This is a genomic window from Cupriavidus sp. SHE (genome assembly GCF_000812445.1).
Taxonomy (GTDB): domain Bacteria; phylum Pseudomonadota; class Gammaproteobacteria; order Burkholderiales; family Burkholderiaceae; genus Cupriavidus; species Cupriavidus metallidurans.
Window position 1 is genome coordinate 1 of the sequence record NZ_JWMB01000030.1, and the last position, 57,314, is coordinate 57,314.

Genomic DNA, 57,314 nt, shown 5'->3' on the forward strand with positions numbered 1-57,314 from the left:
GCGCCCCGCCCGCCAGCGTGAGGAACGGCTGGAGCAATTGTATCTGGCCTACGCGCGCCACGCCGCCTTTTGCGAGTCCGGCGTACCAGAACAGGAAGCCGATGAACATCGAGAACACCGACACATAGGCCATGCCCAGCCACGCGCGGGGCGACGCGGCGGCGATGGATGCGGCATGTTCCAGCCCCAGCCAGGCCACCACGGGCGCCAGCACGGGCAGCGAGACCACCAGCGCCCAGCTGATCGTCTCCAGCCCGCCCAGTTCGCGTGAGAGCTTGCCGCCTTCGGCATAACCGAGCGCGCCGAGCACCACCGCCAGGAACAGGTACCAGTCGGCATGTTGCAGCCCACCCGCGCCTTGCCACAGGGCGAAGGCCACCACGAGCGCGCTGCCAGCCAAGGCAGACAGCCAGAAACCCAGCGACGGCCGTTCATTGCCGAACCATGCGGCGAACACCGCGGTGGCCAGCGGCAGCAGGCCGATCACGATCGCGCCATGCCCGGACGGTACTTCGCGCATGGCCAGCGACGAAAACACGGGGAAACCGACCACCACGCCCAGCGCGGTCACGGCCAGCCGGAGCCATTGGCCACCGCGCGGTCGCCGGCCTGATGCCAGGGCGCCGCGCATTGTCAGCAGTGCGAGCGCCAGCGCGGCGGCGATCACGGCGCGCCCGAGCGCGACGAACGTCGCATCCAGCTCGGCCACGGCCATGCGCGTGAAAGGCAGCGTCTGGCTGAAGATCGCCACGCCGATAAAGCCCAGCAGCATGCCGCCGGAGTGAGGGGAGTGATTCGGATCCTTCATGATGCTCAGTGCGGTTGTCCTGCGACGGCGATCCAGATGGCGGTCAGCGCCAGTGCCAGGCCCATCGCGCCGTTGAACCAGCGCACGCGATTGCCTTCCATCAGCCAGCGCCGCAGCGACGCGCCAAGCACGCCATAGGCGCCATTGCTGAAGAAACCGAACAGCGCGAATATCGCGCTGACCAGCACCACGCGCTGCCCCGGCGAGGGGGCGCCCGCCATGTACGAGGCGGCCACCGCCAGCGCCAGCATCCATGCCTTGATGTTGGCGTACTGCAGTGCCGCCGATTGCCAGACATTCATCGGCTTGAGCACGGTCTTTTCCGCCAACGACGTGCTGCGCGCGATGCGATACGCCAGCCACAGCAGATAGAGCACGCCCACCACGTGAATCACGGTGGCCAGCATCGGGCTGGCCAGGATCAGCGCGCCGACCCCGGTGGTGCACAGCGCGACGATGCTGGCGAAGCCGAACGACACCCCGACGCAATGCGGGAGCGTGGCGCGCAGGCCAAAGTTGGCGCCGGTGACGGCGGCGATCGTCGTGTTCGGGCCGGGCGTGAAGGCGCCCACCGCGAGCAGCGTGACCAATGCAAGGAACTGGGCTGTCGAGAGCCCCGTGAGCCAGGCTTCCATATTCTGTGTTTCGGGGGTGCTGTTATGCGAAGTTCACGACCACACGGCGGTTCGTGCGGCTTTTCTTCTCGATCTTGGTCACGGTCACCGCGCCGATCTCGCCCGTGTTGGCCACGTGCGTGCCGCCGCAGGGCTGACGGTCCACGCCGGGAATCTCGATGATGCGGATCGTTGATGTGCCGGCCGGCGGCGCCGCGCCGATCGTGCGCACGAGGTCGGGCTGGGCGGCCAGTTCTTCGGGCGTGATGCGGTCGATGGTGACCGGCGTCTTCGCGTTGATCAGCGCGTTGAGCTGTTCGGTCAGCACGGCCTTGTCGAGCGTCGATTCGGGCAGGTCGAAGTCGATGCGCGCGGAGTCAGGCGAGATGCCGCAGCCCGTCACCGGCACCGGGATCAGCGACCCGAGCAGATGCAGGCACGTATGCAGGCGCATCAGCCGGTGACGGCGGGCCCAGTCGATCTTCACTTCGACACGGTCGCCGGCCTGCAGCGCCGGGGCGTCGGGGGCGGGGACGTGCAGGATGCGCTGGCGGTCGTCCGCGTAGACGGTATCGGCCAGTGTGACGATGCGGCCGTCGGCGGTGGTCAGGGTGCCGGTGTCGCCCGCTTGTCCGCCGCTACGCGCGTAGCAGACGGTCTGGTCGAGTTCGATGCCGGCTTCGCTGACGGCCAGCACCGTGGCCTGGCAGTGGTCCAGGTAGGCGTCGTCGTCGAAGCGCTTTTGTGTGGTGGCGGGCATCGGGGGAGCTCCTTTGGTGTGTGTCGTTTATCGCAGGGTCTTGATGCCCGCTGGGGTTTCGATGTCGGCGGCCAGCAGAGGCGGGCCGTCGCCTTGTTCGATCTCGATCAGGTCCGTGGCGCCGATCCACGCCAATCCTTGGCGCAACAGTTCCGCGTGCGGATGCTGGCCGTGCAGTCGGCGCAACGCCAGGTCATGGCCCGGCAGGCTGACTGCCGGATGGTTTGCCACGTCCCACTGGATCAGTGTGGGAAACAGGCCATCGCCCGCATTCGCCGCCTCGCCGGTCCAGGCGGGCAGGCTGCCGTCGTCAGGCACGGTCAGGCGCCAGCGCAGGTCGCCGCGCGTCATGGGAATGACCGGGGCGATACGGTCCGGGTACTGCGCCTGCCAGCGCGACAGATCGGCCGGACGCTCGACGCGGGCCGCCCAGTGCGCCAGAAACGGGCCATCGCGCAGCCGCTGGCGCATCAGGTCGCCATCCAGGCCGAACCAGCGTGGCCGATCAGGTGCCGCCGCCGACGGATCGATCGCGATGACTTCGAGGTACAGGCCACCATAGAGGCCCATCACGCGGTTGTGCGTGCCCATGCGTGGGTGCGTGCCGCCGCCTTGTGGAGCGACGCCGAGCGCGCTGGCCACATACTCGGCGCCTGAGTCCAGGTCGGGCGCGGCAATCACGAGATGGTCGATGGCAAGTGTCATGGTCGGTTGATGTTAGTCAAGCTCGTCGGTACAGTACCGATACAGTTGAGCAGATCGTCTTCAGTACAGTTGCGGGAGCGCCACATGGAAGGTAGCCAGAAGGATAGCCGGGGGGATCCTGGCAGTGCCGCAGGCGGCACACGGCCGTTGCGGCTCGTGATGCCGGCGACGGGGCTTGAGCAGCTTCCGGACCCGATTCCGTCGGCCCAGATGACGCTGGTGGAGCAGTTGACCGAGTGGGCGCGGCTGCGTATCGACGAACGGGTGTTCCGGGCCGGAATGCGGATGCCGTCGATCCGTCAGTTGGCGACCGAGAAGAGCATTTCGCGTTTTACCGTGGTGGAGGCCTACGAGCGGCTGGTGGCGCTGGGCTATCTCGAATCGCGCCGCGGCTCGGGCTTCTACGTCCGTGAGCGCACGCCGCTCGCGTCCACCGTGGCGCCACCGGCCACGCCCGCGATCCGCAACGTCGATGTCACCTGGCTGCTGCGCAGCATGTTCCATTCGGCCGAGAGCCATAAGGCGCCCGGCTGGGGCTTCCTGCCCAACGAATGGCTGGACGGGGAACTCGTGTCGGGCGCGCTGCGCAGCTTGGGCCGTCAGCCCGGCAGCCATTTCCTGGTCAGCGGCACGCCGCAGGGTTTTCTGCCACTGCGGCAGCAACTGCGCACGCGGCTTGAAGAACTGGAGATCGGCGTCACGCCGGACCAGATCGTGATGACTTCCGGCATCACGCAGGCGTTCGACCTGATCGCGCGCCAGTTCCTGCAGCCGGGCGACACGGTGGTGGTAGGCGACCCGGCCTGGTTCGTGATGTTCGCCCGCTTCGCCACGCAGGGCGCCAACGTGATCGGTGTGCCCTATACCGTGGAGGGCCCCGACGTGGAGGCGCTGGAGCGGATCGTCCAGGCCCACCGGCCGAAGCTGCTGGTGGTCAACTCTGTGCTGCACAACCCGACCGGGACGTCGCTGTCCGCCGCCCGCGCTTTCCGGCTGCTGCAACTGGCCGAACAGTACGATTTCACGATCGTCGAGGATGACATCTACAGCGATCTCTGCCCTCCGGGCCACGCCGCCACGCGGCTGGCCAGCCTGGATCAGCTCAAGCGCGTGATCTACCTGGGCAGCTTCTCCAAGACGCTGGCCGCCAACCTGCGCGTGGGCTTTATCGCCGCCAGTCCGGACCTGGCCGTGACCTTGACCGACAGCAAGCTCGTGACTGGCATGGCCTCGCCCGAAGTCAACGAACGCGTGGTCTACAAGGTGCTGACGGAGGGGCACTACCGCAAGCACGTGGAGCGCGTGCGCGGCCGGCTGGACCGGGCGCGCGACGAGACGCGCGAGCAGCTCGAGCGGCTGGGTTTGCGCATCTTCCCGGGCAATCACGCCGGCATCTACCTGTGGGCCGATACCGGCGTGGACACCAACGTGATCGCCACGGCCGGGCACGAGGAAGGTTATCTGTTCGCGCCGGGCAGCCTGTTTTCGCCATCGCAGATGCCGTCCACATGGACGCGCTTCAACGTGGCCAGTAGCAGCGATCCGGGCATGCTCCGGTTCCTGGCCGGCCAGATGGACCGCTTGTCCGGCTTATCGGGGCTGTCTGGCCTGCCCGCCAACGCCGGGGCTTGAAAAACCGGCTGCCGATCCCTATTTCCACACGCATCGATCCCGGTCCGGACCCACGGACCAGGGCAAATACGCGCCCGTTTTCGTTTTCAAGAGGAGAACCATGACCGCACCGCACGAAACGATGAGCTTCCAGGCGGAAGTGAAGCAGCTACTGCACCTGATGATCCACTCGCTGTACAGCAACAAGGAGATCTTCCTGCGCGAGCTGGTATCGAATGCTTCCGACGCCACCGACAAGCTGCGCTTCGAGGCGATCGCGAATCCCGCGCTGCTCGAGAACGATGCCGACCTGGCAATCCGGATCGAAGCCGATCCCGCCGCCCGCACGCTGAAGATCACCGACAACGGCATCGGCATGAGCCGTGACGAGGCGATCCGCAATCTCGGCACCATCGCGCGGTCGGGCACCAAGGAGTTCTTCCAGCAGCTTTCCGGCGACCAGCAGAAAGACGCCGCGCTGATCGGCCAGTTTGGCGTGGGCTTCTACTCGGCATTCATCGTGGCCGACAAGGTCACCGTGGAAACGCGTCGCGCGGGTGTTGCCGCCGACGAGGCCGTGCGCTGGGAAAGCGCCGGCGACGGCGAGTTCAGCATCGATGCGATCAACCGCGCCGAGCGCGGCACCACGATCACGCTGCATATGCGTGAGGGTGAAGACGACTTCCTGTCGTCGTACCGCCTGCAGAACATCATTCGCAAGTACTCGGACCACATTTCGCTGCCGATCCGGATGCCCAAGGAGGAATGGGATGCCGAGGCGCAGCAGCAGAAGGTCACCGGCGAGTGGGAGAGCGTGAACCAGGCCAGCGCGCTCTGGACCCGCAATAAGTCGGATATCACGGACGAGCAGTACCAGGCGTTCTATCAGCATATCGCGCACGATCACGAGGCGCCGTTGGCCTGGACGCACAATCGCGTGGAAGGCCGCAGCGAGTACACGCAGCTGCTGTACATCCCGGCGCGCGCGCCGTTCGACCTGTGGGACCGCAATCACAAGGCCGGCCTGAAGCTGTACGTGAAGCGCGTGTTCATCATGGATGACGCGGACCAGCTCTTGCCAGCGTACCTGCGCTGGGTCAAGGGCGTGGTCGATTCGGCGGACCTGCCGCTGAACGTGTCGCGTGAACTGCTGCAGGAGAGCCGCGATGTGAAGGCGATCCGCGAGGGCTGCGCCAAGCGCGTGCTGTCGATGCTGGAAGCAATGGCCGATAGCGAAGACGAAGCCGAACGCGCCAAGTACAAGACCTTCTGGGAACAGTTCGGTCAGGTGCTCAAGGAAGGCGTTGGCGAAGACCATGGCAACGGCGAGCGCATCGCAAAGCTGCTGCGCTTCGCTACCACGCATGGCGACACGGCTGAACAGTCGGTCTCGCTGGTCGACTACGTGGGCCGCATGAAGGAAGGTCAGGACAAGATCTACTACGTCACGGCCGATACCTGGGTGGCGGCGAAGTCGAGCCCGCACCTCGAGGTGTTCCGCAAGAAGGGCATCGAAGTGGTGCTGCTGACCGACCGCGTTGACGAATGGTTGCTGTCTTACCTGCACGAGTTCGACGGCAAGCAACTGGTGTCGGTGGCCCGTGGCGACCTGGACCTGGGCGCACTAGCCGACGAAGCCGAGAAGGCCGAACAGGAGAAGGCCAGCGCCGACTGGAAGGAAGTGGTCGACCGCGCGAAGTCCGTGCTCGAAGGCAAGGCCAAGGACGTGCGCGTGACGCTGCGCCTGACGGATTCGGCATCGTGCCTGGTGTCCGACGATGGCGATATGAGCGGCTATCTGCAGCGTCTGCTGAAGCAGGCCGGCCAGAAGGCGCCCGATGCCCAGCCGATCCTGGAGCTGAATCCGGAACACGCGCTGGTGAAGAAGCTGCGCGATCTGCCGGATGGCGAAGCCTTCGGTGACCGTGTGCGCGTGCTGTTCGACCAGGCGTTGCTGGCCGAGGGCGGCATGCTCGACGATCCGGCTGCCTATGTGCAGCGGGTGAATCGACTGCTGGCCTGATCGGTATCGTCGTTTCGGTATCGTCGTATGAAACGCCTGCCCTCTCACCCGACCTTTCTTCCCGTGCATGGGAAAGGGTATCGCGGGGGAGAGCAGGACTTTCCAGCTTCCAGTACCTCTTCCCGATGACCACCAAGCGCTGCTTTCCTCCGGTCGTCGACATTCACACTCGCGTGCTTGTGCTCGGCAGCCTGCCGGGCGAAGTCTCTCTCGCGCAGTCACGCTATTACGCGCACAAGCAGAATCGTTTCTGGCATTTGATGAGCGATGTGCTCGGCGTCGATCTGGTTGGCCTCGAGTACGAAGCTAGATTGCAGACACTGCTCGACCATCGCGTCGGCCTGTGGGACGTTGTGGCCGAGGCACGGCGCGAGGGCAGCCTCGATAGCAGCATCCGCGACCATCAGGGCAACGATCTGATCGGCCTGATCGCGACGCTGCCGACGCTCAGGGCTATCGCATTCAATGGCGGCACCGCCGCGAAGATCGGCGAGAAGACGCTTGCGGACCATGGCGATCGCCATGCGATCCTGCGATTGCCATCGAGCAGCCCGGCTTACACGCTGGCCTATGCGGAAAAACGCAAGGCCTGGGAGAGCCTGCGCGACTGGCTCGACTGATCCGTCGACGCTGAATTCTGTCGTACGGCCGTGCGCATCTCCGGCGCATGGTTGGCACACGCGCTCGTACGTAGGCGAGACCTCGATTTGATGCAACGCAAATCGGGCACCCAACTCAAAAAAATCAATTCGCCTACTGGAAATATTCAGAATCCTCGGCCGAATCATTGACTATGATATTAACTTGATCAGTCAACGATTCGGCTGCGCTCGCCCAGGCGCGGCCGTTTCTTTAATGGTGCAAGGCTCCACCACGTGTTTCGTTTTTTTCCCCAAAGCATCACGAAGTACCCCACACGAGAAGACGACCATGTCCCAGGAACAAGAACCGCGTCGCCGATTTTTTCGGCAGATGCTGGCAGTCGTGCCCGCTGCATCCGTTGCGACAGGTGCCGCGATATCACAATCCGCGTGCTCGGAGTCTCCCGGACCGCAATCTGCAAATGCCGGCAATGTCGGGCCCTACAAGCCCAACTACTTCACCGCCGACGAATGGAAATTCGTACAGGCGGCGGTCGATCGGCTGATTCCCGAGGATGAAATGGGGCCCGGTGCGCTTAAAGCGGGCGTTCCGGAATATATCGACCGGCAGATGGACACGCCCTACGGGCACGGCAAGCTTTGGTACATGCAGGGGCCATTTCATCCCGATGTGCCCGCAGAGCTTGGCTTCCAGATGAATCTCGCACCGCGCGACATATATCGTCTCGGCGCGAAGGCTTGCGACGAGTACTGCAAGAAGCAGTATGGCGGCAAGGCATTTGCCGATCTCTCCAAGGAAGACCAGGAAAGCGTGCTTGGCCAGATGGAACACGCCAAGCTCTCGTTCGATGCGGTACCGGCCAGGACGTTCTTCTCCTATCTGCTGAACAACACGAAAGAGGGCTTCTTTGCCGATCCGATCTACGGCGGCAACAAGGGCATGGTGGGCTGGAAGATGGTCGGCTTCCCCGGCGCACGGGCGGATTTCGCGGACTGGATCGATCAGCCAGGGGTGAAGTATCCCTATGGTCCGGTGTCGATCGACGGACGGAGGGGATAAGCATGGCGATCAAGAAGGACAAGGTCGATTGCGTGGTGATCGGCTTCGGCTGGACTGGCGCGATTCTCGCCCAGGAGCTGACCGAAGCGGGGCTCGATGTCGTGGCGCTCGAACGTGGCGCGATGCGCGATACACCGACCGATGCCGAGTATCCGAAAGTCGTCGACGAACTGAAGTACGTCGTGCGCGGAGAGTTGTTTCAGGATCTCTCCCGGGAGACGGTCACGATCCGTCATGGCGTGGACGACCTGGCGGTGCCGTATCGGCAGAACGGCTCGTTCCTGCTTGGCAATGGCGTGGGCGGCGCGGGCTTTCACTGGAACGGCATGCACTATCGTGTCCTGCCGGAAGAACTGCAGTTGCGCAGCCGTTACGTGGATCGCTATGGCAAGAAGTTCATTCCAGAAGGGATGCAGGTGCAGGACTTCGGTGTCACGTACGACGAACTCGAGCCACACTTCGACTTCGCAGAGAAAGTGTTCGGCACGTCGGGCACGGCCGGCAACCTGAATGGCAAGATCCAGCCGGGCGGCAATCCGCTCGAAGGCCACCGGTCGAGCGAGTACCCGACCCCGGCGCTGAAGAATTCGCTCGGCGCGCAACTGTTCGAGAAAGCCGCGCGCGAGGCGGGCTTCCACCCGTACCCGGCACCGGCGGCGAATACGTCCGAGCCCTACACGAACCCCTACGGCGTGCGTCTTGGGCCGTGCAATTTCTGTGGCTTCTGCGAGGACTTCGGCTGCTACATGTATTCGAAGGCGTCACCGCAGACGACGATCCTGCCGGTCCTGCTGAAGAAACCCAACTTCGAATTGCGCACGAAGGCGCAAGTCACCAGGATCCTGCTCGATTCCGACAAGAAGCGCGCGACCGGCGTGCTGTACATCGACGCCCAGGGGCGAGAGGTCGAGCAACCCGCCGATCTCGTGATCGTCGCGGCGTACCAGTTGCACAACGTGCGTCTGCTGTTGCTCTCCGGCATCGGCACGCCGTATGACCCGAAAACCGGCAAGGGTGTCGTTGGCCGCAACTACGCGTATCAGATGAACGGCGCGGTCAACGTGATGCTGCCCAAGGGAACGCTGCTCAATCCGTTCATCGGGACGGGTGCCGGCGGGGTAGGGCTGGATGACCTGAATGGCGACCAGTTCGATCATGGTCCGCTCGGCTTTCTCGGCGGGGCGAGCATTCGCCATATACGTTATGGCGGCCGGCCCATCAAGCAGACGCCGACTGTCCCCGGCACGCCAGCATGGGGCAGCAAATGGAAGGCGGGTGTGGTCGATGCGTACCAGCGCTATATGACGATCGGCATTTCGGGCTCGGTCATGCCGTATCGCGATGCGTACCTCGATCTCGATCCGACGTACCGCGACGCCAATGGCCTGCCGCTGATGCGCATGACCTTCGACTGGCACGACAACGAGTACGCCATGCTGGATTACATGGGCACCCGCATGGAAGAGGTGGCCAAGGCGATGAAGCCCGAGGCGTACTACAAGGCCATCCGTAAGAAGGGCCAGCACTACGACACGCGCGTCTATCAGTCCACGCACACGACAGGCGGTGCCGTGATGGGATCGTCGCCCGAGACCAGCGTGGTCAACAAGTATCTGCAGAGCTGGGATGTACACAACGTGTTCGTCATGGGCGCCTCGGCGTTCCCGCAGAACATGGGCTACAACCCGACCGGTCTGGTAGCCGCGCTTGCCTATCACTCCGCGAAGGCTATCCGCGAGCAGTACTTGAAGCACCCGGCGCCGCTGGTTCAGGCTTGAGGTGATGGCCATGAAAGCAAGCAAGAAAGCAACAATGGTCGTGGCGGTGTCGGCGCTGCTGGCGGCGTCGGCGTGGACCATCGGCGCGTTCGCCGATGACCGGCAGGGTGATTCGGCGACTGCCGCGCAAGTGTCGGGCGTCGATGCGCAATTGGTCGAGCGAGGCCGCTATCTCGCGACGGTGGCCGACTGCGCCGCGTGTCACACGGCGAAGAACGGCAAGCCGTTCGCAGGCGGTCTCGGCATCGAATCGCCGATTGGCCGGATCTATTCGACCAATATCACGCCGGACAAGACCTCCGGCATCGGCAAGTACAGCTACGACGATTTCGATCGCGCTGTGCGCCACGGCATCGCCAGGGACGGCTCCACGCTGTACCCGGCCATGCCCTATGCCTCGTATGCGAAGGTCAAGCCGTCCGACATGCAAGCGCTATACGCGTACTTCATGCATGGTGTGCAGCCGATCGAGCGGGCCAACAAAGCGACTGATATTCCGTGGCCACTGTCGATGCGTTGGCCACTGCGTTTCTGGCGCATGGCTTTCGCCCCGGAGGTGGCCACCGACGACCTACCGGTATCCAATGACTCGGTGGCGCGGGGCCGCTATCTGGTGGAGGGGCTCGCGCACTGCGGCGCCTGTCACACGCCTCGCGGTTGGGGATTGCAGGAGAAGGCGCTGAGCGATGACGGCAAGACCTATCTCTCAGGGGGCGTGATCGATAGCTTCCTGGCGAAGAACCTACGCGGCGACCAGAAGGATGGTCTCGGCACGTGGACGCAGGACGAGATCTTCGCGTTTCTGAAGAGCGGGCGCACCAAGCATTCGGCGGCATTTGGCGGCATGTCGGAAGTGGTCGAGAACAGCATGCAGCACGTGAACGATGCTGACCTGACGGCGATTGCGGCATACCTGAAGACGCTGGCGCCACTGAATCCCAGTGCGGCCGTGTTGACGGCGAACGCCAGTGCGACGGACAAGCTGCGTGCCGGAACGGATCGCAGCAACGGCGCGCTGACTTTTGTCGACAACTGCGCAGCATGTCATCGCACGAGTGGCAGTGGCTATGAGAGTACGTTCCCGAGGATCGCGCTCAGTTCAACCGTGAACAGCAACGATCCGACGTCGCTGATCCACATTGTCCTGATGGGTGGCGAGATGCCATGGACGAAGACCGGCCCGACGCACTACGGGATGCCCGGATTCGCCAAGCGGCTGACGGATCGGGATATCGCCGATGTGCTGACGTTCGTGCGGACGAGTTGGGGGAACCAGGCACCGCCGGTCAGCGCGGACCAGGTGGCGAAGGTGCGCAAGTCAGTTGGCGCAGCGTCTCAGCCGAAACGGCCTGAGAACAACTGACGAACGGGACAGCGGGAGGCCAGCGTCTCCCGCTACCCGCTACCCGCTGTTGGGGCTCTGGTTAGCCGAAGTTCGGCTGTGTGGCCGCGTAGCTGGGCCGCGCCCGCATCGCCGTGTGAGCGCGCCGGATGTTCGGGCGCGATTCCAGCATCGCGGCGCTTTCCGGAAAGCGTCCCAGGTACTCCACGATCGGGGCGAAGAACAGATCGGCCATCGTCAGCGTGTTGCCCGCGAGGAAATCGCGACCGCCGTAGGCGTGCTCGAGCGCATCGAGCTGTTTGGCGATGTCGGGCAGGGCGGCGTCGATCGTCTTGCGGTCAGGCTGGCCGTTCTCGCCACTCGGGAAGACGTACTGCAGCACGTAGCGGCGCACCATGGCGTCATACGCGTGGCAGTTGATGAGGCTGATCCATTGCTCGCAGCGTGCGCGGGCCGTGGGGCCGGCCTGCGAGATCAGGCTTGGGCCATCGAATGCTTCCTCGATATAGCTCAGGATGGCGCGTGTCTCGAAGAACTCCAGCGGACCGTCGGTGAAGGCCGGAATGCGGCCGAACGGGTTGTGCTTCAGCAACTCGGGGTCCCGCGGCGTCAGAGGGTCGAGCTTGTACGCAATGCCTTTCTCGGCAAGCGCCATGCGCACGGTGCGGACATAGGTGCTGCGGCCATCGCCATAGACGGTGACGGTACCCGCGCTGCCTTCGGCATCCACATAGTCGCTCAGGCGGTTGAATACCGATTGCCAGCCGCTGGTGTGCGCATCGCGTGTGGCGGTGTCCGGGAAGCCGGTGTGACGCATGTGCAGGAGCGTGCCGCCGTCCTTGTCAGTCAGGGTCACCTCGATCAGCGTGCGGGTGCCTTCGGGCAACTCGCCACCTTCCCACTGCCAGGTGTAGGCCAGGAAATTGGCGCGGTCGATCTTCTGGTACTCGCCGCCGACCATGTGCTGCGACCCGTCACGGCCACCCATCACAAGCCGATAGCGCCCGCCGACCCGTGCATCGGCGCTGGCTTCCAGCACGCGCATGCCGCGCGGGCAATGCCAGGCCGCGAGCGCCGCCTGGTCCGTGAACGCATCGAAGACCCGTTCGCGCGGCGCGCGAATCTGGCGGGTCATCTCCAGATGAAACGTAGCTGCTTCGGTCATGACTTGAACCCCTTGTCATCGGTGACGGTATGCGCCTGCTCGACAAAGGCGACGAGCCTGTCGAGGTTGTCCTCCCAATGCCGCCGATACGTTTCCAGCCAGCCATGCGCGTCGCGAAGCGCACCGGGGCGCAAGTGACAGATGCGCCAACGCGCGTTGACTTCCCGCTCGATCAGCCCGGCATCGGCCAGCACACGCAGGTGCTTGGAGATGGCCGGCGCCGACATGTCGAACGGACGGGCGAGTTCGCTCACAGGGGCTTCACCTTCCGCCAGCCGCGCAAGAATCGCGCGACGGGTGGGGTCGGCCAGGGCGGCGAAAACCGAGGAGAGCGGGTCGTCGGAATTGGGCATGCGCTCATTTAACTCATTGGTTAAATGAAGATCAAGAGCTGTTACAACTGCGGTGGGATGGCCATCGGGTGGGTGATGCGCGACGTCGGGATTACAATTAATGCAAAAATGATGCCGCGCTAACACCGCCAGCAAGCTGCCGAGGCGATGTGTACGGCGGCGATTCTTGAAGGAAGGGAAGAAGGAACATGGCGACGTTGATTCCTGCAATGGGCTCTGTCTCGTCTCGCATGACTTCGGGGGAGAGACGGTTCGCGCAAAGACTCGAGGCGAAGCTCGAGGACGACTACCTGTGCTGGTACGACGTTCCGATCGGCGAGAAAAGCCGCCATCCGGATTTCGTCGTATTTCATCCGAGCCGCGGGTTGCTGGTACTGGAGGTCAAGGACTGGAACCTCGACACCATTCGCCAGATCGACAAGCAGGATGTGTTGCTGATGACCAACCGCGGACTCGTGGCTGACACGAATCCCCTGGTGCAGGCGCGTCAGTACATGTTCCATGTGACCGACCTGTTGCAACGGGATCCGCAGCTCGTCTGGCCAACTGGGTCGCTCAAGGGCAAGGTGTTCTTTCCCTATGGTCATGGAGTGGTGCTGACCAATATCTCCCGTGCGGCTTTCGAAAAGGGGGACCTTGGAGAGGTACTGCCGGCTCACCTGGTCATCTGCCAGGATGAGATGTTCGAGAGTGTGGATCCCGAAGCGTTTCAAAAGCGCCTTTGGGAGATGTTTCCGATCAAGTTCACCCACAAGCTCTCACTGCCGCAGATCGATCGCGTGCGCTGGCACCTGTTCCCTGAGATCCGTATGCCGGAGCAGCGATCACTATTTGCGGATGCCGCTGCGGGAGCCGAGGACATCCCCGACATCCTGCGCGTCATGGACCTGCAACAGGAGCAACTGGCACGTAGCCTTGGTGACGGGCATCGCGTGATTCACGGCGTGGCGGGGTCGGGCAAGACCATGATCCTGGGCTATCGCGCCGAGTACCTTGCGCGTACGTCAGCGAAGCCCATCCTGGTGCTCTGCTTCAACAAGACACTCGCGTCAGTGCTTGCCGCGACCATGGGAGAAAAGGGAATTGCAGATAAGGTGCATGTCCTGAACTTCCATGCCTGGTGCGGGCGCCAACTCGATGCCTACAGCATCGACCGTCCCAAGGGCTTGTCGAATGAAGTGCTGTTCAATGAGATGGTCGAGCGTGTTGTGCGGGGTGTTGAGCGAAAGGCAATACCGTCAGGCCAATATGACGCAGTGCTGATCGACGAAGGCCATGATTTCCAGCCTGAGTGGTTCAAGCTGGTCGTGCAGATGGTCAATCCTGATAGCAATGCCCTGCTGGTTCTCTACGATGACGCGCAATCCATCTACGGTGGAAGCAAGAAGCGGAAGTTCAGTTTCGCCAGTGTCGGCATCAAGGCACAAGGCCGAACCACCGTTCTGAAGTTGAATTACCGGAATACGCGAGAGATCCTGGCGGTCGCGCGTGCGCTGGCTGATGACCTGCTGGTGGAACGGGTGGCGGATGAGGACGAGGCGCCTACCGTCCACCCGGTGGCGGCGGGACGAAAGGGCCCGCGACCTTTGCTGGTCGAACTGCCGACGTTGAGTGCGGAGGCCACACGCATTGCCGAAGTTCTGCTGGACGAGCATCGGTCCGGCACGCGTTGGTCAGAGATGGCCGTGCTCTATCGGCATCGGGATGTCATGGCACAAATTACCGACACACTAAGGCGCGAGGGCATTCCTTTCGAGTGTCCGCAACTGACCAAGCGCTTCGTGCCCAGTGCGGATAGCGTGAAGGTGGTGACCATGCACAGCAGCAAGGGGCTCGAGTTTCCATTGGTTTGCATCCCCGCTATCGGAGCGCCTCACAAGAAGAACGAATCGACGGAGGAAGAGGCTCGCCTGCTCTACGTGGCTATGACCCGGGCAACCCGACAGCTTGTGATGACACACGGATCGGACTCCCAGTTCTCCAGTAGGCTGCGTGATGCGCTTAATGCACTTTCTTGACGCGGGCGGAGATGGCCTGGCTGGCCCTTAACGGTCCAGCCGGCTGAACTAACCTTCCAAAGCGCAAGAACCCCTCAGGCCGTCGTATTGACCACACCGCCGGTGCTCGAGCCACTCTCTTGCTGCATGGCCTCGGCCAGCTTGGCGTACGCCTGCGACAGCGCGGCGTTGGTGGAGGACACGGCGCCCTGCAGGGTCGCGACCGTGCTCGCCTTGGTCCTTTCGTCGGTCTTGGCGTTCTGCGCGGCCTGGAGCTGCTGCATCTGGGTGGCCAGCAGTTTCTGAAGCGTTTCGATCTGCTGCTTGATCGCCTTGATGACCGCCGATTCGGTGTCGCTGCTGCTGGAGCTGTCCGTGCCGCCGGCACCCGCAGCGCCGCCGGCGCCGCCAGCCTTGCCGCTGAATGCGGCGCCGTTTACCCGGCCGTTTGCCGACGCGCTGGAATCCTGTGCGCTGGCCTTGCCCGTGCTGTCCGTGCCGTCCTGCGACGCCGAAGTGGTGACTGCGGCGCCACTGGCGGTGAAGACTTGCGGTGTAACGCTGGTGATGGATGTCATGTTCTGGTTTCCGATCGGAAGAGAGCCTATCCGTTGATCGGCCGGCGCTGGCAAAACTTTAGTGCCATCGCCGCTGTCCTACTGGCTTCCTTCGGCATCTGTCACAATCGCGGCCATGCATTCTTCTGGTCGTTCTTCTTCAGGATTGATTTGATATGTCCAATCTCGGTATCGGCGGCATCGGCCTGCACGTGATCGTGGGGATTTTCTTCGCCGTGCACGCCGTTCGCACCCACCAGAACATGTACTGGTTGCTGCTGCTATTCCTGTTCCCCGGCCTGGGCAGCATCGTCTATTTCTTCGCCGTTTACTTGCCGAGCCTGCGCGACTCGCGCGGGGCGCGGGCGGCGTCGCGGGCGATCAAGCAGATCGTCGATCCAAACCGGGCCGTGCGCGAAGCGCGCGAGGCATTCGACCGGGCGCCGACTGTCGATCACCGCATGCGCCTGGGCGCTGCCTTGCTGGAAGTGGGCAATGCGGCCGAGGCGCTCGAGCACTATCAGGCCGCAGCCAATGGCCCGTTTGCGTCCGATCCGGCATTGCTTGAGGGGCTGGCGCGCGCCCAGGTTGCCACGGGCCGCCATGCCGATGCGCAGGCCACGCTTGAGAAGCTGTTTGCCGCGCATCCGCAGGCTCGCGACCAGGCCGAACCCGCATTGCTTTACGCGCGTGCGCTGTCCGCGCTCGATGCGCCCGCCACGCGCGATGCCTTCGAGCGCTCGCTGACCTGCGCAAGTGATGCCGCGCCGCGCTGTCTGTATGCCGACTGGCTTTCCCGCCAGGGTGATGCAGCCGACCGCGAGCGCGCCAAGTCGCTGTACTCGGAAATTGTTCACGACGCGCGCCACTGGCCGCGTCACGCCCGCGAGCACAATCGCGAATGGCTCCAGCGCGCGCAGGTCGCGCTGGGCCAATGATCCGCGCCTTGAGCGCGTTGTATTCCTCCATGACGCTTTTGAAACGCAAATCTATCGAGGCCGTGGCCTCACGCCGCCCCGCGCGCGGCGAACGTGAAACCTCGCGCAGGAAGCTGTCCGGCGACGCCGGCGACGCCGGCGATGTCGACAATGCCGGCGAGAAGCGCATGACGCCGCGCTTCGCGCCAGTGACGTTCTCGGAAATGGATGGCGTGCGCTATCTCCATTTCGGCACCGAGTGGGTGCAGGGCGCGATGCGCCTGCGCAAGCCCGATGCCATCGAACTCGAGTACGCCCAGCAGATGATGGCCTGGCTGCTGTTCCTGTCGCCGTCGGCTGCAGATTTCCACGTGGCGCAACTGGGCCTGGGCGCCGCCGCGCTGACCAAGTTCTGCCATCGTCAATTCGCGCGTGCGAAGGTAACGGCGGTCGAGCTGAATCCCGCCGTGATCGTGGCCGGCCGCAGCATGTTCGGCCTGCGCGAGGACGATGCGCGCCTGTCCGTGCGCGAGCAGGATGCATGGGACTTCGTGATGGATGGCGCGCAGACAGCGTCGATCGACGCGTTGCAGGTCGACCTGTACGACGCCACCGCGCGTGGCCCGGTCCTCGACACCACGGCGTTCTATCGTGCCTGCCGTCGCGTGCTCAAGGCGCCTGGCGTGATGACGATCAACCTGTTCGGAGACCACGAGAGTTTCCCGAAGAACATCGTGCGTATCTGCGACGCGTTCGACAATCGCGTGCTGGTGTTCCCCGAGGTGCATGACGGCAACGTCATCGCGCTGGCATTCAACGGGCCGGCGATCGACGTGTCTTGGGAAACGCTGGAGGCGAGGGCGGAAGTGGTGGAGTCCACCACGAAGCTGCCGGCGAAGGACTGGGTGAAGAAGCTGCGCGCGGCGAATGCGCGGCAGGAAGAGCGGCTGGTGATCTGAAGTCGCGCTCTTTCTCCCCTCTCCCACCGGGTGGGAGAGGGGAGTCAGGCCACCATCATTCCTTATGGAAAAACTGCGCCAGCGACCACTCGTCGGTGCGCGCCTCATAGCGCAGGCCCTTGCGCATCGCCCACATTGCAAGCTGGCTGTGCGACGGGATGATCGCGTGGTCGGCCAGCGCGAACTTGGCCGCCGCGCGGGCATTCTCCTCGCGGGCCTTGTCGCTGGAGATCGTCGTCAGCGATTTCTCGATCAGCTGATCGAGCTGCGGGTTGCTGTACTTGCCCCAGTTCCACGTGCCGTAGCCGGTCTTCGGGTTCGGGGTGCCCGTGATCGAGCGCAGCGCCACGTCGGCAGCGGCCGATCCCCAGCCTAGCATCTCGAATGCAAAGTCCCCCTGGCGCGCGCGTGTGAAGTACGTGGCAACGGGCAGCGTCTCAACCTTGGTCTGGATGCCGATACGCGTCAGCATCCCGGCCGTGGCCTGCGCCACCTGGGCGTCATTCAGATAGCGATTGTTCGTGGCGTGCAGCGTCAGGCCGAAGCCGTCCGGATAGCCTGCGGCGGCCAGCAGCTTCTTCGCGCCTTCCACGTCATAGGCGTCCGGCTTGGTGCCAGGATGGCCGAAGATCTGCGGCGAGACGATCGACGAGGCCGGCACCGCCAGGCCTTCCATGATGCGGCTGACGATGGCGTCGCGGTTGAGGGCCTTGCTGATCGCCGCGCGCACGCGCGCATCCTTGAACGGATTCTTGCCAAGCGGCTTGCCTGCCTTATCCGTGACGAACGGCGGGTTGTCGCGTGACTGGTCCATCTGCCAGAAGATCGTGCGCCACGACACTGTCTGCTCGATCTTGAACTTCGGGTTCTGCTTGAGCTTCGCCACGTCGGCGGATGGCACGCTTTCGATCACGTCCACATCGCCGGCCAGCAGGGCGGCCGAGCGCGCGCCGTTGTCGGTCAGGATCCGGAAGATCGCGCGGTCCCATTCGGGCTTTGGCCCCCAGTAGTCGGGATTCTTCGCCATCACGATTTCCTGGCCGCGCGCGAAGCGCACGAACTTGAACGGACCCGTGCCGATCATCGCCTTGCCCGAATCGAAATCGGCCTGGGTCAGGTTCGCGGCGATCTTCTTCGGCATGATCGGCACGCTGTTCAGATCGTTGGCCAGGTTCGCATAGTTCGGCACGCTCATGGTCAGGCGCACGGTCAGCGGGTCGGGCGTGTCGATGCGGGCGATCGGCTTGGTGTAGCTGGTGAACGACCCCGGCGCGTTGGTCAGCTTTTCGGGGCGCTCCAGTGACGCCTTGACGTCCTCGCTCGTGAACGGCGAGCCGTCATGCCATTTCACGTTCGGGCGAAGCTTGATCTCCCACGTGATCGCGTTGAGCGGCTTCCACGATAGCGCGAGGCCGGGAATGTAGCGCGCGTTCTTGTCCATGAACACCAGCGACTCGAAGATATGGAGTGCGATGGCGTTGTTCGGGCCCGAGTTGTTCCAGTGCGGGTCCATGGACGTCACGTCGGCGGCCAGGCCGATGCGCAGGTCTTCGGCATGAGCCGCCTGGGCGGGCAACAGCGTGAGCGCGGTGGCGCTCAACGCAATCGAAAGGGATGCTTGCAGCAGCGTGCGGCGGATCATCGGTGGGCTCCTCGTACGGTGTTCGGCCATATTGTGCCGGTAACTATACATCGTTGCAGACCCAGTACAATCGCGGCCATGTTTGCCAATTCCCGCACGATTTCGTCGGCACAGTCCGATATCCATGAGCATCTGGCCACGCTGGTGGAGCGTCACCTGGCCGAGCCATTCCGCAAGCCGATTGGCGCGCCGAGCCAGCACGCGTTCGACGCGGCCATCGACGCATGGCAGCGGGCGGGCAGCGCGCCGCTGATTCTCGATGCGGGCTGCGGTGTCGGGGAAAGCACGTTGCGTCTCGCCACGGCATTTCCGGATCACTATGTCATCGGTGTGGATCAATCGGAAAAGCGCCTGACGGCCGGTAAGGACTGGTGGGATGCACCCCTGCCCGAGAATTTCCATTGGGCGCGCGCGGATCTGGTCGATTTCTGGCGGTTGGTGCAGAGCGCGGGTGTGCGGGTCACGCGGCACTATGTGCTGTATCCGAACCCGTGGCCCAAGATTGGCCATTTGAGCCGGCGTTGGCATGGACACGCCGTATTTCCCGCGCTGGCGGCGTGCGGGGACTATCTCGAATGCCGCAGCAACTGGAAGATCTACATCGACGAGTTCTCGGCCGCGCTGACGATGGTGGGGCGCCGGACGCAAACCGAATCGTGGCAGCCGGAGGCGCCGATGACGCCGTTCGAACGCAAGTACGCGGCGTCAGGGCATGGCTTGTGGCGCTGCGTGAGTGTTCGATGAGCGTTCGATGAGCGTCGGATGAAATGAAAAACCCGCCAGATCTGGCGGGTTTTTCATTTTCGGACTGCGCGGTCAGTGGAACAGCGGCTGTTGCGTCGGCGCGTCCTCGGGCAGCTCCGCGTGGACGATTTCGCCGGAGCGGTCCGCGTAGAGCGGGGTGCCGCAATCCTCGCAATATTCCGGATCGAACAGCGCCGCATGGCGGAAGATGTCCTCGACACCGGCGTTGCGCAACTCCTCGCAGATCTGCTCGACCGGATTGCCCTTTTCCTCGGCATCGGCTTCGCCAGCTTCGCGGCCATAGACAGGCCAGACGATGCCGTAGATCACTTCCTTCTCGCCACGCATCGTGAAGCCGACGCGATATTCCTCAACCACTTCCTCGCCGAACCCGGCCACCACGGCGGCCAGTTGGCCGGCCGGCACATCGAGCGTGCCGCACAGGTAGTTCACGGCGGCGCGCACGGTCAGCGGACGGATGCTCTTGTCCGATTCGCGGCACGACAGGAAGAAGGCATCCGGCAGCAGCAGTTCGAACTCGCAGCCGGGCAGCAGGAGCGCGACGGTCGGCTGCACCTGCTGGCGCCACTGCTCCAGGCAGACCGAACGCTCGGCGTGGTGCTCCTTGGCATCTTCCTGCCAGCGGAACAGCGCGCCTTCGTGCGGGGCCACCACCACGGCCAGCAGATAGCGCGGATCGGCCAGGATGGGCGCGGTTTCGGGCAGATCACGCAGGTCCACCTTCGGCATGGTCCCGGCCAGTGCGGCAGTAGCCAGCTTGTGGGTCAGCGCGAAGGTGTCGCTATGGCTGCGCGGCAGCTGGTCGATGCTGTAGAGGTACGGCGACAGCGCCACCTTGGTGCCGGTGGCCAGCACATGCGCCTGCAGATGCACGGCCAGCGTCTGGGCCAGCTCCGGCTTCAGCGCACCCGACGGAATCGCGTAGCGTGTATGGGCCAGGATCGGTGCCGCGATCATCAGCACATCCAGCTTGGCGCCGTCGACTTCGATGGTGGCCGATTCGGCCAAGGTTTCGGCCTGTTCGGCCAGCACGTCGGACGCATCGGCGTTGTGCTTGAACAGGTGTTCGAGCGCGGCGTCGAGCGCGGTCTGGCTGCCGTTTTTCAGCAGGCGATGGAGCCGCTGCGACAGCCGACGCTCCCAATACCCGTCCTCCATGCGGCTGCCCGATGCATCCAGGGCGAGCGCGTCGGCCACCAGCCGTTCGGCGTCAGGAGAGAGTCTGGCGGAAGACTTGGGGCGAAAACCTGCCATATATGTAGAGAACGTCCGTTTTTCGTAAAACGGTATTCTACTCGTTGCGCAGGCGGGTGCAGTCCTCGCGAACCCTCAATCAGGCTCTTGTTTGCATTGTTGGATTACTTTTGAGCCGCCGGTGCGTGCGATTCGGTGCTGTGCGACTCGCCAGCCATCGAAACCTCGCCGCCGCCCTTGGTCAGCAAGTACAGGCAGGCGCCCGCCACGACTACAAAAGCGATCAGAATCTTCACCATGTGATGTCTCCGTCTTTGTCTTGGTATAAGTCACGCTGAATCCGTGTGGGGCGAGTCTGGCAGTGCAGGCTTGCGCAAAACTTACGCGACGGGGTGGGGATTACCCGCAAAAACAAAACCGCCGCCCCGCTTTGCAAGCCGGGACGGCGGTTTCGGTCAGCAGCTGGCGAATCAGGCGGCCAGCAGTTGACGCAGCACGAACGGCAGGATGCCGCCGTGGTTGTAGTAGTCGACCTCGATCGGCGTGTCGATGCGGAGCAGCACCGGTACGCGTTGCGTGTCGCCGTTGGCGCGGTGGACGACCAGCGTCACGTCCTGCTGCGGCTTCAGGTCGCCTTCGATGCCTTCCACGTCGAAGGTTTCGTTGCCGACGATGCCGAGCGACTGCACGCTGTCGTTGCCCTTGAACTGCAGCGGCAGCACGCCCATGCCCACCAGGTTCGAACGGTGGATACGCTCGAAGCTGCGTGCGATCACGGCCTTCACGCCCAGCAGCTGGGTGCCCTTCGCCGCCCAGTCGCGCGACGAGCCCGTGCCGTACTCTTCGCCACCGAACACCACTGTGGGCGTGCCTTCGGCGATGTACTTCATCGCGGCGTCATAGATCGACAATTCCTCACCGGTGGGCTGGTGCAGCGTGATGCCGCCTTCCACGCGGGAGCCGTCGGCCTTGACCGGGATCATCAGGTTCTTGATGCGGACGTTGGCGAACGTGCCGCGCATCATCACCTCATGGTTGCCGCGGCGCGAGCCGTAGCTGTTGAAGTCGGCCTTGAGCACGCCATGCGACAGCAGGTACTTGCCAGCAGGGGAGGTGTCCTTGATCGAACCGGCCGGGGAGATATGGTCGGTCGTCACGGAGTCGCCGAACACACCCAGGGCGCGGGCGCCACGGACGGTCACGGCCTCGCCGCTCGGCTCGAGCGCGAAGTCCTGGAAGAACGGCGGCTCGGCGATGTAGGTCGACTTCGGCCAGTCGTAGACCTGGCCCTTCGTGCCCTTGATCGCCGCCCACAGCTTGCTCGGCTTCCTGACCTGCTCGTAGTTGCCCTTGAACGTCTTGGCGTCCATCGCGTACTTCAGCAGCGCATGGATTTCTTCCGACGTCGGCCAGATGTCGCCCAGCCAGATGTCCTTGCCACCCTTGCCCTTGCCCACCGGTTCGGTCATCAGGTCGCGCGTGACGTTGCCGGCGATGGCGTAAGCCACCACCAGCGGCGGCGATGCCAGGAAGTTGGCGCGGATGTTCGGGTGGATCCGGGCTTCGAAGTTGCGGTTGCCCGACAGCACGGCGGCGGCCACGATGTCGTTCTGCACGATCGAGTCGTTGAGCGCCTGGGTCAGGTCGCCGGCGTTACCGATACAGGTGGTGCAGCCGTACGCAGTGACGCCGAAGCCGAGCTTGTCCAGGTACGGCAGCAGACCGGCGGCCTTCAGGTATTCCGTGACCACGCGGCTGCCAGGGGCCAGCGACGTCTTGATGTGGGGCGCGACCTTCAGGCCGGCTTCCACGGCCTTCTTGGCCAGCAGGCCGGCGGCCAGCAGCACGCTGGGGTTCGACGTGTTCGTGCACGACGTGATCGCGGCAATCAGCACATCGCCGTTGTGCACCTTCACGCCGTCGGCGTTCGTGTACTCGCGGTCCAGGTCGGCGACGTCCTTGTTGAAACCGTTCTCGGCCACTGGCTTGGCAAACAGCGACTTGAACGTTTCCTTGACGTGACCGATCTCGATACGGTCCTGCGGCCGCTTCGGGCCGGCCAGTGACGGGGCCACGGTGCCCAGGTCCAGCGTCAACGTCTTGCTGTAGTCGATCTCGCCAGCGCGCGGAACGCCGAACATTTTCTGGGCGCGGAAGTAGCCCTCGAACGCGGCGATTTCCTCGTCGGTGCGGCCCGTGCCACGGAAATAGTCGATCGTCTTCTCATCGACCGGGAAGAAGCCCATCGTCGCGCCGTACTCGGGCGCCATGTTGCCGATCGTGGCGCGGTCCGGCGTGGTCAGGCTGGCCGTGCCTTCGCCGAAGAATTCCACGAACTTGCCGACGACCTTTTCGCGACGCAGCATCTCGGTGATGGTCAGCACCAGATCGGTGGCGGTCACGCCTTCGCGCAACCGGCCCTTCAGTTCCACGCCCACCACGTCCGGGGTCAGGAAGTAGACCGGCTGGCCCAGCATGCCGGCTTCGGCTTCGATGCCGCCCACGCCCCAGCCGACCACGCCAATGCCGTTGATCATCGTGGTGTGGGAATCGGTGCCGACGAGGGTGTCCGGATAATAGACGCCATCCTTCTTGTGGACGCCGCGGGCCAGATATTCCAGGTTGACCTGGTGCACGATGCCGAAGCCGGGCTGCACCACGCCAAAGGTGTCGAATGCCTGCATCCCCCACTTCATGAACTGGTAGCGCTCGTTATTGCGCTTGAATTCCAGTTGCATGTTCAGGTCCAGGGCGTTCTTTTCGCGGAAGTGGTCGATTTGCACCGAGTGGTCGACCACCAGGTCCACGGGAACCAGTGGCTCGATCTTTTTCGGGTTCTTGCCCATCTTCTCGGCCACGTTACGCATGGCGGCCAGGTCGGCCAGTAGCGGCACGCCCGTGAAGTCCTGCAGCACCACGCGGGCCACGACGAACGGGATTTCATCCACGCGCTCGGCGTTCGGCTTCCAGTTGGCCAGTTGGCGGACGTGTTCCTCGGTCACCTTCTTGCCGTCGCAGTTGCGCAGCACGGATTCCAGGACCACACGAATCGACACCGGCAGGCGTTCGATCTTCACGCCCAGGGCCTTGCCCAGCTGGGGCAGGGAATAGTACTGACCGCGGCCGCCAGTGCCGAGCTTGAATTCTTTCAGGGTGTTATTGAGATTGTGGGGCATTGCCTGACTCCAATCGAAGGGTGACGCGGGACGCTTTTGAACATTCTTATTCTTAAGACCCCGGTGCGCGATTGGGTTCCGCCGCCATGCAAGCGGCGCGGCCGGCGGGACCGGACGCGCACCGTTACCACGACTCGGCCTGACCCCGAGCGGGTCAGGCAAAGGTAAAACAGGACTTTACTGCGGAATTATTGCTTCGGTGCGGATTGTGCGGATGCGGGTTGCCCATCTGCCGGCTGGGCCGGTTGCGACGGAGCCACCAGCAGCGGCGTGGTCACCGGGGCGCGCAGTGCGCCGGCAACGGTCGGCGCGGAGCCGCCGGCCTGCATGTCTGCCGTCTGGCATTCGTCCGCCAGACGCTGACCGAGGTTCCGGTTGAACAGCATGGCCTTGCTCGGGATCACCACCAGGTCCATGCCGGTGCGTTGGTCGAAGTAGCGGTCGGCGCCGGTCACGGTGTTCTGGCGCGGCAGGCGGTAGACCTTGCCTTCCCAGTTCACGCCGATCACCTCGTCACGCTGCATGTTGCCGGTGATGTAGAGCGCATGGCCCAGTTCGCATTGCCACTTTTCGCCGGCCGGAGCTTCAACCGGGGCGGCTGCCTCGGTCTTCTTGGTGGTCTTCTTCGAGGCCGTCTTCTTGGTAGCGGCCGGCTTCTTGGCCGGTTCCTGGGCCAGCGCGGCGCCGGCGGATGTCAGGGTCAGGGCGCCAAGGCAGGCGGCCAGCACGATGTGTTTCATTGTGTCTTCCTTCCGGTTTTCTGAATAATCAAAAACGGCTATTTGTCGTACGGTCCGCTGGGGAGCACCGGGGGGCGCTCCGGCTACAACTTTCCGCCGCTATTCTCTACGATTTGCCCCACGGGGCGAAGCCCGTCAGTCATTGGTTACACAATTGTTCGCGGACGGTTTGTCATCGGCCACTTCAAGGCAAAAATGAGCAGTCCGCGTGCTTCGGACTGGTGTCAGTCGAAGAACAACTCCGTCACCGGCGAGGGCAGTTTCGTGCCGGTGGCATGGGCACGCTGCAGCAGCGACCAGTAATAGCGATAGCTTGCGCGGTCATGGAGTTGGCCGTCGTGGCGGATCGGCGCCCAGTTGTTCTCGTGCGCCGCAAGCAGGATCTGGCTTGCTGCGCCGATTTCGCTGTCCCCGGGGCGGAAGGCCGACACAATCGGCTCGATCTGGCCCGGATGGATGCTCCATTTACGCAGATAGCCGAATTCGGCGCGCGCCCGGTATGCGTCGTCGCCCGAGCGTTGGGGGTTCTGCACATCGGTGCTGACGTTGTGCGACGGTACTTTGCCATGGCGGTGGCAGGCTGCCGAAATCTCGAGCATGGCCCGGCGGATCAGCGGATGCTCGAACTGTTCCGGCGAGCGCATGGCATCGCCCGGAATCGCGCCGTGGTGCGCAGAGACAAAATCCATCAGGCCGAAGCTCAGGCACTCCACCTGCACGAGCGAGGCGATGTCGAAGACTTGCTCGAGCGCCGAATGTGTCTCAATCAGCACGTGTATTGGGATGTGGCGGGCAATGCCGGACGCGCGCGCTACCTGGTTCACGTGATCGGTCACACGGGCCACTTCCACCACGTCGGTCACTTTCGGGACCACTACATAGGCCAGTCGGGCGCCGGCTGTCCTCACCAGGATGTCGACGTCTTCGCGCCAGCCCGGGTGCGCCGGATCGTGGATGCGCGCGCCCACGCGGTTGTGCGCATTTTCGGCGCTGTTGATCAGTTGCGCGCACAGCGTGGCGTGCTCGCGTTCGAGCCCGACCGCCGCGCCGTCCTCGCAGTCGAACGTGATATCGAACACTGGCCCGAGCGCTTGCTGCAGGGCAAGCGATTTGCGCATGAGCTTTTCGCTACCGGCATAGTGGTCGCATACCGGCAGTTGCACCGGAATGGCTTCGCCCTGGAACAAGACCTCGGATGGATGCACGTTAAATACGGAGAAAATGTAGGGTTATTCAAAAGTGGGATTTACGCGCCTAAAAGAAAAACCGGGGTCCGCGCCGATTTTCGAGAATCGATGCGGAACCCCGGTCTTTCATGAGCGGGTGGCTCGCGGAGGATCAGCCCAGCAGGTGTTGCACGCCGGCACGCTCTTCTTCCAGTTCCTTGAGCGTGATGTTGATCTTCTCCTGGCTGTACGCGTCAATTTCCAGACCCTTGACGATTTCGTACTTGCCGTTGGCCGTGGTGACCGGGTAGCCGAACATCACATCGTTCGGAATGCCGTATTCACCGTTCGACGGGATGCCCATCGTAACGACCTTGCCGTTCGAGCCCAGCACCCAGTCGTGCACGTGGTCGATGGCGGCGTTGGCAGCCGAAGCGGCCGACGACAGGCCACGGGCCTCGATGATGGCGGCGCCGCGCTTGCCAACGGTCGGCAGGAACACGTCGTTGTTCCACACCGGATCGTTGATCATGTCCTTGACGCTCTTGCCGTCGACGGTGGCGTAGCGGTAGTCGGCGTACATCGTCGGGCTGTGGTTGCCCCAGACGAACATCTTCTCGATCGACGACACCGGCTTGCCAGTCTTGGCGGCGATTTGCGACAGGGCACGGTTGTGGTCCAGGCGCAGCATGGCGGTGAAGTTCTCGCGCTTCAGGTTCGGCGCCGACTTCATGGCGATGTAGGCGTTGGTGTTGGCCGGGTTGCCGACCACCAGCACCTTGACGTCGCGGCTGGCCACTTCGTCCAGGGCCTTGCCTTGCACCGTGAAGATCTGGGCGTTGGCTTCGAGCAGGTCCTTGCGTTCCATGCCCTTGCTACGCGGACGCGCGCCCACCAGCAGGGCAACGTCGGCATCCTTGAAGGCGACCTTGGGGTCGTCGGTAATGACCACGCCGGCCAGCAGCGGGAACGCGCAGTCTTCCAGTTCCATCACCACGCCCTTGACGGCAGCCTGGGCTTGCGGGAGATCGAGCAGTTGGAGGATGACCGGCTGGTCTTTGCCGAGCATGTCGCCGTTGGCGATGCGGAACAGCAGGGAATAGCCGATCTGGCCAGCGGCGCCGGTGACTGCGACGCGCATTGGGGCTTTAGCCATGAGTAAGTCTCCAAACGAAAAGAGGGGGTAACCGGTCGGTGGCGCTTGGGTCTCCAGGGTATGGAGCGGCCCGGCGCGTCACCGGGTGCTGGTCGCGTGTCGCCACGAAGGCAGGCGGGCGTCCGCCGCGGAACCCGCGGGCATTCGCGCGTGACCGGGCAACGAGAGTGCGCTTCCGGCCAGGTGCAGGCGTCGTGGGCGACAAGGCGTAAGTCTACTACTGCTGAGTGGTGCGTCGCATCCCGCAAAGGGGTATTCGGGAGCAACGGCACGGACCTGCGCGAGTGTAGGGTGAGCCCTGATTGATGTCAATTCATATGTCTTATATAAGACATAAGACATTTCATAGCGTGCTGGACGTGATTCTCGCTTTTGTGGTTGAATCCGGGCTATGTCATCCCTGCCTACGTCCCTGCCCGCAGCCGCCGCCAATGGCGCGCCGGAATCGGGCGCCCCCCAAAGCGGCGCCGGGACGCAGCCGTCCACGAACGCGCCGGGCGCTGCAGTCGCCCCCGCGACGGCCGCGCCGTCGCCGACTTTCAGCCCACTTTACCAGCAGATCAAGGCCCTGATCATGCAAAGCCTGCAGACGGGCGAGTGGAAGCCGGGCGAAATGATTCCGAGCGAGATGGATCTGGCTGCCCGCTACAAGGTGAGCCAGGGCACCGTGCGCAAGGCCATCGACGAACTGGCCGCCGAGAATCTGGTGGCGCGTCGTCAGGGCAAGGGCACGTTTGTGACTACCCATTATGAGGACGTGGTTAAATTCCGCTTCCTCCGCCTGGTACCCGACGAGGGTGAGCCCCATTACGGCTCCAGCCGCGTGCTCGAATGCAAGCGCTTGCGCGCGCCTGCCGAGATCGCCCGCCTGCTCGATATTCGCACTGGCGATAGCGTGGTGCAGATCCGCCGCGTGCTGACTTTCTCGAATGAAGCCACGGTGCTGGACGAGATCTGGCTGCTGGGCGCCAACTTCAAGGGCCTGACGGCCGAAAAGCTCAACGAGTGGAAGGGCCCGATGTACGCGCTCTTCGAGGGCGAGTTCGGCACGCGGATGATCCGCGCCACGGAGAAGATCCGTGCGGTGGTTGCCGATGATACGGCGGCGGAATTGCTGTCGGTGGCACCGGGCTCACCGCTGCTATCGGTGGAGCGTGTCTCATTCACATATGGTGACCGCCCGGTGGAAGTCCGCCGCGGTCTGTATGTCACGACGCGGCACTATTACCAAAACGACTTGAGTTAATGCGCGATGGCGATGGGAGAGCGGTCCAGGGCGTCGATTATTGTGGCGCGTGTATGGGACCAGCTTCAACCATTGTCGTGCGTGAATGGAATGGCCAGATTTTTCCCGCCTGAAACGGTACAAACACTGTCGCGTGCGATTGTCGGGCACGCCGTGTTGGTGCGCGATAGGCGAAAATTATTGGTGCGCCGCGCAACAAAGGCGCTAAAATCATCTGGATTTGCTCCCCTGCATTCATTTGCATCCAGTGTCACCCACACGCTTGATGCAATCCGGTGCAGCCACGGTACCCGCTGTGGCGCGCCAATGCAATTGGGAGCAATGGCAGTGTCGTACTTTTGCTGTTTTCTTTTCACCGCAAATGGGGTCTCGCATGGCTGAAGCCGTCAAACAAGCCAGGCCGGAGTTCCGGAACATCGGTATCGCGCAAATCTCGCGCTACCGGTTGCCCTGGGCCGGCAAGGTATCCATCCTGCATCGCGTAAGCGGCGCAATGATGTTCCTCCTCCTTCCTTTCGTTCTGTACCTGTTTGAGCAGAGCGTCACCTCCGAACTGAGCTTCGCCAAGTTCTCGGCCCTGCTGTCCAACGGCTTCATCAAAGTTGTGATCCTGGCCCTGATCTGGGGTTACCTGCATCACTTCTGTGCCGGCATCCGATTCCTGCTGCTCGATGTGCACGTTGGCGTAACCAAGCCCGCCTCGGCCAAGTCGGCTGTCACGGTGCTGGTGGTCAGCCTGCTGCTCACCCTGATCTTCGGTCTGAAGCTGTTCGGTCTGTTCTGAGGAGAATCAAGGTGGCAAACAATAATATCGGTCCCAAGCGTCTGGTTGTCGGTGCGCACTACGGTCTGAAAGACTGGCTCGCGCAACGCGTTACCGCGGTCATCATGGTGGTGTTCACCGTGGTGCTCGCCGCCGTGTATCTCGCCTTCGGCAACCCTTCGTACGAAGGCTGGTCGGGTCTCTTCGCCAATCAGTGGATGAAGATCCTGACGTTCCTGACCATCCTGTCCCTGCTGTTCCATGCGTGGATCGGCGTGCGCGATATCTGGATGGACTACGTGAAGCCGATGGCCGTGCGCCTCGTGCTGCAAGTTCTAACGATTCTGTGGCTCGTCGGTTGCGCGGGCTACGCTGCTCAGATTCTCTGGAGGGTGTAATAAATGGTCGCAGTCAAGACTGGATTGCCGCGTCGCAAATTTGACGTGGTCATCGTCGGGGCGGGCGGCGCCGGGATGCGCGCATCCCTCCAGCTCGCGGAAGCCGGCCTGAACGTGGCCGTGCTGTCGAAGGTTTTCCCGACGCGCTCGCACACCGTGGCGGCGCAGGGCGGTATCGGTGCTTCGCTTGGCAACATGAGCGAAGACAACTGGCACTATCACTTCTACGACACCATCAAGGGCTCGGACTGGCTGGGCGACCAGGACGCCATCGAGTTCATGTGCCGTGAAGCACCGAAGGTCGTGTACGAACTCGAACACTTCGGCATGCCGTTCGACCGTAACGCCGATGGCACGATTTACCAGCGTCCGTTCGGCGGCCACACCGCCAACTACGGCGAAAAGCCGGTGCAACGCGCTTGCGCGGCCGCTGACCGTACCGGTCACGCGCTGCTGCACACGCTGTACCAGCGCAACGTTCGCGCCAAGACCCACTTCTTCGTCGAATGGATGGCGCTGGACCTGATCCGCGACGAGGACGGCGACGTGCTGGGCGTGACCGCGCTGGAAATGGAAACCGGCGAAGTCTATATCCTCGAAGCCAAGACCACGCTGTTCGCGACCGGCGGTGCCGGCCGTATCTACGCGGCTTCCACCAACGCCTTCATCAACACCGGTGATGGCCTGGGCATGGCAGCACGTGCCGGCGTCCCGCTGGAAGACATGGAGTTCTGGCAGTTCCACCCGACCGGCGTGGCCGGCGCGGGCGTGCTGATCACGGAAGGCGTGCGCGGCGAGGGCGGTATCCTGCGTAACAAGGATGGCGAGCGCTTCATGGAGCGCTATGCCCCGACGCTGAAGGATCTGGCCCCGCGTGACTTCGTGTCGCGTTCGATGGACCAGGAAATCAAGGAAGGCCGCGGCTGCGGTCCGAACGGCGACTACGTGTTGCTCGACCTGACGCACGTCGGCGCCGAGACGATCATGAAGCGTCTGCCGTCGATCCGCGAAATCGGCATGAAGTTCGCCAACGTCGACGCGATCAAGGAACCGATCCCCGTGGTGCCGACCATCCACTACCAGATGGGTGGCATTCCGACGAACTTCCACGGTCAGGTCGTGGTGCCGAAGAACGGCAACCCGAACGAAGTGGTCAACGGCTTCTACGCCATCGGCGAATGCTCGTGCGTGTCGGTGCACGGCGCCAACCGCCTGGGCACGAACTCGCTGCTCGACCTGGTGGTGTTCGGCCGTGCGGCCGGTAACCACATCGTCGCCAACGCGATGAAGCAGAAGGAACACAAGCCGCTGCCGGCAGATGCCGCCGACCGCGCCATGGCCCGTCTGGCCAAGCTGCAGGGCACGACCTCGGGTGAATACACCCAGGACGTGGCCAACGATATCCGCCGCAACATGCAATCGCACGCCGGCGTGTTCCGTACGCAGAAGCTGATGGACGAAGGCGTCGAGCGCATCCTGGAAGTGGCCGAGCGCGCCAACAACATCCACCTGAAGGACAAGTCGAAGGTCTTTAACACCGCGCTGGTGGAAGCCCTGGAAGTGTCGAACCTGGTGGAAGTGGCCAAGGCAACGATGATCTCGGCCGCAGCCCGCAAGGAATCGCGTGGCGCCCACGCCCATAGCGACTTCCCGAATCGCGACGACGAGAACTGGCTCAAGCACACGCTGTTCTACAGCGAAGGCAACCGCCTCGACTACAAGCCGGTGAAGATGCAACCGCTGACGGCGGAATCAGTTCCGCCGAAGGCCCGTACGTTCTGATACCCGCGTCGTAGAGAAAACAGGACCCACAGAAATGAAGCGTATTTTCGAAGTCTACCGCTACGATCCGGACAAGGACGCCGCGCCCCGCATGCAGACCTACGAGGTGGAACTCGACGGTCACGAGCGCATGCTGCTGGATGCGCTGGTCAAGCTGAAGAAGCTCGATGAGACGATCTCGTTCCGTCGCTCGTGCCGTGAAGGCGTGTGCGGCTCGGACGCGATGAACATCAACGGCAAGAACGGCCTGGCCTGCCTGACGAACATGCGCGAACTGCCGGACCGCATCGTGCTGCGTCCGCTGCCCGGGCTGCCCGTGGTGCGCGACCTGATCGTCGACATGACGAACTTCTTCAAGCAGTACAACTCGATCAAGCCGTTCCTGATCAACGACGAGCCGCCGCCCGAGAAGGAGCGTCTGCAATCGCCGCAGGAACGTGACGAGCTGGATGGCCTGTACGAGTGCATCTTGTGCGCAAGCTGCTCGACGTCGTGCCCGTCGTTCTGGTGGAACCCGGACAAGTTCGTTGGCCCGGCCGGTCTGCTGCAGGCCTACCGCTTTATCGCGGACAGCCGTGACCAGGCCACCAGCGAGCGTCTGGACAACCTGAACGACCCGTACCGTCTGTTCCGTTGCCATAGCATCATGAACTGCGTCGATGTGTGCCCGAAGGGCCTCAACCCGACGAAGGCGATTGGCAAGATTAAGGAATTGATGGTTCGCCGCGCTGTTTAATCTGCCGGTATAAACTGCCTTGTGCGTACCGGGCGGAATCCGTACGAACACAGACAGTCTGTAGTTGAAGTAAGCGGCGCGTCAGCCCGATGCGGTATCAATCGGGTGGCGCGCCGATCGCAAGAAGGCTGACCATGAGTCTTTCCACCACTTTCTCCCATCAGGCCGATCCGCACAAACGTGCCCGTCTACGCTGGCGCGCCCGCCGCGGCCTTCTGGAGAACGACATCATCGTCGAACGTTTTTTCAACCGTTACGAGGAGAGCCTGTCCGACGAGGACGTGGCATCGCTGAGCGAGCTGTTCGAGCTTGGCGACAACGAGTTGATGGACCTGCTGCTTGCCCGCAAGGAGCTGGACGGTGAGCTCGACACGCCCCCGATGCAACGGCTTATAAGCCTGCTGCGTTCGGTCTGAGTTTGGTCAACACTATTATTCACAGTATTTGAAGGAACCGACATGACGCCGTCCGATGTGAAAGCCACGCTATCGTTTTCCGATGGTTCCCCCAGCGTTGAGCTGCCGATCTACAAGGGCACCGTTGGCCCGGATGTGATCGACATTCGCAAGCTGTACGGACAAACCGGCAAGTTCACCTATGACCCGGGGTTCATGTCGACCGCTTCGTGCAACTCCAAGATCACCTACATTGACGGTGACAAGGGCGAACTGCTGTACCGTGGCTACCCGATCGAGCAACTGGCACAGAAGTGCGATCACCTCGAGACCTGCTACCTGCTGCTGAAGGGCGAGCTGCCCAACGCCAAGCAGAAGGAAGAGTTCGTGAACTCGGTGATGAACCACACGATGGTCCACGAACAGCTCCAGTTCTTCCTGCGCGGCTTCCGCCGTGACGCGCACCCGATGGCCGTCCTGACGGGTCTGGTTGGCGCGATGAGCGCGTTCTACCACGACGCGATGGACATCGATGATCCGCATCAGCGCGAGATCTCGGCCATCCGCCTGATCGCCAAGATGCCGACGCTGGTTGCCATGGCGTACAAGTACACCATGGGTCAGCCGTACATCTACCCGCAGAACGACCTGTCCTACTCGGGCAACTTCATGCGCATGATGTTCGCCACGCCGTGCGCCCCGTACACCGTGAACCCGGTGCTCGAGCGCGCGCTGGACCGCATCTTCATCCTGCACGCCGACCACGAGCAAAACGCGTCGACCTCGACCGTGCGTCTGGCCGGCTCGTCGGGCACGAACCCGTTCGCAGCCATCGCCGCCGGCGTGGCTTGCCTGTGGGGTCCGGCTCACGGCGGCGCGAACGAAGCCGCGCTGAAGATGCTGGAAGAAATCGGCAGCGTCGACAACATTGGCGAGTTCATCAAGCAGGTCAAGGACAAGAACTCGGGCGTGCGCCTGATGGGCTTTGGCCACCGCGTGTACAAGAACTACGACCCGCGCGCCAAGCTGATGCGCGAGACCTGCTATGAAGTGCTGAACGAACTGGGCCTGCACAACGACCCGCTGTTCAAGCTGGCCATGGAGCTCGAGAAGATCGCGCTGGAAGACGAATACTTCGTCAGCCGCAAGCTGTACCCGAACGTGGACTTCTACTCGGGTATCGTGCAGCGCGCGCTGGGCATCCCGACCTCGCTGTTCACCTGCATCTTCGCCCTGGCACGCACGCCGGGCTGGATCTCGCAGTGGGAAGAGATGATCACCGATCCGGAATACAAGATCGGTCGTCCGCGCCAGCTGTTCAACGGCGCCGCCGCACGCGAAGTGCCGGATCTGGCAAAGCGCTGATCTGGTTGCTGTCACGCAAGCTGAAGAACGCCCCGGTCCGCCGGGGCGTTTTTTTTGCTTTGTGTTGCGCCGCACTGCCGAGAGCGGGGCAGCGCGGCGGCTAAGCCCGAGGCGGGCGCCGATCATTGACTCGCGCGAGTTCATGTCCTCGTAGGGGGTGCTGGCCCTGCGGTTGCCATAGGTGGCCCAATGCCACCGGCACGCCACAGATGCCGCTGTGCACAATTGTTGTGAAATCAGCTTTTGGCGGCGAATCCTGCCGTCGGCGGGTTGCAACGGTCTTCATTAGTTGTCGGGTTTTCCCCAAATTCGAAGAACTTCACTCTATCTGGTTGCAACTTTCCCTTTATAATGCGGGCTGCTTTACCGACCGGCAGCCGGGCCACCCTTCCGGCCAGCCGTGTTGGAAAGCGGGGCAGGCGAAGCGCTTGCGCAATAGAGAACGCATCAACGTTGTCTTTCCGAACTTTTGGCGACCGTCGTCTGGCGGGCGCCGACACATGCCGGGCCCCGCACAAGCATCAACTCTTCACCGCAGGCCCGACTTCCGCTCTGGGCCGTACCGTTCGCCACGTCAGGCGGCGCATTCCCGCGGGTGTTGTTCGATTGCGCCGGTCATGCCGACTCTGCCCGGATGACCAATACATAATCGAGGAGCTCCTGATGACGTTGTCCCGTCTCACGTCCACTGCCATGGCCGCCGTGCTTGCCACTGCCGGCCTCGCTGCCTTTACTTCGGCCAACGCCGAAACCATCAAGATCGCCATTGCCGGCCCGATGAGCGGCTCGGTCGCCCAGTACGGCGACATGGTCAAGGCTGGTGCCCTGACCGCCATCGAACAGATCAATGCCGCCGGCGGCGCCAACGGCAACAAGTTCGAAGCCGTCATGATGGACGACGCTTGCGAACCGAAGCAGGCTGTGGCCGTGGCCAACAAGATCGTGAGCCAGGGCATCCACTACGTGATTGGTCACGTGTGCTCGGGTTCGACGATCCCGGCATCGGATATCTACGAGAACGAAGGCATCGTGATGGTCACGCCGTCGGCTACCGCGCCGCAGCTGACCGAAACGAAGAAGCGCAACTTCATCTTCCGTACGATCGGCCGTGACGACCAGCAAGGTCCCGCAGCCGCCCAGTACATCATCAACAAGGTCAAGCCGAAGAAGGTTGCCGTGCTGCACGACAAGCAGTCGTACGGCCAGGGCATCGCCAGCTCGGTGAAGAAGGACCTGGAAGCAGCCAAGATTCCCGTGGCGGTCTTCGAGGGCATCAACGCCGGCGATTCCGACTACTCCGCTGTTATCACCAAGCTGAAGTCGCAAGGCGTGGACTTCGTCTATTTCGGTGGCTATCACCCGGAAATGGGCCTGCTGCTGCGCCAGGCGCGTGAGCAGGGCGTCAAGGCGACCTTCATGGGTCCCGAGGGCGTTGGCAACAAGGACGTGACGGCCATCGCCGGTCCGGCATCGGAAGGCATGCTGGTGACGCTGCCCGCCGACTTCTCGGCCGATCCGGCCAACGCGGCCCTGGTGAAGGCTTTCGCCGACAAGAAGCGCGACCCGAACGGTCCGTTCCAGATGCCTGCGTACGCTGCCGTGAAGATCATTGGCGATGCCATCACGGGCGCCAAGAGCACGGACCCGACGAAGGTTGCCGCTTACATGCACAAGAACGCGTTCAACACGCCGATCGGCAAGGTTGAATATGACGCGAAGGGCGACCTGAAGTCGTTCAAGTTCGTCGTCTACACGTGGCACAAGGACGCCACGAAGACCGCCGCCAACTAAATCCCGGCGCCATTCTGGCGAGACGCCCCGCTCCCGACCCGGCGAGCGGGGCGTTTTGGTATCGGTTCGATGTTGATGGATCGCCACATGACGGCGGTCACCCCCCCGCATCGGGCTTCCCGATCCACAAGGTCCCTCGCATGAACGAATTTCTTCCACAGTTCACTCAGCAGCTGGTCAACGGCCTGACGCTGGGTGCGATCTATGCGTTGATCGCCATCGGCTACACGATGGTCTACGGCATCATCGGCATGATCAACTTTGCCCACGGCGAGATCTACATGATCGGCGCGTACGTGGGTCTCGTGACGCTGACCGCCATTGGCGCGCAGGCGGGTTATCCGCTGCCGCTGGTGCTTGGCGCGGCACTGATCGTCTCCGTCGCCGTGACAGGCTGCTACGGCTATGCCGTCGAGCGCGTGGCGTATCGCCCCCTGCGTGGCGGGCCGCGCCTGGTGCCGTTGATCTCGGCGATCGGCATGTCTATCTTCCTGCAGAACTATGTCCAGATCGGGCAGGGCGCGCGCGACGTATCGGTGCCCATCCTGATTTCTGGCGCGATCGAATTCCAGATGGGCGGAGACTTCACGGTGACCGTGCCGTATTCGCGGCTGCTCATCGTGGGCGTGACGCTGGTGCTGATGATCGTGCTGACGCTGTTCATCGGCCACTCCCGTATGGGCCGCGCCTGCCGCGCCTGCGCGGAAGACATGCGCATGGCTAACCTGCTCGGCATCGACACGAACCGCGTGATCTCGTTCACGTTCGTGCTAGGCGCGATGCTGGCCGCCGTGGGCGGCGTGCTGATTGGTCTGACGATCGGCAAGCTCAATCCGTTCATCGGCTTCATCGCTGGCATCAAGGCCTTCACTGCGGCGGTGCTTGGCGGCATCGGCAGTATCCCGGGCGCCATGCTCGGCGGCGTGCTGCTGGGTCTGGCCGAAACCTTCGCTTCCGGCTACATGCCGGCCGAGTACAAGGACGTGGTGGCGTTCGGCCTGCTGGTCCTGGTGCTGCTCTTCCGTCCCACGGGCCTGCTTGGCAAGCCCGACGTGGAAAAGGTCTAAGGGGAGGACGACATGACTCAAGCGACTTCGATTTCGCGGGCGTCCGTCCCGCAAACGTCGGTCTCCGACACGCTGAAGAACGCGGTGACGGCCGCCGTGCTGACGGCCATCCTGACCGTGCCGCTGCTCGGGCTGCAACTGAAGCTCGATGGCTACAAGGTGGTGCTCGAGCCGCACTGGCGTCCGGTATGGATCGCCGTGGCCGTGGTCTTCATCTTCCAGTTGTTCAAGCCGATGCTGACGCGCGCGCGCGGCGCCGTGAAGCTGCCGGCGCTCCCCGCGATGGGCGCGCAGCGGCAGCGCAGGGCGGTGTGGCTGCTGCTGGCCGTGGGGCTGGTGTTTCCGTTCCTCGGCTCGCGCGGCGCGGTAGACGTGGCCACGCTGGCGCTGATCTACGTGATCCTGGGCCTGGGCCTGAACATCGTGGTGGGCTTTGCCGGTCTGCTCGACCTGGGCTATGTGGGCTTCTACGCCGTGGGTGGCTACACCTACGCGCTGCTGAACCAGTACTTCGGCCTGACGTTCTGGGAGTGCCTGCCGCTGGCTGCTGGTCTGGCCGCGACGTTCGGCTTCGTGCTCGGTTTCCCGGTGCTCCGGCTGCGTGGCGACTACCTGGCCATCGTGACGCTGGGCTTCGGCGAAATCATTCGCCTGCTGCTGAACAACCTGACCAGCCTGACCGGCGGTCCGGATGGCGTCTCGGGTATTCCGAAGCCGACCGTGTTTGGTATCGAACTGGCACGCAGCGCCAGCGTGGAAGGGGCGAAGACATTCAATGACCTGATCGGTATTCCCTATACCGGCCAGCACATGGTGATCTTCCTGTACCTGCTCGGGCTACTACTGGTGGGCTTCACGCTGTTCGTGACCAGTCGTCTGATCCGGATGCCGATGGGCCGTGCCTGGGAGGCACTGCGCGAGGACGAGATCGCGTGCCGCTCGCTGGGCCTGAATCCCACGCGCATCAAGCTGTCCGCGTTCACGCTGGGCGCATCGTTCGCCGGTCTGGCCGGCGCGTTCTTCGCGGCGCGCCAGGGGCTGGTCACTCCGGAATCCTTCACGTTCATCGAGTCCGCGCTGATCCTGGCCGTGGTCGTGCTCGGCGGCATGGGTTCGCAGCTTGGCGTGATCCTGGCTGCCATCCTGCTGACCGTGCTGCCCGAGGTGGCGCGTGACTTTGCCGAGTACCGGATGCTGATTTTCGGTCTGGTGATGGTGCTGATGATGATGTGGCGTCCGCAGGGCCTGCTGCCCGCAAGCCGTCCCCACGTGGAGTTGCCGCGATGAGCGCAGAAATGCTGAAAGTATCCGGCCTGCAGATGCGCTTCGGCGGTCTGCTGGCCGTCGACGGCATCGAGTTCGATGTGCGTCGTGACGAGGTCTTCGCCATCATCGGCCCGAACGGCGCGGGCAAGACCACCGTGTTCAACTGCGTGGGCGGTTTCTACAAGCCCACGGCCGGCGAGATCATGCTCGACGGCCACTCGATCGCGCGTCTGCCGAGCCATCAGGTCGCACGCCGCGGTCTGGTGCGCACATTCCAGAACATTCGCCTGTTCAAGCAGCTGACCGTGGTGGAGAACCTCATGGTCGCGCAGCACCTGCAGGTGAAGGCAGGTCTGTTGCACGGGTTGCTGGCCACGCCGGCCTATCGCCACGCCGAGCGCGCGGCGCTGGGCCGTGCGGCTGAATGGCTGGAGCGCATGGGCCTGACCAGCGTGGCCAACCGCGAGGCGGGTACGTTGTCGTATGGCCATCAGCGCCGGCTCGAGATCGCACGCTGCATGATCACGAAGCCCCGCTTGCTGATGCTCGACGAACCGGCCGCGGGCCTGAATCCGCAGGAGAAGATCGAGCTGCAGCAGCTGATCGACAAGCTGCGTCGCGAGTTCAACATCTCGGTGCTGCTGATCGAGCACGACATGAGCCTCGTGATGGGTGTGTCCGATCGCATCCTGGTGATGGAGCACGGCAAGCCGATCATGGTTGGCAAGCCCGAGGAAGTGCGCAACGACCCGCGCGTGATCAAGGCCTATCTGGGAGAGGACTGATGCTGAAGCTGGAAAACGTCCATACCCACTACGGCGCGGTCGAGGCGCTGTCGGGTGTGTCGATCGAGGTCAACAAGGGCGAGATCGTCACGCTGATCGGTAGCAACGGGGCCGGCAAGACCACGCTGATGATGACGGTGTGCGGCACGCCGCGCGCGTCCAGCGGCCGGGTGTCGTTCGAGGGCCAGGACATCACGCGGCGCAACACGCACGAGATCATGCGCATGGGCATGGCCATCTCGCCGGAAGGCCGCCGTGTCTTCCCGAGCCTGACCGTGCTGGAGAACCTCAAGATGGGGGCGTTTTTCGCCAGCCGTCATGAGATCGACGAGGGCATCGAGCACGTGTTCAAGCTGTTCCCGCGTCTGAATCAGCGCGCTAGCCAGCGCGCTGGCACGATGTCGGGTGGCGAACAGCAGATGCTGGCGATCGGCCGCGCGCTGATGAGCAAGCCGCGCCTGCTGTTGCTGGACGAGCCGACACTTGGCCTGGCCCCGCTGATCATCGCGCAGATCTTCGACATTATTCGAACGATTCGTGACGAGGGCGTCACCGTGTTCCTGGTCGAGCAGAACGCCAACAAGGCGCTGCAGGTGGCCGACCGGGGCTATGTGCTGGAAACCGGCAAGGTGGTGCTGGCCGATACCGGACAGAACCTGCTGGCCAACGACCGCATCCGCGCGGCGTATCTGGGCGGGTAAGGTGCCGATTTCTCCCCTCTCTCGTCCGCGTGAGAGGGGAGGCAGACTGGCCCACGTCAAAGGCCCCTTCGCCATCCGCGAAATCCCCCTTTCGCCAATGACCGCCGCCCGGGCGGTCTCTCCGACCCGCTGGCGGCCGGCCCACATGGCATAATCGATTGCGATGTCAAGCAATCCCCGGCCTCGCCGGAATCGCAGCAAAATACCTGCTTGCCCGCGAAGGCATCCGGAAAACAATTCCCCTGCAAACCAATGCGCGGACACGCGCCGCTGCTGTCCAGGATGGGCAGTACGGACGGTTCGCCACTCGCATCATGGCCAAGACGCTCTACGACAAACTCTGGGATGACCACACCGTCCACGTCGAGGAAGACGGCACCACGCTGCTCTACATCGATCGCCACCTGCTTCACGAAGTGACCAGCCCGCAGGCGTTCGAAGGACTAAAGCTGGCGGAGCGTCCGGTCTGGCGCATCAGCGCCAACCTGGCCGTGTCGGATCACAACGTGCCGACCACCGACCGCTCGCAAGGCATCGCCGACCCGATCTCGAAGCTCCAGGTGGACACGCTCGACCTGAACTGCGATGCCTATGGCATCACCCAGTTCAAGATGAACGATCACCGTCAGGGCATCGTTCACGTGATCGGGCCGGAGCAGGGCGCCACGCTGCCCGGCATGACCGTGGTCTGCGGTGACTCGCACACCAGCACGCACGGCGCGTTCGGTGCGCTGGCCCACGGCATCGGCACGTCGGAAGTGGAGCATGTGCTGGCCACCCAGACGCTGCTGGGCAAGAAGGCCAAGAACATGCTGATCAAGGTGGAAGGGAAGCTGCCCCGCGGCTGCACCGCCAAGGACATCGTGCTGGCCGTCATCGGCAAGATCGGCACGGCGGGCGGCACGGGCTACACGATGGAGTTCGCCGGCTCGGCCATTCGCGACCTGACGATGGAAGGCCGCATGACCGTCTGCAACATGGCAATCGAAGCCGGCGCGCGTGCCGGCCTGGTGGCCGTGGACGATGTCACGCTCGAATACGTCAAGAACCGTCCATTCGCGCCGCAAGGCGTGGAGTGGGAGCAGGCCGTGGCGTACTGGCGCACGCTGCATTCGGATGCCGGCGCCCACTTCGACAAGGTTGTGGAACTGCGTGCCGAAGAAGTCCGTCCGCAGGTGACCTGGGGCACGTCGCCCGAAATGGTCATCAGCATCGAGGACCGCGTTCCGGATCCGGAGAAGGAAAAGGACTCGAACAAGCGCAACGCGATGGAGCGCGCGCTCGAGTACATGGGCCTGCAGCCGAACGTGCCGATGGAGTCGATCAACATCGACAAGGTGTTCATCGGGTCCTGCACCAACAGCCGCATCGAAGATATGCGTGCCGCCGCATGGGTCGTTCAGAAGCTGGGCCGCAAGGTCGCGTCGAACGTGAAGCTGGCGATGGTGGTGCCGGGTTCCGGTCTGGTGAAGGAACAGGCCGAGCGCGAAGGCCTGGACAAGATCTTCAAGGCTGCCGGCTTCGAATGGCGCGAGCCGGGGTGCTCGATGTGCCTGGCGATGAACGCTGACCGCCTGGATCCGGGCGAGCGCTGCGCGTCGACGTCGAATCGCAACTTCGAAGGCCGTCAGGGCGCCGGTGGCCGCACGCACCTGGTGAGCCCGGCGATGGCTGCCGCGGCCGCGATCGAGGGGCACTTCGTCGATGTTCGCAAGCTCGGTTGAGCCTGCGCCGATCGGCATTGAGACATATGAAAAAGTTCGTGATCACGCTGCTGGCATGTCTGGGCATGCTGCAAATCGCCGGCTGCAACACCATGGCCGGCCTAGGCAAGGACACGCAGGCCGCGGGCCGTTCGCTCGAGAGCGCGGCGACGAAGAAGTAAGGACATCACATGGAAAAGTTCACCGTACATAGCGGCCTTGTGGCGCCGCTCGATCGTGAAAACGTCGATACCGACGCGATCATTCCGAAGCAGTTCCTGAAGTCGATCAAGCGCACGGGCTTTGGCCCGAACCTGTTCGACGAGTGGCGCTACAAGGACGTCGGCGAGCCGGGCCAGGACAACAGCAAGCGTCCGCTGAACCCGGACTTCGTGCTGAATCAGCCGCGTTACCAAGGGGCTTCGATCCTGCTGGCGCGCAACAACTTCGGTTGCGGTAGCTCGCGCGAGCACGCACCGTGGGCACTCACGCAATACGGCTTCCGTGCCGTCATCGCGCCGAGCTTCGCCGACATCTTCTTCAACAACTGCTACAAGAACGGCCTGTTGCCGGTGGTGCTGACGGACCTTCAGGTCGACCACCTGTTCAACGAGACCAACGCGTTCCCGGGCTACAAGCTGACGATCGATCTGGATCGCCAGGTAGTGGTCACGCCGGGCGGCGACAACTACTCGTTCGATATCGCCCCGTTCCGCAAGTACTGCATGGTGAACGGCTTCGACGATATTGGCCTGACGCTGCGTCACAAGGACAAGATCAAGGCATACGAGGCCGAGCGCCTCACGAAGATGCCGTGGCTGGGCAACCGCGTGGTTGGCTGAGGCAAGACAAACTACAGGATCAGAAAGATGAAGATTGCAGTTCTGCCGGGCGATGGCATCGGCCCCGAGATCGTTGCTGAAGCTGTCAAGGTGCTCAACGCACTGGACGAGAAATTCGAGATGGAAACGGCGCCCGTCGGCGGCGCTGGCTACGAGGCCGAAGGCCATCCGCTGCCGGACAACACGCTGAAGCTGGCCAAGGAAGCCGACGCTATCCTGTTCGGCGCCGTGGGCGACTGGAAGTACGACAGCCTGGAGCGTCCGCTGCGTCCCGAGCAGGCCATTCTCGGCCTGCGCAAGCATCTGCAGCTGTTCGCCAACTTCCGTCCGGCCATTTGCTACCCGGAACTGACCGGCGCATCGAGTCTGAAGCCCGAACTGGTGGCTGGCCTGGATATCCTGATCGTGCGCGAGCTGAACGGCGACATCTACTTCGGCCAGCCGCGCGGCGTGCGCGAGGCGCCGGACGGCCTGTTCAAGGGTGCCCGCGAAGGCTTCGACACGATGCGCTACAGCGAGCCGGAAGTCCGCCGCATCGCGCATGTGGCGTTCCAGGCCGCTGCAAAGCGTGGCAAGAAGCTGTGCAGCGTCGATAAGGCCAACGTGCTCGAGACTTTCCAGTTCTGGAAAGACATCGTGATCGACGTCAGCAAGGAGTACCCGGACGTCGAGCTGTCGCACATGTACGTGGACAACGCCGCGATGCAGCTGGTCAAGGCGCCGAAGAGCTTCGACGTGATCGTCACTGGCAACATGTTCGGTGACATCCTGTCCGACGAGGCCGCGATGCTGACCGGTTCGATCGGCATGCTGCCGTCGGCGTCGCTCGATGCCAACAACAAGGGTCTGTACGAGCCATCGCACGGCTCGGCGCCTGATATCGCCGGCAAGGGCGTGGCGAATCCGCTGGCCACGATCCTCTCCGCCGCGATGATGCTGCGCTACTCGCTGAACCGCGCCGAACAGGCTGACCGCATCGAGAACGCCGTCAAGAAGGTGCTGGCCCAGGGCTATCGCACGGCTGACATCGTCACGCCGGGCTGCAAGCAGGTTGGCACGCGCGAGATGGGCGAGGCGGTGCTGGCGGCACTGTAAGGCCAGGCGCCGAGTGGTTTGCTCCCCCTTTCCCGCAAGGCGGGAGCGGGGCAGCGGGGGGCGGCCGGGCGGTGCAAGATGCGAATTCGCAATTTGTTGCCGATTACCGTCTTCCCCGACCCCTCTCCCACGTGTGGGAGAGGGGAGAAAGCCCTCCAGAAGCTACAAAACACCCATTATTTCCCCTGCGGCGCTGCCGCAAATTCGTGTAGACTGTCCCGCTATGGCCCGATTTCACCAGTCCCTTCTGACTGCATTCGCTGCTCGTACCGCCAAGCGCGGCTCGATTGGCGTGGATTCGCTCGGCCTGACCACCACGACGATTAAAACTATTACCAAAACGATCCCCTAGATCGTTCGTCGTGCCTGCCCGTCTTCCCCGCGCAGCCACGCCGGGCGAGGAAAATGGCGGGGAAGTTCACATCACATCCGAGGTAAGTCATGATTGTAGGTCTCGTCGGTTGGCGAGGAATGGTCGGCAGCGTCCTGATGCAGCGCATGCAGGAAGAAGGTGATTTCGACCACTTCGAACCCATTTTCTTCAGCACGTCCAACGCGGGTGGCAAGGCTCCGGCCATGGCCAAGAATGAAACCACGCTGAAGGACGCGAATGACATCGAAGCGCTGAAGAAGTGCGACGTGGTGCTCACCGCCCAGGGCGGCGACTACACCAACGACGTCTTCCCGCGACTGCGCGCAGCCGGCTGGAATGGCTACTGGATCGACGCCGCATCGTCGCTTCGCATGAAGGACGACGCGATCATCGTGCTCGATCCGGTGAACATGGGTGTGATCAAGGACGCGCTGAAGAAGGGCGTCAAGAATTTCATCGGTGGCAATTGCACCGTGAGTTGCATGCTGATGGGTCTGGGTGGCCTGTTCGAGCATGACTTGGTCGAGTGGATGACCTCGATGACGTACCAGGCCGCTTCGGGCGGTGGCGCCCAGCATATGCGCGAGCTGCTGACACAGTTCGGCACGCTGAACGCCGCGGTCAAGCCGCTGCTGGACAACCCGGCCTCGGCCATCCTGGAGATCGACCGTCAGATCCTGTCGACCCAGCACGGCCTGTCTGCCGACGAAACCAAGCAGTTCGGCGTGCCGCTGGCCGGGAACCTGATCCCCTGGATCGACAAGGACCTCGGTAACGGCGTGTCGCGCGAGGAATGGAAGGGCGGCGCCGAGACCAACAAGATTCTGGGTCGTGGCGAAGGCTTCCTGGGCGCCACCGGCGCCAGCCCGATCGCCGTGGATGGCCTGTGCGTGCGGATCGGCGCGATGCGCTGCCACTCGCAGGCGCTGACGATCAAGCTCCGCAAGGACGTGCCGCTGGACGAGATCGAAGGCATGCTGGCCGCCAACAACCAGTGGGCCAAGGTGGTGCCGAATACGCGTGAGGCCAGCATGAAGGACCTGACGCCGGCCGCCGTGACCGGCACGCTGACGATTCCGGTCGGTCGCCTGCGCAAGATGCAGATGGGCGGCGAATACCTCTCGGCGTTCACCGTTGGCGACCAGTTGCTCTGGGGCGCCGCCGAGCCGCTGCGTCGTATGCTGCGCATTCTGATCGAGGGTTGATTCCCGAAATTGCCTCGCCGCATCGTTGCAGCGAGGCAACAGAATCTGCTGCTTTGCCTGCAACGCCGCGCCACAGCGCGGCGTTGTTGCATCCGGGTGGCTATTTTCCCCGGGGTTGCGTCACAATACAGCCGGCATGAGCTAGGCCAACGGGGTCAGCGTCACCCAGCGTCCGGGATGCGAGGTGACGGGAAATGATGTGCGTCCGGGTAGATTTTCGATTGGAACCGGTACCGCGCTGCCTGCCATGCGTTTTGGGGTCGGGTTAACTTTTTGCTACTAAAAACATAACGGAGCACGAGGTGAGTGTGAGCCTACATCGCCGGAAAGATGCGCCTAATGTCCGTCAGCGCTGGTCAACGCTGGCCGTCACGGCTCTCGGCCTGCTGCTTGTCCAGCCGGCCGCGTATGCCGCGGGGTTTGGGCAACTACGGGTACAGTCCAACTTGGGGCAGCCGCTCCAGGCCGAAATCGATATCACCGGCGTGTCGGCCGAGGAAGCGGGCAGTTTGACTGTCAAGCTTGCCCCGTCGTCCGCCTATGCGCGCGCAGGGCTGACGTACCTGCCAGCCATCTCGAGCGTCAAGCTCGAAGTGCAGCAGCGCCCGAACGGCAGCTATGTTGCGACCGTCCGTTCGAACCAGCCGCTCAGCGAGCCGTTCGTGGACATTCTGGTCGACATGAGCTGGTCCAGCGGCAAGGTCACACGGGCGTACACGTTCCTGCTGGATCCGGCCGGTGCCAAGCCGTCCAACCAGACTTTCTCCCCGACCACGGTGGTGCAGGCGGCCACGCCCGATGCAACACCGGCTCCGGCTCCGGCTCCAGCCCGGCCGGCGCCCGCGCCGGCACCGGCACCGGTCGCAGCCGCCCCCGAGGCCGCGCGTCCGGCTCCTGCGGCGTCGACTCAGCCTCGCGCCCAGCAACAGCCACGGCCCGCCGCGGCTCCGGTGGCGAACGCAGGTGCCGCCGCCAATGGTTCCTATACGGTGCAGCGTGGCGACACGCTCTCTTCCATCGCCGGCGATGCGGTCCAGACGCAGGACTCCGTGTCGCTCGACCAGATGCTGTTGGCGCTGTATCGCAACAATCCCAACGCATTCATCGGCGGCAATATCAACCGGGTCAAGTCGGGTGCAGTGCTGAAGGTGCCGAGCGCCCAGCAGGCACAGGCCGTCAGCCCGCGTGAGGCCCGCCGTGAAGTGGTCGCCCGCACGCAGGGTTTCGACAGCTATCGCAGCCGTCTGGCCGCTGCCGCCGCCGCCAAATCGGTGGAGCCCGGTTCAGGCCGCGAGCAGTCCGGCAATGTGACGGCGCGCGTGCAGGACACCACCGTGCCCGCAGCGGGCCCACGTGACGAACTGAAGCTCTCCAAGGCGGACCGTGGCGCGCAGGGCAAGGCCCAGGCGCAGGCCGAAGCCGACGTGGCCAGCCAGCGCAAGCTCAAGGACGCCGAGTCGCGCGTGGCTGACCTGGAGAAGAACATCTCCGACATGCAGCGCCTGATGGAGCTGAAGAACGCGGAGATCGCGAAGCTGAACCAGGCCAATCAGGCAGCCAAGGCGCCTGCGCCGGCTGGCAAGGCGGCCGAAGCGGCTCCCGCGCCGGCCGTGGTGCCGGCAGAGCCGGCCAAGGCGGCAGCCACGACGACCGCAGCGGCCCCAAGCACCGCCACGCCGGAGCCTGCTCCGGCAGCCACGGCAGCCACGGCAGCCACGGCAGCCACGGCAGCCACGGCAGCCACGGCAGCCGCATCGGCACCGCAAGCCCAGGCAGCATCGGCTGCGGATGCTCAGGCCGCCGCTACTGCTACCGCCGCTGCCGCGGCATCGGCTCCGAAGGCAGCAACTGCGGCCGCCGCAGCTTCGGCCCCGGCTGCCGCGAAGAAGCCCGTTGCCCTGCCCAAGCCCGAGCCGTTGCCGCAGCCTTCGCTGCTCGACGGTCTGCTGGCCAACCCGATGCTGCTTCCGGGTGCTGCACTGATGGTTGTGCTGCTTGGCGGATATGCGTACTATCGCCGCCGCCAGAAGCAGAAGACTGGCGAGAACACTGGCTTTGGCGACAGCATCCTGTCGCAGGAAAGCACGGTGATGGCCGGTGGCCACTCGCTGTTCGGCACTGCCGGCGGACAGAGCGTCGATACGTCGCAGCACAGCGTGTTTGGCGCGGACTTCCGCATTGGCAACAACTCGCCCGAGGCGACGGAAGTCGATCCGATCGCCGAGGCCGAGGTTTACATCGCCTATGGGCGCGACGTGCAGGCGGAGGAAATCCTGCGCGAAGCGTTGCAGCAGAATCCGGAGCGCCAGGCCATTCGCCTGAAGCTCATGGAGATTTACAGCACTCGTCAGGATGTGGAAGGTTTCCGAGTGATCGCAGAAGAAATGTTCGCCCAGACGGGTGGGCACGGCGCGGACTGGCTACAGGCCGCCGAAATGGGCCGCAAGCTGGACCCGAGCAACGCGTTGTACCTGTCCGTCGCGCCGGATACGTCGGTCGAGGCAGATACGACCACCCCGGTGGCCGATCAGTGGCGCACGCAGGATCCCGCCGCGAACCTGACGCAACCGCCGGCCATGCCGGACTTGGCCTTGCCGCTCGATGCCTTCCCGGCGCCGGCGGCGGGGGAGCCCATCGTGGCGCCCGAATCCGCGTCGCTGGTATTCGGTAACGATCTCGAGTCGGAGCCGGTGCGTCTCGACGATGCACTCGACGAACGTCACGATGCCGGCGTGCCGGCGCTCGATACGCCGACCCGTTCGCGTCCGCTCGAGTTCGATATGTCGAGCCTGTCGCTGGACCTGAATCCGGAAAAACTGGAGCAGGACTCCGCCAAGCCGCTGTCCGGTATGGCGCAGTCGCTGGACGAATCCACGGTGCCGCTGCCCGCGCCGACGATGCTCCAGGGCGGCAAGCTCGTCGAGCCGATCGATCTGTCGCGCGTGACGTCGGAGGGGAGGCACGGCGATTCGAATGGCATGTCCGCCAGCACGTTGTCGGTCACCACGATGGATGGCAGCCGCGATATGCAGATCAAGCTCGATCTGGCGCGCGCCTATATCGAGATCGGCGACAAGGAAGGTGCCCGCGAACTGCTGCAGGAGGTGGTCGATCAATCGCAAGATTCCCTGCAGGAGGAAGCCCGCTCGTTGCTGCGCGAGGTGGCCTGATCCATTGCGACAGACGGCCGAGGGGCACGCCCCAAAGGTCGGTATGATGCAGGGTTTGCGGCAGATGCCTTGTCGCAACCCGAAGCGATGCGCCGGAAGCGTCCCTTCCGGCGCATTTTGTTTTTGTGCCATCAGGAAACTGTTTCTTGCCTGTGAACCGCATCGCCATCGGCCTCCACTATGACGGCTCGGCCTACTCCGGCTGGCAGTCGCAGCCCCATCGCAATACCGTGCAGGACCACCTCGAGGACGCGATCGAGCGCTTCGCAGGCGTGCGACTCCTGACCACGGTGGCCGGGCGGACGGATGCGGGAGTGCACGCGCTGGGGCAGGTCATCCACCTCGACACCGAACTCGACCGCGACCGCTTTTCATGGGTTCGCGGCGTCAACGCCTTCCTGCCGCCGTCGATCGCGCTGCAGTGGGCGGAGCCCGTCGACGAGAACTTCCACGCGCGCTTCCTGGCCTTCGAGCGCATGTATTACTACGCGCTGTACACGGGGCCGCATCGTGCGCCGATGATTCAGGGCCGTGCCGGTTACCTGATGCTGCCGCACGGGCAGCGGCTCGACATCGAGGCGATGCGCCGGGCGTCGGCATGTCTGCTCGGCGAACATGATTTCTCGGCGTTTCGCGCCGCCGAATGCCAGGCCAAGTCGCCCGTCAAGACGATGTACGACGTGACGATCGAGGCGGACGGCAACTGGGTGTTCCTGCGCTTCCGGGCCAGCGCCTTCCTGCACCACATGGTGCGTAACCTGATGGGTTGCCTGGTGGCGGTGGGGCGTGGCCGATATCCCGCCGCGTGGATGGCGGAAGTGCTGGAAGGGCGCAATCGCCAGAAGGCCGCGCCAACCTTCATGCCGGACGGGCTCTATCTGGTCGACGTGAAGTATCCTGAGCCATACCAGTTGCCCAAGGCGGACCCGGCCGCCAGCTTCTTCCACGGAGTATTTGTCAATGACAGCCACGATGGCGCTTGAGCCCCGCACGCGCATCAAGATCTGCGGCCTGACGCGCGAAGAGGACGTGCGCGCCGCCGTGGACGCCGGAGCCGATGCGATCGGTCTGGTCTTCTACGCCAGGAGCCCACGCCACGTGGATGTGGCGCACGCCGCGGCCCTGGCCGAACTGGTGCCGCCGTTCGTGTCCGTGGTTGGCCTGTTCGTCAATGCAGATGCCGAAGACGTGGCCCATGTGGCCGAGCGTGTGCCGTTGACGTTGCTTCAGTTCCACGGCGACGAGACGCCCCAGCAGTGCACCGAGATCGCCCGGCGCTGCCGGCTGCCATTCATGCGCGCCGCACGTGTCCGCCCGGGGCTCGATTTGGTAGAATTCGCAGATCAATATCGTGACGCTTCCGGCCTGCTGCTCGATGCCTTCGTCGAGGGCTATGGCGGTGGCGGCCACGTTTTCGACTGGACCCTGATTCCTGCTCAATGGCTTCCGCCCAATCCTGCCAATCCCCGCGCAAACGACGCTCCTCGCATCGTTTTGAGTGGTGGATTGAACGCGCAAAACGTCGCTGGAGCGATTGAGCGCGTGCGGCCCTACGCTGTGGATGTCAGCAGCGGCGTGGAGGCCAGCAAGGGTGTGAAAGACCACGCCCGTATTGCCGCATTCGTGCGCGCCGTTCGACAGGCCGACGCAGGGCGATCCGCAGGATAATTCCCTCCGCCTTCCGTGGCTCACGGCCGCGCCGACCCCGATACCCCGCGCGTCATCCCATGGCTGACGCGCTTCCTGAGAGCCTGGACATGTACGACCTGCCCGATTCCCGTGGCCACTTTGGCCCCTATGGCGGTACCTTCGTTTCCGAAACCCTGGTTCACGCGCTGGACGAGTTGCGCGACGCCTACGCGCGATACCAGAAGGACCCCGATTTCGACGCCGAGTATCGCCGCGAACTGAAGCACTTCGTTGGCCGCCCGTCGCCGATCTATCACGCGCAACGCTGGAGCGAGACGCTCGGTGGCGCGCAGATCTATCTCAAGCGCGAAGACCTGAACCACACCGGCGCGCACAAGATCAACAACGTGATCGGCCAGGCGCTGCTTGCCAAGCGCATGGGCAAGAAGCGTGTGATCGCCGAAACCGGTGCGGGCCAGCATGGCGTGGCCACGGCCACGATCGCGGCGCGCTTTGGCATGGAGTGCGTGGTCTACATGGGCTCCGAGGACGTGCGCCGCCAGGCGGCCAACGTCTATCGCATGAAGCTGCTGGGCGCCACCGTGGTGCCTGTGGAAAGCGGCTCGCGCACGCTCAAGGACGCGCTCAATGAAGCGATGCGCGACTGGGTGACCAACGTCGAGACCACGTTCTACATCATCGGCACCGTGGCCGGCCCGCACCCGTACCCGATGATGGTGCGCGATTTCCAGTGCGTGATCGGCGAGGAAGCCAAGGTGCAGATGCCCGAACTCGCGGGTCGCCAGCCCGACGCCGTGATCGCGTGCGTCGGCGGCGGTTCGAACGCGATGGGCATCTTCTATCCGTATATCGAACACAAGGATGTGCAGCTGATCGGCGTGGAAGCGGCCGGTGATGGCCTGGATTCGGGTCGCCATGCGGCTGCGCTGATCGGCGGTTCGCCGGGCGTGCTGCACGGCAACCGTACCTATCTGCTGCAGGACGCCAACGGCCAGATCATCGAGACGCACTCGGTGTCGGCAGGCCTGGACTACCCCGGCGTCGGCCCCGAGCACGCCTGGCTGAAGGACATGGGCCGCGCGCAGTACGTGCCGATCACCGACGAGGAGGCCCTCAAGGCGTTTCACGACTGCTGCCGTATCGAAGGCATCATCCCCGCGCTCGAATCGAGCCATGCGATCGCCTATGCGTGCAAGCTGGCGCCGACGCTGGGCCGCGACAAGCTGCTGCTAGTGAACCTGTCCGGCCGTGGCGACAAGGACATGCACACTGTGGCCGAACGCGCGGGGTTGAAGCTCTGATGCGCACACTGCCTCCCAATACGACGTTGCCCCAGTCCGACGAGGGCGGGGCGGGCTCGGAGCCGTTCGATATTCTCGATACGGCAACCATGCGCCTCTATCAGGAAGACGTGCTCGAAGGGATCAAACGCATCCCCGACGGCTCGATCGACCTGGTCGTGGCGGACCCGCCCTATGGTCTTGGCAAGGACTACGGCAACGATTCCGACCTGCTGTCTGGCGATGCCTATCTCGAGTGGTCGGAGCGCTGGATGGACGCGATCGTGCCCAAGATCGCGCCACGCGGCACGCTGTACCTGTTCTGCACCTGGCAATACTCGCCCGAGCTGTTCGTCATGCTCAAGCGGCGCATGACGATGATCAACGAGATCATCTGGGATCGCCGCGTGCCGAGCATGGGCGGCACCACGCGCAAGTTCTCGTCGGTGCACGACAACATCGGTTTCTTCGCCCGTCAGCGCGACTACTTTTTCGATCTCGATCCGGTACGGATTCCGTACGACGCAGAGACCAAGAAGGCGCGCAGCCGGCCGCGCTTCGAGGGCAAGAAATGGCTCGAGGTGGGGTACAACCCGAAGGACCTGTGGAGCGTGCCGCGCATTCACCGCCAGGACCCGGAGCGGGCCGACCATCCGACGCAGAAGCCGCTTGAGATCGTCGAGCGCATGGTGCTGTCCAGCTGTCCGCCGGGCGGCATCGTGCTCGACCCATTCACGGGCAGCGGCACGACCGCCGTGGCTTGCGTCCGGCACGGCCGCAGTTTCGTCGGATTCGAGATGAATCCGGAGTACGCCGGCCTGGTGCGCGAACGCGTGACCGCCGCGCAGCCCGTGTATGCACCGCTCAAGCCGCAAGCGTCCGATGTCGCCGATACCGCCGACGCCGCCAATGACGATGCCAATGACGATGCCAATGAAGCGGCATCGCCCGTGCAACGCCTTATCTGATTGCCACTGATATGTCCCGTATCCAGAAGACTTTCGCGGCGCTGGCCGCGCAGCAGAAGAAGGGCCTGATTCCGTTCATCACCGCCGGCGATCCGGCTCCCGCGTTGACCGTCGACCTGATGCACGCCCTCGTGGCTGGCGGCGCCGACGTGATCGAGCTCGGCGTGCCGTTCTCGGACCCGATGGCCGACGGCCCCGTGATCCAGCGCGCCTCCGAGCGCGCGCTGGCCCAGGGCGTTTCGCTGACGCAAGTGCTGGCCTGGGTGACCGAGTTCCGCAAGACGAACGCGACCACGCCGGTAGTGCTGATGGGCTACGCCAACCCGATCGAGCGCATGGGGGAGGAAACCTTCGCCAAGGCGGCCAGCGCGGCCGGCGTGGACGGCGTGCTCGTGGTCGACTACCCGCCCGAAGAGTGCGAGTCTTTCGCCGCGCTGATGCGCGCGAACCAGATGGACCCGATCTTCCTGCTGGCGCCGACCTCGACCGACGACCGTATCGCCGCGGTGGCGAAGGTGGCCAGTGGCTATCTGTACTACGTGTCGCTCACCGGCGTGACTGGCTCGGCCACGCTCGACCTCGAGAGCGTGGCTGCGCGTCTGCCGCTGATCAAGCAGCACGCGAACCTGCCCGTGGGCGTGGGTTTCGGTATCCGTGATGCGCAAACCGCACGTGCCATCGGCAGCGTGGCCGACGCCGTGGTGATTGGCAGTCGCCTGGTGCAGTTGCTTGAGGATGCGCCGCGCGAGAAGGCCGTGGACTCCCTGCGTGCCTTTATCGCCGACATCCGCCAGGCACTGGACGCCTGATTTCTGGTCCAACGCTTGACGTACCGCTGAGAAAATCGCGCCATTTATGATTCTTGCTTCACAAATGGCGCGTTTTGCTTCGGTCCGATGGCCCGGGCATGGTAAATTCGCGGCCTGATTCCCTGCCGTTCCTGTATTCGCCCCTCCCGAAGGAGGCCCGCGTGCGGACGACAGTTATCCGAAAGGAGCTTTCATGAGCTGGTTGGATAAACTCCTGCCTCCCAAGATTCAACAGACCGACCCCTCCACCCGCAAGGGCATTCCGGAAGGGCTGTGGGTCAAGTGCCCGTCGTGCGAGGCCACGCTGTACCGTACCGACGTCGAGGCCAATCTTCACGTCTGCCCGAAGTGCGACCACCATATGCGCATCGGTTCGCGCGAGCGCCTGGACAAGCTGCTCGACGCCGAAGGCCGCTATGAAATTGGCCAGGAAATCGTGCCGGTGGACGCCCTGAAGTTCAAGGACACCAAGAAGTACCCGGACCGCATCAAGGCCGCCATGGATGACACCGGCGAGACCGACGCGATGGTGGTGATGGGTGGCGCGATCCACACCATTCCCGTGGTCGTGGCCTGCTTCGAGTTCGAGTTCATGGGTGGTTCGATGGGCTCGGTGGTGGGCGAGCGTTTTGCCCGTGGCGCCCAGGCGGCGCTGGAGCAGAAAGTGCCGTTCATCTGCGTAACCGCCACTGGTGGGGCGCGGATGCAGGAAAGCCTGCTGTCGCTGATGCAGATGGCCAAGACCACGGCCATGCTGAACCTGCTTTCGAATGCCAAGCTGCCGTTCATCAGCGTGCTGACCGATCCGACGATGGGTGGTGTTTCGGCAAGCTTCGCGTTCTTGGGCGATGTGGTCATCGCCGAGCCGAAGGCGCTGATCGGTTTTGCCGGCCCGCGTGTGATCGAGCAGACCGTGCGCGAAAAGCTGCCGGAAGGCTTCCAGCGTGCCGAGTTCCTGATGCAGAAGGGCGCTATCGACATGATCGTGGACCGCCGCCGCCTGCGCGCCGAACTGGCGCAACTGCTGGCGCTGCTGCAGAAGCAGCCGGCTGACGCGGTAGCCTGACGCGGCAAGCAAATTTGCAGGACAATGGCGCGGGTGCCGAATACCCGCGCCATTTTGCTTTTGTAGTTCTGAATCCGTATGCCCATCTTCCACAATCTCCCCGACTGGCTCGCACATCTTGAAACCGCTCACCCCGTGGGCATCGACATGGGCCTGAGCCGCATCACGCGGGTCAAGGAAGCGCTGGGCCTGCGTATTGACGCCGCGGTCTTCACGGTGGGCGGTACCAACGGCAAGGGATCCACCTGCGCGATCCTCGAGCGCATCCTGCTCGAAGCGGGCTACAAGGTGGGCCTGCATACCTCGCCGCACCTGATCCAGTTCAACGAGCGTGCCCGCCTCAACGGCGAGCAGGCGACGGACGCCCAGCTCCTGCCGCATTTCGAGGCCGTCGAGCGCGCCCGCACGAGCTTTGCCGATCCGGTCAGCCTGACGTATTTCGAGTTCACGACGCTGGCGATCATCCACATGTTTGCCGAAGCCGGACTCGACGCGATCATCCTGGAAGTCGGTCTCGGTGGCCGCCTGGATGCGGTCAATGTGATTGATACGGACTGCGCGATCATCACCAGCGTGGATATCGACCACATCCAGTACCTGGGCGACACGCGCGAGAAGATCGGCTACGAGAAGGCCGGCATCTTCCGCCCGCACGTGCCGGCGATCGTCGGCGATCCCTTGCCGCCGCAGTCGGTGATCGATCACGCTGAGGCGATCGGCGCCGAACTCTGGCTTGTGGGACGCGATTTCCGCCACCAGGCCGCGCAGGGCCAGGAGCGCCAGCAATGGGACTGGGCTAGTCGCGACCGCAAGCTGAATGGCCTGGGCTACCCGGCATTGCGTGGCGCCAACCAGCTGCTCAACGCATCTGCAGCGCTGGCCGCGCTGCAGGCCATGCGCTCGCGCCTGCCTGTGAGCGCGCAGGAAGTGCGCAACGGCCTGGCGTTCGTGGAGTTGCCGGGACGGTTCCAGGTGCTGCCGGGGCGTCCGGCCGTGATCCTCGATGTCGCGCACAACCCCCATGCCGCAGCGACGCTTGGGCAGAACCTTGAGAATATGGGGTTCTTCCGTTACACCTATGCGGTGTTCGGCGCCATGCACGACAAGGACATCGCCGGCGTGCTGCAACATGTGGCCGACAAGGTGGACCACTGGTGCCTGTGCGACCTGCCGACCGACCGGGCCGCTACTGCCGCGGAATTGCGCGAGAAGCTTGAGGCAACTGGCTTCCGTGAGGGCCCGGACAACACTGTTGCATGTTTTTCCAGTCCCGAACTTGCGTATCGCGATGCTGTCGAGCGCGCTACCGAGAATGATAGAATCCTGGTCTTCGGGTCGTTCTACACAGTGGCCGGCGTGATGGCATATCGTGCCACGCAGGCCAACTGAGCCGGAACGGCATCGCACCGAACACCATACTTTGGGCATCTATGGGCCTGCTTTCGCTGTTCTCGTCCCGCAAGGGCACTGACCCGGCACCCGAACGCGGTCGCCGCACGCGCGCGGAATCGAGCGCCGGCATCGGCGCGTCGCGTCGGACGGCGGACGAATACGCTGACGATACCCTTGACCCCGATTTTCCCCAGAAGCAACGCGCGCGGCGTCGTCTGATCGGTGCCGTGGTGCTGCTCGCGGCCGCGATCATCGTGTTGCCGATCATGTTCGAGCACAAGCCGCGTCCGGTTTCGGAGGATGTGGCCGTCAGCGTGGCCAACGGGCAGGGCGCCACGCAAAAGCCGAAGGTCGAGGCACGCAAGGCCGAGCCGCTGCCACCGTCCGCCAATGCCAATCGCAACGATGCGGCGCTAGACGCGGGCGAGGAGATCGTCACCGCACCCGCTTCGGATAAGTCCGACAAATCTGACAAGCCGAAGGCTGACGCGAAGCCTGACACCAAGGTTGCCGATAGCAAGCCGGCGGACAAGCCTGCCGCCGCCGGCACGAAGTACCTGATTATGATTGGCGCGTTCTCGTCGGAAGAACGCGCGAAGAACTGGCTGGCCAAGCTCAAGGAGAGCAAGGTGCCGGCCTATGTGGAAAAGAAAATGCTGGCCGATGGTGAACGGAACCTGCTGCGGGCGGGTCCGTTCACCAGTCGCGACGCCGCCGAGGCGGCGGAGAAGAAGGTTAAGGCGATCGGACTCACTTCGAAGATCGTGGAGCAGTAAGAGGCGCTATCAACATGAAGCGAAGCGGCGCTGGCTAGCCGCGCGGCCGCAGACAGTACAAGTGGACTGGCCAAGGCCGCGCAACGACGCCAGAATCATTTTGATAGCGCCTCTAAGCCGACGCGTCGGCGAGTGGGCACGTGGTGTGCCGCGACGTATCGCAATCCGGCAGTCTGCCCCCATCTGACAGGAACGCATCGCACCGCCCAGGACGCATGGCTTTTACTTTTTTCGATTACGCGGTGGCCTTCATCGTGGTGGCCTCGGGCCTGGTTGGCATACTGCGCGGGCTGGTGCGCGAAGTGCTCGCGCTGGTGGGCTGGATCGTGGCTTTCGTACTGGCATACCATTTCGGCGGCATGGCCGCGCAATGGATGCCGGAGTCGCTGCCTGGCGGCGAACTGACGCGCAGCGCGCTGGGCTTTCTCGCCGTATTCTTTGGTACGTGGATCGTCGCCGCGCTGGCGGGGGCGATTCTGGGCCAGTTACTGGAATCCACCGGGCTGAAGCCCGCGGATCGCGGCCTGGGGCTGTTGTTCGGGCTGGCGCGCGGCGCGCTGATCGTGATGCTGGTCGTCGTGCTGGCGGGCCTCACCAGGCTGCCGGAAGAACCATTCTGGCGTGACGCGGTGTCGCGCCCCTATGTGATGCAGGCCATGGACGAGCTGCGGCACTGGCTGCCGCCGGACCTGGCCAAATATGTGAAGACGTGAGCGCCTGCGGGCGTTGCTCGACAGAGCGCACCCGCGGCGACAGTGACAACGCAGATCCCGTTCGCCCTTGACGGGATTGCGCCCCTGAATCATTTGCCTTTCCTGGGAGTTCGGCATGTGCGGTATCGTCGGTGCGGTTTCCACCAGCCCTGTCAATCAACTCATCTATGACAGCCTGCTGCTGTTGCAACACCGCGGACAGGATGCAGCCGGCATCGCCACGGCCAATGGCAGCACCTTTCACATGCACAAGGCCAACGGCATGGTGCGTGACGTGTTCCGCACGCGCAACATGCGCAGCCTGCCGGGCACGTCGGGCATCGGCCAAGTGCGCTACCCGACCGCCGGTTCCGCGTCGAGCGAGGAAGAAGCACAGCCGTTCTATGTGAACGCGCCGTACGGCGTCATCCTCGCCCACAACGGCAACCTGACCAATTCGGAACAGTTGCGCGAGGAAATGTTCCGTCGGGATCGTCGCCACATCAACACGCATTCGGACTCCGAAGTGCTGCTGAACGTGTTGGCCGACGAACTGCAACGCGCCAGCAGCGGCAACGAACTGGACCCGGAGACAATCTTCAAGGCCGTCGCGGGCATGCATCGCCGCGTCAAGGGTGCCTATGCGATCACCGCGCAGATCGCCGGCTACGGCCTGCTGGCCGTGCGCGATCCGTTCGGCATCCGCCCGCTGTGTATTGGCAGCGTCGACACCCCGACCGGCAAGGAATACCTCATCGCCTCGGAATCCGTGGCCCTGGAAGGCATCGGCTACCAGATGGAGCGCGATGTGGCGCCGGGCGAGGCGATTTTCATCGACCTGGACGGCTCGTTCCACAGCAAGCAGTGCGCTGATAATCCGGTGCTGACGCCGTGCATCTTCGAGTACG

53 protein-coding genes (1 of these 53 running past the window's edge) are annotated in these 57,314 nt (G+C 63.7%); 38 read left to right on the forward strand and 15 right to left on the reverse strand.

The window, feature by feature from the left end:
- The 4 genes from RN01_RS16110 to RN01_RS16125 form a co-directional block, all read right to left on the reverse strand.
- A partial coding sequence (locus RN01_RS16110; RefSeq protein ID WP_039016691.1) for a DMT family transporter occupies positions 1-808 on the reverse strand: 808 nt, incomplete at its 3' end.
- Between the two features lie 5 nt (positions 809-813).
- A complete protein-coding gene (locus RN01_RS16115; protein WP_011517086.1) occupies positions 814-1,443 on the reverse strand; it encodes a LysE family translocator in 630 nt (209 codons plus the stop codon).
- 22 nt (positions 1,444-1,465) lie between these two features.
- Positions 1,466-2,182 (reverse strand): alanyl-tRNA editing protein, encoded by a 717-nt coding sequence (locus RN01_RS16120; RefSeq protein ID WP_017515443.1) that lies wholly within the window; start codon positions 2,180-2,182, stop codon positions 1,466-1,468.
- A gap of 27 nt (positions 2,183-2,209) precedes the next feature.
- Entirely contained in the window at positions 2,210-2,887 is a 678-nt protein-coding gene (locus RN01_RS16125) for a VOC family protein (protein ID WP_008648089.1), read from the reverse strand.
- An 84-nt stretch (positions 2,888-2,971) separates the two neighbouring features.
- Between RN01_RS16125 and RN01_RS16130 the strand changes: the two genes are divergently transcribed.
- From RN01_RS16130 to RN01_RS16155, 6 genes are all read left to right on the forward strand, one after another.
- Positions 2,972-4,519, forward strand: a complete 1,548-nt coding sequence (locus tag RN01_RS16130) for a PLP-dependent aminotransferase family protein (RefSeq protein ID WP_024569926.1) — start codon at positions 2,972-2,974, stop codon at positions 4,517-4,519.
- 100 nt (positions 4,520-4,619) lie between these two features.
- Positions 4,620-6,521, forward strand: coding sequence for a molecular chaperone HtpG (gene htpG / locus RN01_RS16135; RefSeq protein ID WP_017513138.1), 1,902 nt, complete (start codon positions 4,620-4,622; stop codon positions 6,519-6,521).
- A 125-nt stretch (positions 6,522-6,646) separates the two neighbouring features.
- Positions 6,647-7,141 (forward strand): DNA-deoxyinosine glycosylase, encoded by a 495-nt coding sequence (locus tag RN01_RS16140; protein ID WP_017513137.1) that lies wholly within the window; start codon positions 6,647-6,649, stop codon positions 7,139-7,141.
- A gap of 310 nt (positions 7,142-7,451) precedes the next feature.
- Entirely contained in the window at positions 7,452-8,183 is a 732-nt protein-coding gene (locus RN01_RS16145) for a gluconate 2-dehydrogenase subunit 3 family protein (protein WP_017513136.1), read from the forward strand.
- A 2-nt stretch (positions 8,184-8,185) separates the two neighbouring features.
- Positions 8,186-9,961 carry a GMC family oxidoreductase gene (locus tag RN01_RS16150; protein WP_017513135.1) on the forward strand — a complete coding sequence of 592 codons (1,776 nt, stop codon included), beginning with the start codon at positions 8,186-8,188 and terminating at the stop codon, positions 9,959-9,961.
- A 10-nt stretch (positions 9,962-9,971) separates the two neighbouring features.
- A complete protein-coding gene (locus RN01_RS16155) occupies positions 9,972-11,324 on the forward strand; it encodes a cytochrome c (protein WP_029700223.1) in 1,353 nt (450 codons plus the stop codon).
- A 61-nt stretch (positions 11,325-11,385) separates the two neighbouring features.
- Here the strand turns inward: RN01_RS16155 and RN01_RS16160 are convergent, their stop codons facing one another.
- On the reverse strand, positions 11,386-12,468 hold the full coding sequence (locus RN01_RS16160; RefSeq protein WP_024569924.1) for an SRPBCC domain-containing protein: 1,083 nt from the start codon (positions 12,466-12,468) through the stop codon (positions 11,386-11,388).
- The gene (locus RN01_RS16165; RefSeq protein ID WP_008648072.1) at positions 12,465-12,821 is read right to left on the reverse strand and encodes a helix-turn-helix transcriptional regulator; all 357 of its coding nucleotides are present in this window, start codon (positions 12,819-12,821) and stop codon (positions 12,465-12,467) included. Before RN01_RS16165 ends, RN01_RS16160 begins: the two co-directional genes overlap by 4 nt.
- 188 nt (positions 12,822-13,009) lie before the next feature.
- Here RN01_RS16165 and RN01_RS16170 point away from each other — a divergent pair, with 188 nt between their 5' ends.
- Positions 13,010-14,839, forward strand: a complete 1,830-nt coding sequence (locus RN01_RS16170) for a 3'-5' exonuclease (protein ID WP_024569923.1) — start codon at positions 13,010-13,012, stop codon at positions 14,837-14,839.
- A gap of 74 nt (positions 14,840-14,913) precedes the next feature.
- Here the strand turns inward: RN01_RS16170 and RN01_RS16175 are convergent, their stop codons facing one another.
- The gene (locus RN01_RS16175; protein ID WP_008648070.1) at positions 14,914-15,396 is read right to left on the reverse strand and encodes a hypothetical protein; all 483 of its coding nucleotides are present in this window, start codon (positions 15,394-15,396) and stop codon (positions 14,914-14,916) included.
- A 155-nt stretch (positions 15,397-15,551) separates the two neighbouring features.
- On the opposite strand from RN01_RS16175, the gene RN01_RS16180 reads away from it, so the two are divergent.
- Together RN01_RS16180 and RN01_RS16185 are read left to right on the forward strand one after the other, a co-directional pair.
- Positions 15,552-16,313, forward strand: a complete 762-nt coding sequence (locus RN01_RS16180; protein ID WP_024569922.1) for a tetratricopeptide repeat protein — start codon at positions 15,552-15,554, stop codon at positions 16,311-16,313.
- Positions 16,314-16,342: 29 nt separating this feature from the next.
- Positions 16,343-17,251 carry a spermidine synthase gene (locus RN01_RS16185; protein WP_024569921.1) on the forward strand — a complete coding sequence of 303 codons (909 nt, stop codon included), beginning with the start codon at positions 16,343-16,345 and terminating at the stop codon, positions 17,249-17,251.
- A 55-nt stretch (positions 17,252-17,306) separates the two neighbouring features.
- On the opposite strand, the gene RN01_RS16190 is transcribed toward RN01_RS16185, so the two are convergent.
- Entirely contained in the window at positions 17,307-18,893 is a 1,587-nt protein-coding gene (locus tag RN01_RS16190) for an ABC transporter substrate-binding protein (RefSeq protein WP_017511415.1), read from the reverse strand.
- Between the two features lie 78 nt (positions 18,894-18,971).
- Here RN01_RS16190 and RN01_RS16195 point away from each other — a divergent pair, with 78 nt between their 5' ends.
- A complete protein-coding gene (locus RN01_RS16195) occupies positions 18,972-19,637 on the forward strand; it encodes a tRNA (guanosine(46)-N(7))-methyltransferase TrmB (RefSeq protein ID WP_017511414.1) in 666 nt (221 codons plus the stop codon).
- A gap of 72 nt (positions 19,638-19,709) precedes the next feature.
- Here the strand turns inward: RN01_RS16195 and RN01_RS16200 are convergent, their stop codons facing one another.
- The 6 genes from RN01_RS16200 to RN01_RS16220 form a co-directional block, all read right to left on the reverse strand.
- Positions 19,710-20,912: a DUF2863 family protein gene (locus RN01_RS16200; protein WP_024569919.1), complete on the reverse strand. Its 1,203-nt coding sequence runs from the start codon at positions 20,910-20,912 to the stop codon at positions 19,710-19,712.
- A gap of 104 nt (positions 20,913-21,016) precedes the next feature.
- Positions 21,017-21,151, reverse strand: coding sequence for a hypothetical protein (locus tag RN01_RS34905; RefSeq protein WP_008649342.1), 135 nt, complete (start codon positions 21,149-21,151; stop codon positions 21,017-21,019).
- A gap of 171 nt (positions 21,152-21,322) precedes the next feature.
- The gene (acnA, locus tag RN01_RS16205; RefSeq protein WP_017511412.1) at positions 21,323-24,028 is read right to left on the reverse strand and encodes an aconitate hydratase AcnA; all 2,706 of its coding nucleotides are present in this window, start codon (positions 24,026-24,028) and stop codon (positions 21,323-21,325) included.
- A gap of 188 nt (positions 24,029-24,216) precedes the next feature.
- Positions 24,217-24,768, reverse strand: a complete 552-nt coding sequence (locus tag RN01_RS16210) for a hypothetical protein (RefSeq protein WP_017511411.1) — start codon at positions 24,766-24,768, stop codon at positions 24,217-24,219.
- 224 nt (positions 24,769-24,992) lie between these two features.
- On the reverse strand, positions 24,993-25,973 hold the full coding sequence (locus RN01_RS16215) for a CoA ester lyase (protein WP_017511410.1): 981 nt from the start codon (positions 25,971-25,973) through the stop codon (positions 24,993-24,995).
- Between the two features lie 133 nt (positions 25,974-26,106).
- Positions 26,107-27,090 carry a malate dehydrogenase gene (locus tag RN01_RS16220; protein ID WP_008649349.1) on the reverse strand — a complete coding sequence of 328 codons (984 nt, stop codon included), beginning with the start codon at positions 27,088-27,090 and terminating at the stop codon, positions 26,107-26,109.
- A 391-nt stretch (positions 27,091-27,481) separates the two neighbouring features.
- Between RN01_RS16220 and RN01_RS16225 the strand changes: the two genes are divergently transcribed.
- Positions 27,482-28,336, forward strand: coding sequence for a GntR family transcriptional regulator (locus RN01_RS16225; protein WP_008649351.1), 855 nt, complete (start codon positions 27,482-27,484; stop codon positions 28,334-28,336).
- A gap of 65 nt (positions 28,337-28,401) precedes the next feature.
- On the opposite strand, the gene RN01_RS33940 is transcribed toward RN01_RS16225, so the two are convergent.
- Positions 28,402-28,692, reverse strand: coding sequence for a hypothetical protein (locus RN01_RS33940; protein WP_128646535.1), 291 nt, complete (start codon positions 28,690-28,692; stop codon positions 28,402-28,404).
- A 17-nt stretch (positions 28,693-28,709) separates the two neighbouring features.
- On the opposite strand from RN01_RS33940, the gene sdhC reads away from it, so the two are divergent.
- From sdhC to purF, 27 genes are all read left to right on the forward strand, one after another.
- On the forward strand, positions 28,710-29,120 hold the full coding sequence (sdhC, locus tag RN01_RS16230) for a succinate dehydrogenase, cytochrome b556 subunit (RefSeq protein WP_008649352.1): 411 nt from the start codon (positions 28,710-28,712) through the stop codon (positions 29,118-29,120).
- Positions 29,121-29,131: 11 nt separating this feature from the next.
- Positions 29,132-29,497 (forward strand): succinate dehydrogenase, hydrophobic membrane anchor protein, encoded by a 366-nt coding sequence (gene sdhD / locus RN01_RS16235; protein ID WP_008649354.1) that lies wholly within the window; start codon positions 29,132-29,134, stop codon positions 29,495-29,497.
- A gap of 3 nt (positions 29,498-29,500) precedes the next feature.
- Positions 29,501-31,279, forward strand: coding sequence for a succinate dehydrogenase flavoprotein subunit (sdhA, locus tag RN01_RS16240; protein ID WP_017511408.1), 1,779 nt, complete (start codon positions 29,501-29,503; stop codon positions 31,277-31,279).
- A 34-nt stretch (positions 31,280-31,313) separates the two neighbouring features.
- A complete protein-coding gene (locus tag RN01_RS16245) occupies positions 31,314-32,015 on the forward strand; it encodes a succinate dehydrogenase iron-sulfur subunit (protein ID WP_008649360.1) in 702 nt (233 codons plus the stop codon).
- A gap of 134 nt (positions 32,016-32,149) precedes the next feature.
- The gene (locus RN01_RS16250) at positions 32,150-32,431 is read left to right on the forward strand and encodes a succinate dehydrogenase assembly factor 2 (RefSeq protein WP_017511407.1); all 282 of its coding nucleotides are present in this window, start codon (positions 32,150-32,152) and stop codon (positions 32,429-32,431) included.
- A 42-nt stretch (positions 32,432-32,473) separates the two neighbouring features.
- Complete coding sequence (gene gltA / locus RN01_RS16255; protein ID WP_008649364.1) at positions 32,474-33,775, forward strand: citrate synthase; 1,302 nt, start codon at positions 32,474-32,476, stop codon at positions 33,773-33,775.
- Between the two features lie 663 nt (positions 33,776-34,438).
- Positions 34,439-35,566 (forward strand): branched-chain amino acid ABC transporter substrate-binding protein, encoded by a 1,128-nt coding sequence (locus tag RN01_RS16260; RefSeq protein WP_008649366.1) that lies wholly within the window; start codon positions 34,439-34,441, stop codon positions 35,564-35,566.
- 140 nt (positions 35,567-35,706) lie between these two features.
- Complete coding sequence (gene livH, locus RN01_RS16265; RefSeq protein WP_011517066.1) at positions 35,707-36,633, forward strand: high-affinity branched-chain amino acid ABC transporter permease LivH; 927 nt, start codon at positions 35,707-35,709, stop codon at positions 36,631-36,633.
- Positions 36,634-36,645: 12 nt separating this feature from the next.
- Positions 36,646-37,920 carry a high-affinity branched-chain amino acid ABC transporter permease LivM gene (locus tag RN01_RS16270; protein WP_011517065.1) on the forward strand — a complete coding sequence of 425 codons (1,275 nt, stop codon included), beginning with the start codon at positions 36,646-36,648 and terminating at the stop codon, positions 37,918-37,920.
- Positions 37,917-38,684, forward strand: coding sequence for a high-affinity branched-chain amino acid ABC transporter ATP-binding protein LivG (livG, locus tag RN01_RS16275; protein ID WP_008649372.1), 768 nt, complete (start codon positions 37,917-37,919; stop codon positions 38,682-38,684). The genes RN01_RS16270 and livG overlap by 4 nt, the downstream gene beginning before the upstream one ends.
- Complete coding sequence (locus RN01_RS16280) at positions 38,684-39,385, forward strand: ABC transporter ATP-binding protein (RefSeq protein ID WP_008649374.1); 702 nt, start codon at positions 38,684-38,686, stop codon at positions 39,383-39,385. The genes livG and RN01_RS16280 overlap by 1 nt, the downstream gene beginning before the upstream one ends.
- Before the next feature lie 314 nt (positions 39,386-39,699).
- Positions 39,700-41,109 (forward strand): 3-isopropylmalate dehydratase large subunit, encoded by a 1,410-nt coding sequence (leuC, locus tag RN01_RS16285; protein WP_017513165.1) that lies wholly within the window; start codon positions 39,700-39,702, stop codon positions 41,107-41,109.
- A 26-nt stretch (positions 41,110-41,135) separates the two neighbouring features.
- Positions 41,136-41,270, forward strand: coding sequence for an entericidin A/B family lipoprotein (locus tag RN01_RS16290; RefSeq protein WP_008649378.1), 135 nt, complete (start codon positions 41,136-41,138; stop codon positions 41,268-41,270).
- A 9-nt stretch (positions 41,271-41,279) separates the two neighbouring features.
- Complete coding sequence (gene leuD, locus RN01_RS16295) at positions 41,280-41,930, forward strand: 3-isopropylmalate dehydratase small subunit (RefSeq protein ID WP_017513164.1); 651 nt, start codon at positions 41,280-41,282, stop codon at positions 41,928-41,930.
- 27 nt (positions 41,931-41,957) lie between these two features.
- Positions 41,958-43,025 carry a 3-isopropylmalate dehydrogenase gene (leuB, locus tag RN01_RS16300; protein WP_017513163.1) on the forward strand — a complete coding sequence of 356 codons (1,068 nt, stop codon included), beginning with the start codon at positions 41,958-41,960 and terminating at the stop codon, positions 43,023-43,025.
- Positions 43,026-43,466: 441 nt separating this feature from the next.
- On the forward strand, positions 43,467-44,603 hold the full coding sequence (asd, locus tag RN01_RS16305) for an aspartate-semialdehyde dehydrogenase (RefSeq protein WP_008649390.1): 1,137 nt from the start codon (positions 43,467-43,469) through the stop codon (positions 44,601-44,603).
- A gap of 302 nt (positions 44,604-44,905) precedes the next feature.
- The gene (locus tag RN01_RS16310; RefSeq protein WP_039016690.1) at positions 44,906-47,773 is read left to right on the forward strand and encodes a FimV/HubP family polar landmark protein; all 2,868 of its coding nucleotides are present in this window, start codon (positions 44,906-44,908) and stop codon (positions 47,771-47,773) included.
- A 152-nt stretch (positions 47,774-47,925) separates the two neighbouring features.
- On the forward strand, positions 47,926-48,756 hold the full coding sequence (truA, locus tag RN01_RS16315; RefSeq protein ID WP_024569917.1) for a tRNA pseudouridine(38-40) synthase TruA: 831 nt from the start codon (positions 47,926-47,928) through the stop codon (positions 48,754-48,756).
- Positions 48,734-49,441 carry a phosphoribosylanthranilate isomerase gene (locus RN01_RS16320; protein WP_017514009.1) on the forward strand — a complete coding sequence of 236 codons (708 nt, stop codon included), beginning with the start codon at positions 48,734-48,736 and terminating at the stop codon, positions 49,439-49,441. Before truA ends, RN01_RS16320 begins: the two co-directional genes overlap by 23 nt.
- Before the next feature lie 89 nt (positions 49,442-49,530).
- Positions 49,531-50,724 (forward strand): tryptophan synthase subunit beta, encoded by a 1,194-nt coding sequence (trpB, locus tag RN01_RS16325; RefSeq protein ID WP_008648451.1) that lies wholly within the window; start codon positions 49,531-49,533, stop codon positions 50,722-50,724.
- Positions 50,724-51,671, forward strand: a complete 948-nt coding sequence (locus tag RN01_RS16330) for a site-specific DNA-methyltransferase (RefSeq protein WP_024569916.1) — start codon at positions 50,724-50,726, stop codon at positions 51,669-51,671. Before trpB ends, RN01_RS16330 begins: the two co-directional genes overlap by 1 nt.
- Positions 51,672-51,682: 11 nt before the next feature.
- Complete coding sequence (gene trpA / locus RN01_RS16335; RefSeq protein ID WP_011517055.1) at positions 51,683-52,480, forward strand: tryptophan synthase subunit alpha; 798 nt, start codon at positions 51,683-51,685, stop codon at positions 52,478-52,480.
- A 193-nt stretch (positions 52,481-52,673) separates the two neighbouring features.
- The gene (gene accD, locus RN01_RS16340) at positions 52,674-53,546 is read left to right on the forward strand and encodes an acetyl-CoA carboxylase, carboxyltransferase subunit beta (RefSeq protein ID WP_011517054.1); all 873 of its coding nucleotides are present in this window, start codon (positions 52,674-52,676) and stop codon (positions 53,544-53,546) included.
- Between the two features lie 78 nt (positions 53,547-53,624).
- Positions 53,625-54,935 carry a bifunctional tetrahydrofolate synthase/dihydrofolate synthase gene (gene folC, locus RN01_RS16345; protein ID WP_017513724.1) on the forward strand — a complete coding sequence of 437 codons (1,311 nt, stop codon included), beginning with the start codon at positions 53,625-53,627 and terminating at the stop codon, positions 54,933-54,935.
- 41 nt (positions 54,936-54,976) lie between these two features.
- Positions 54,977-55,714 carry an SPOR domain-containing protein gene (locus RN01_RS16350; RefSeq protein ID WP_024569915.1) on the forward strand — a complete coding sequence of 246 codons (738 nt, stop codon included), beginning with the start codon at positions 54,977-54,979 and terminating at the stop codon, positions 55,712-55,714.
- Positions 55,715-55,929: 215 nt separating this feature from the next.
- Positions 55,930-56,427 carry a CvpA family protein gene (locus tag RN01_RS16355; RefSeq protein ID WP_017513725.1) on the forward strand — a complete coding sequence of 166 codons (498 nt, stop codon included), beginning with the start codon at positions 55,930-55,932 and terminating at the stop codon, positions 56,425-56,427.
- Positions 56,428-56,542: 115 nt separating this feature from the next.
- On the forward strand, positions 56,543-57,314 hold the 5' portion of the coding sequence (gene purF, locus RN01_RS16360) for an amidophosphoribosyltransferase (RefSeq protein WP_008648427.1). Its footprint extends 761 nt past the window's final position; the window shows 772 of its 1,533 coding nt (coding positions 1-772); it begins with the start codon at positions 56,543-56,545; the stop codon falls past the right edge of the window.

Excerpts from the sequence above, each read along its gene's own strand:
- RN01_RS16185 (WP_024569921.1), top strand. The coding sequence starts at position 16,343 with ATGACGCTTTTGAAACGCAAATCTATCGAGGCCGTGGCCTCACGCCGC.
- sdhC (WP_008649352.1), top strand. The coding sequence starts at position 28,710 with ATGGCTGAAGCCGTCAAACAAGCCAGGCCGGAGTTCCGGAACATCGGT.
- RN01_RS16225 (WP_008649351.1), top strand. The coding sequence starts at position 27,482 with ATGTCATCCCTGCCTACGTCCCTGCCCGCAGCCGCCGCCAATGGCGCG.
- folC (WP_017513724.1), top strand. The coding sequence starts at position 53,625 with ATGCCCATCTTCCACAATCTCCCCGACTGGCTCGCACATCTTGAAACC.
- RN01_RS16175 (WP_008648070.1), bottom strand. The coding sequence starts at position 15,396 with ATGACATCCATCACCAGCGTTACACCGCAAGTCTTCACCGCCAGTGGC.
- livG (WP_008649372.1), top strand. The coding sequence starts at position 37,917 with ATGAGCGCAGAAATGCTGAAAGTATCCGGCCTGCAGATGCGCTTCGGC.
- RN01_RS16280 (WP_008649374.1), top strand. The coding sequence starts at position 38,684 with ATGCTGAAGCTGGAAAACGTCCATACCCACTACGGCGCGGTCGAGGCG.
- RN01_RS16160 (WP_024569924.1), bottom strand. The coding sequence starts at position 12,468 with ATGACCGAAGCAGCTACGTTTCATCTGGAGATGACCCGCCAGATTCGC.
- RN01_RS16250 (WP_017511407.1), top strand. The coding sequence starts at position 32,150 with ATGAGTCTTTCCACCACTTTCTCCCATCAGGCCGATCCGCACAAACGT.
- RN01_RS16170 (WP_024569923.1), top strand. The coding sequence starts at position 13,010 with ATGGCGACGTTGATTCCTGCAATGGGCTCTGTCTCGTCTCGCATGACT.
- RN01_RS16355 (WP_017513725.1), top strand. The coding sequence starts at position 55,930 with ATGGCTTTTACTTTTTTCGATTACGCGGTGGCCTTCATCGTGGTGGCC.
- trpA (WP_011517055.1), top strand. The coding sequence starts at position 51,683 with ATGTCCCGTATCCAGAAGACTTTCGCGGCGCTGGCCGCGCAGCAGAAG.
- RN01_RS34905 (WP_008649342.1), bottom strand. The coding sequence starts at position 21,151 with ATGGTGAAGATTCTGATCGCTTTTGTAGTCGTGGCGGGCGCCTGCCTG.
- leuB (WP_017513163.1), top strand. The coding sequence starts at position 41,958 with ATGAAGATTGCAGTTCTGCCGGGCGATGGCATCGGCCCCGAGATCGTT.
- RN01_RS16220 (WP_008649349.1), bottom strand. The coding sequence starts at position 27,090 with ATGGCTAAAGCCCCAATGCGCGTCGCAGTCACCGGCGCCGCTGGCCAG.
- RN01_RS16150 (WP_017513135.1), top strand. The coding sequence starts at position 8,186 with ATGGCGATCAAGAAGGACAAGGTCGATTGCGTGGTGATCGGCTTCGGC.
- RN01_RS16130 (WP_024569926.1), top strand. The coding sequence starts at position 2,972 with ATGGAAGGTAGCCAGAAGGATAGCCGGGGGGATCCTGGCAGTGCCGCA.
- RN01_RS16190 (WP_017511415.1), bottom strand. The coding sequence starts at position 18,893 with ATGATCCGCCGCACGCTGCTGCAAGCATCCCTTTCGATTGCGTTGAGC.
- sdhA (WP_017511408.1), top strand. The coding sequence starts at position 29,501 with ATGGTCGCAGTCAAGACTGGATTGCCGCGTCGCAAATTTGACGTGGTC.
- accD (WP_011517054.1), top strand. The coding sequence starts at position 52,674 with ATGAGCTGGTTGGATAAACTCCTGCCTCCCAAGATTCAACAGACCGAC.
- RN01_RS16350 (WP_024569915.1), top strand. The coding sequence starts at position 54,977 with ATGGGCCTGCTTTCGCTGTTCTCGTCCCGCAAGGGCACTGACCCGGCA.
- RN01_RS16125 (WP_008648089.1), bottom strand. The coding sequence starts at position 2,887 with ATGACACTTGCCATCGACCATCTCGTGATTGCCGCGCCCGACCTGGAC.
- leuD (WP_017513164.1), top strand. The coding sequence starts at position 41,280 with ATGGAAAAGTTCACCGTACATAGCGGCCTTGTGGCGCCGCTCGATCGT.
- RN01_RS16260 (WP_008649366.1), top strand. The coding sequence starts at position 34,439 with ATGACGTTGTCCCGTCTCACGTCCACTGCCATGGCCGCCGTGCTTGCC.
- RN01_RS16200 (WP_024569919.1), bottom strand. The coding sequence starts at position 20,912 with ATGGCAGGTTTTCGCCCCAAGTCTTCCGCCAGACTCTCTCCTGACGCC.
- asd (WP_008649390.1), top strand. The coding sequence starts at position 43,467 with ATGATTGTAGGTCTCGTCGGTTGGCGAGGAATGGTCGGCAGCGTCCTG.
- RN01_RS16180 (WP_024569922.1), top strand. The coding sequence starts at position 15,552 with ATGTCCAATCTCGGTATCGGCGGCATCGGCCTGCACGTGATCGTGGGG.
- RN01_RS16120 (WP_017515443.1), bottom strand. The coding sequence starts at position 2,182 with ATGCCCGCCACCACACAAAAGCGCTTCGACGACGACGCCTACCTGGAC.
- htpG (WP_017513138.1), top strand. The coding sequence starts at position 4,620 with ATGACCGCACCGCACGAAACGATGAGCTTCCAGGCGGAAGTGAAGCAG.
- RN01_RS16290 (WP_008649378.1), top strand. The coding sequence starts at position 41,136 with ATGAAAAAGTTCGTGATCACGCTGCTGGCATGTCTGGGCATGCTGCAA.
- acnA (WP_017511412.1), bottom strand. The coding sequence starts at position 24,028 with ATGCCCCACAATCTCAATAACACCCTGAAAGAATTCAAGCTCGGCACT.
- RN01_RS16115 (WP_011517086.1), bottom strand. The coding sequence starts at position 1,443 with ATGGAAGCCTGGCTCACGGGGCTCTCGACAGCCCAGTTCCTTGCATTG.
- livH (WP_011517066.1), top strand. The coding sequence starts at position 35,707 with ATGAACGAATTTCTTCCACAGTTCACTCAGCAGCTGGTCAACGGCCTG.
- RN01_RS16330 (WP_024569916.1), top strand. The coding sequence starts at position 50,724 with ATGCGCACACTGCCTCCCAATACGACGTTGCCCCAGTCCGACGAGGGC.
- RN01_RS16155 (WP_029700223.1), top strand. The coding sequence starts at position 9,972 with ATGAAAGCAAGCAAGAAAGCAACAATGGTCGTGGCGGTGTCGGCGCTG.
- trpB (WP_008648451.1), top strand. The coding sequence starts at position 49,531 with ATGTACGACCTGCCCGATTCCCGTGGCCACTTTGGCCCCTATGGCGGT.
- RN01_RS16145 (WP_017513136.1), top strand. The coding sequence starts at position 7,452 with ATGTCCCAGGAACAAGAACCGCGTCGCCGATTTTTTCGGCAGATGCTG.
- RN01_RS16210 (WP_017511411.1), bottom strand. The coding sequence starts at position 24,768 with ATGAAACACATCGTGCTGGCCGCCTGCCTTGGCGCCCTGACCCTGACA.
- gltA (WP_008649364.1), top strand. The coding sequence starts at position 32,474 with ATGACGCCGTCCGATGTGAAAGCCACGCTATCGTTTTCCGATGGTTCC.
- RN01_RS16270 (WP_011517065.1), top strand. The coding sequence starts at position 36,646 with ATGACTCAAGCGACTTCGATTTCGCGGGCGTCCGTCCCGCAAACGTCG.
- leuC (WP_017513165.1), top strand. The coding sequence starts at position 39,700 with ATGGCCAAGACGCTCTACGACAAACTCTGGGATGACCACACCGTCCAC.
- RN01_RS16245 (WP_008649360.1), top strand. The coding sequence starts at position 31,314 with ATGAAGCGTATTTTCGAAGTCTACCGCTACGATCCGGACAAGGACGCC.
- RN01_RS16320 (WP_017514009.1), top strand. The coding sequence starts at position 48,734 with ATGACAGCCACGATGGCGCTTGAGCCCCGCACGCGCATCAAGATCTGC.
- RN01_RS16195 (WP_017511414.1), top strand. The coding sequence starts at position 18,972 with ATGTTTGCCAATTCCCGCACGATTTCGTCGGCACAGTCCGATATCCAT.
- RN01_RS16165 (WP_008648072.1), bottom strand. The coding sequence starts at position 12,821 with ATGCCCAATTCCGACGACCCGCTCTCCTCGGTTTTCGCCGCCCTGGCC.
- RN01_RS16140 (WP_017513137.1), top strand. The coding sequence starts at position 6,647 with ATGACCACCAAGCGCTGCTTTCCTCCGGTCGTCGACATTCACACTCGC.